Consider the following 48,747-nt stretch of genomic DNA (forward strand, 5'->3'; position numbering starts at 1 on the left):
CATGCGGCGCGCGGGTCGAGCCGGCGGCGTAGAGCGGCGCGGCGAGGCGCGCGGCGGCGGCGTCGAGCAGGGGCGTGCGTTTCACCTCGTCCCACAGCCGTCCGGCGGTGAAGGCGATGTGGCGCGTGCGGACGGGGGCGACCGGCGTGGGCGTGCGGCCGTTGTGGATGGCGACCGGCAGCTCGCGCAGGCCATAGGTACGCGCAACGGTGCGGGCGTAGCTTTCGCTCGGCGCGATGACGCGGGTGGCGCGACGCAGTCCCTGCGCGGCAAGCGCGCGGTGCCAATCTAACTTAGGATCGAGTGGCGAAGCGGGGCGCGCGGCTTCCCACCAGGTCGCGACGCAGCCGTGCGCGGCGACGATCATCGGCAGGTCGCCAGGCAGGGTCGCCGCGAGCGCCGGCTGGTTGACGTGGATCAGGTCGGCACGGTGCGCGGTCGCGAGCATCGCGATCGTCGCCGCGGCATGCTGCACCGAGACAGCATCGTCGGTGAGCCAGTCGAGCGGCTCGCCGGTTTCAACCAAGGTCACGCGCGGGATGCAGGCGACTTCGGCGCGCTGCGCCTTGGAGGGGGCGGGGCCGAGCAGGGCGAGGATCGTGGTGACGCCTGCGTCGCTCAGCGCGGCGGCGAGATCGACGGCGTAGCGCCACACACCGCCCACCGCATCGACCGTCATCAGGATGCGCTGCGGCGCAGCGCGCATCAGACTGCGACCTTCATGGCAGGCTGCCGCACGCCAAGGGGAAGGCCGCGTTCTTCCGACAGCCACCTGGCGAGGCGGCGCAGGCCGGTGCGCCAGTCGGCGGGCTTGGCGAGGCCGAGCGCCTCTTCCGCGGCGCGGCGGTCGGCGACGAAATAGCGCTGGTCGCCGGCGCGCCAGCTGCCGAAGCGCAGGTCGATCGGGCGGCCGACGACCGTCTCGATCTCGGCCAAGACGGTTCGCAGGCTGACGGCATTGTCGGGACCGCCGCCGAGGTTGAAGACGTGTCCGCTGTGCTGGTCGATCTGGCGCCAGAGCGCGAGATAGGTGTCGACCGCGTCGCTGACCTCGAGGATGTCGCGGACCTGATGGCCGTCGCCGTAGATGTCGATGGCGCGGCCTTCGAGCGCGCGGATCAGGAAATGGGCGACCCAGCCCTGGTCCTCGGTGCCCATCTGCCGCTCGCCATAGATGCAGCTCATCCGCAGCACGGCACTCGGCACGCCATAGCTGCGGGCGTAATCGAGGACATACTGGTCGGCGGCGCCCTTGGAGCAGCCATAGGGCGTGTGGAAGTCGAGCGGTCGGCTCTCGCCGATGCCATAGGCGTTTACCAGCGGATCGACCGGCTGGTAACCGCGATCGGTCTCGTCGAAGGTGAGATCGGCGAGATCGCCATAGACCTTGTTGGTCGACGCGAAGATCACCGCTGGCGTCTGCGCGGCGGTGCGCGCGGCCTCCAGCACGTTTAGCGTGCCGGTGATGTTGATCGCGAAGTCGGCGCGCGGATCGATCAGGCTGGTGGTGACGGCGACCTGCGCGGCCATGTGGAACACGGCCTGCGCTTCCTGCACCGCCGCGGTCATCGTGGCCTCGTCGCGGATGTCGGCGACGCGCACGTCAATTTTGTCGCCGTGGTTCGCCTTCAGCCAATCGAGGTTCCGCTTTACGCCATCGCGAACGAGCGCATCATAGACGATGACGCGGTGTCCTTCGCCGGCAAGGCGATGCGCAAGGTTGCTGCCGATGAACCCCGCGCCGCCGGTGACGAGGATCGGACGCTGATCGTCTGTCATGCGACGAGCCCGCGCTTTTCGAGTTCGGCGCGCGCGTGGCTGACGCGATCCTCGGCGGTCTGCTGCGCGACCCAGTCGGCGAGGACGGCCAGTTCGGTCTCGAAATCGGCGGTGGCGCGGAAGCCGAGCTTCTCCGCTGCGAGTGATGTGTCGCAGAAGCAATGACGAATGTCGCCGACGCGGGCCTTGCCGACGATCTCCGGCGCGGCGTCATTCTGGCCCATCGCGCGACCGAGCGCCTCGGCAACCTCGGTGACGGAGCGGTCGTGGCCCGAACCGACGTTGAAGGTGCCACCGACCGCCTCGGGCAGGACCAAAGCATCGGCGAAGGCGCGGGCGACGTCACCGACATGGACGAAGTCGCGGCGCTGTTCGCCATCCTCAAACACCATCGGGCGCTGCTTGTTGAGCAGGCGCGAGGCGAAGATCGCGAGCACGCCGGTGTATGGGTTGGAGAGCGCCTGGCCTGGGCCATAGACGTTGAACAGGCGCAGGCAGACGCTTTCGATGCCGTAGGGCGCGCCCATGATGTGGGTGGTGCGCTCCTGCACGTATTTGTTCAGCGCATAGATTGAGGAGAGCGCCGGGCGCTTGGTCTCGGGCGTGGCGACGGGGGTGAGCGGGCGACCCTGCGCGTCGGTGGGATCCCATTGGCGCATGCCGTCGCGGATCATGCCGCGCGCCGCGTCCTCGACCAGCGTGCCATCGGCATCGCGGTACAGGCCCTCTCCGTAGATGCTCATGGAGGAGGCGGTGACGACGCGGCGCACGGGCCTGTCGATCAGCCGTTCGAACAGTACCGCGGTGCCGACGTCGTTGACCGAGGTGTAGCGCTCCACCTCGTACATCGACTGGCCCACGCCGACTTCCGCGGCAAGGTGGACGACGCTGTCGATGCCGTCGAGCGCCTTCGCCACGGCATCGCCGTCGCGCACGTCAGCGACGACCAGTTCGGCCTCGGGAGAAAGATTGGCGGGACGCTGGCCGCCATCACCGTGGACTTGCGGCAGGAGATTGTCGAGGATACGCACGCGGTTGCCACGGCGGAGCAATTCTTCGGTGACAAAGCGCCCGATGAACCCGGCGCCGCCCGTGATCAGAATATGTTCGCTCATCAGTCCCCGCTTTGTGTTTGTTCTGGTTTTCCGCCGGCTTAGCGACGGCCCCACGGGAGCAGGAACATCTTCATCTACCCTTTGTTCCCGAAGCGATATGATCGCGGTGCGACTTCGCGCGCTTTTCCGGAACGCGGATGCGGGCCGTCCGTTGGGGACGTCTTCAACAAAGATGCGTCGGGGGACTGATTGGCGGCGATCATTCATCTCGTTCGGCACGGCGCGCATGCCGATGCCGGTCGGGTGCTGACGGGGCGAGGGGGAGACGACGGTCTCGCTGCGGCCGGGGCGGCGCAGGCCGCCTGGGCCGCCGAGCGACTGGCATCGCAGGCTATCGTTCGCGTGGAAAGCAGTCCGCAGCGACGGACACGCGAGACGGCCTCAGTGATCGCGGCTGCCTTTGGCATCGCCCCCCGGATCGTCGATGCGCTGGACGAACTCGACTTTGGCGACTGGACCGGACGGGTCATCGCCGATCTGGACGGTGATCCGGCCTGGACGCACTGGAACACCGCCCGATCAGCCGCGCAAATTCCCGGTGGCGAGCGGATGACGGACGCCGTGGCGCGCGCGGTGGAACACCTCGGGGCGCTTGGCGCCGGCACATGGGACGGAGCGATCGTCTGCGTTTCCCATTCCGACATCATTCGCGGGGTGGTGGCGCATTACCTTGGCTTGTCGCTCGATCGCATGCTGGCTTTTGACGTCGACCCGGGCTCGATCACCAGTCTGGTGGTGGGAGAATGGGGCGGGCGGTTGTTGTCGCTGAATGTCCGGGCAGCGTGATGGTTCGTCAGTCGGCCGTCTTCTCATCCAAAGCGTCAAGCACCTGTTCGGGTGAGACGTCCCGCTTGATCTCGTCGATCTCCGGGTCGCTGCCCACGCCCATCTTCTGCGCCATTCGCTCGATCATGCCAGCAAGGCGCGTCAGTTCATGTTCGGTCAGCAGCGAGATGTGGAGATCTAGGTCTCCGCGCCGGTCCGCCGCAGCGGACATGCGGTTTTGCGAGATGAGCACAAATGTGGACAGGAAGATCGCCTCAACCGACGCCTCCATCGCAAGGATCACGAAGGTGGGATCGAACGGCCGCAACCCGGGAATCCAGCCCAGGTTCCAGACGATCCATCCACCGAACAAGGCGGCGTGCAGCGCCACGAAGCGCATCGAGCCGGCGAACTGCGTAATCCTGTCCGCGATCCGATCGCCCAGCGGAGCACGCTCAGCTTCGCGCTCGGCACGGGCGGCGAGCCGCTCGATATTGTCGCGCAGGGTATGCGCCATCTGACCGTCACTCATACTATCATCAACCCGGCATTGCTGCCGGCGGCAAACGCGCCAGACGGCGATATCGACCATCCAACATCGTACGAAAGGCGGTAAAGAAGTGACCGAATTGATGCAGGCAGCAGTACTACAGGGCCCGGGTTCGATCAGCGTCGAACAGGTGCCCGTGCCGCAGCCGGGCCCGGGCGAGGTGCGGGTGCGGATCGAAGGGTGCGGCGTCTGCGCTTCCAATGTCGAGCCCTGGGAGGGGCAGCCCTGGTCAAGCTGGCCAGGCGCGCCGGGCGGCCTTGGTCATGAGGCCTGGGGCGTAGTGGATGCGGTGGGGCAGGGTGCCGATATGGCGGTCGGCACGCGCGTGGCCATGCTTTCCGAACGGGCGTTCGCCGGTTATGACGTGGCGCCGGTCGAAAAGGTCGTGCCGCTGCCGCCGGCGCTGAACGGCCAGCCGTTCCCGGGAGAGCCGATCGCCTGCGCCGTCAACATCTTTCGCCGTGCGCAGATCGAGCCGGGCCAATGGGTCGCGATCATCGGTATCGGCTTTCTCGGCGCCATCCTGACGCGGCTGGCGAGCGAAGCGGGGGCGAAGGTCATCGCGATCTCCCGGCGCGAGGAGTCGCTCGAACTGGCTCGAAAATTCGGGGCGGAAGTGACCATACCGATGATCGACCATTACAAGATCATCGGCGAGGTTGGGCAGCGTACCGGCGGCAGCTTCTGCCCGCGTGTGATCGAGGCCGTCGGCAAGCAATGGCCGCTGGACCTGGCAGGCGAACTGATCGGCTTCGGCGGGCGGCTGGTGATTGCCGGCTATCATCAGGATGGTCCGCGCCAAGTGAACGTGCAGAACTGGAACTGGAAAGGGATCGACGTCGTCAACGCGCATGAGCGCGACCTGACGGTTCAGATGCGCGGACTGCGCGAGGCGGTCGACCTTGTCGCCAGCGGCCGGCTTGATCCGACGCCGCTTTACACCGGTCGCTACCCGCTCGATCGACTCAACGAGGCTCTGACCGCCACGCGCGACAAGCCGGGCGGATTCGTGAAGGCGCTGGTTACCATGGGGTGAAAGCGTCGCGCACGGCGCTTCAATGGCTTAGCGGGAAAGGACCAATTCGGGCTTTTGCGTGAGCCATTGAAGCGTTCGAAAGTGCAGCGTCAGGAATCCTAGGATGATCCGCGATTCGCAGTCGGTGCAAAAACGAGCGGCCCAGTTTCCTCTATTAAAAACAGCAAGTTATAAGTTTTTCGACGCATTTTCGCGGCCGGCATCGAGTCAAGGCGGTATATTTCGGAAATGTGGCAAGGCCCGGACTTGATCGACTCACGGGCCTGTTCCTAAACCTTGCTCAGTCGGCTCGGCACGTTCTGCCTGAGGCGCTCAAACGAACCATCGTCGTAGCCGACCGTGGCGGGGGCCACATCGGGGGACAGTTTTGCTCTGTTGATTTGTGGTCGCGACCCCGTGTCGCGGCCCTAGGAAAGGTGTGCGTGCCGTTGTCACAGTTTGTGGTGCCAGACGATGCGGGGGAAATGGCACGGGCATGGGCACGGGTGCGGACCAACCTGCGCGAGTCCGCCGGGGCGCGGCTGTTCGACCAATGGCTGAAGCCGATGCAACTGGACGACAGCGGCGATGATGATCGCGTTCGGCTGACACTGCCGTCTGCGTTCATGACCAACTGGGTTCGCAGCCACTATGCTGATCGGCTGTTTCACGAATTCCGCGCAGTCCTGCCGCACATCCGCGCCGTTGCGATCGAGACGGCCCCGACGCGCCACACGCCTGCGGTGATCACGATGGCGCCGGCCGAAGCGCCTGCGCCTGTGCTCTCCGCATCAGAGGCTCCCGAGCCGTCGGACGTGGAGCGTCCGGCATTGGAGCCGCGCTACACCTTTGATCGATTTGTCGTGGACGCGTCCAACCGCGTCGCGTTCAACGCGGCCAGGGCGCTGGCGGAGCCTGGCCCTGTTCGCTTCAGCCCGCTGTTCCTTCATTCCGGCACTGGGCAGGGCAAGACGCATCTGATGCATGCGATCGGCCATTCCTTCATTGCGGCTGTTCCTGGCGCCCGCGTGATCGCCATGTCGGCCGAGCGCTTCATGTTCGATTTTGTGGCGGCGCTGCGTGCCCGCGACACCTTCGCGTTCAAGGCGCGGCTGCGCTCGGCGGACCTGCTGCTGATCGATGACCTGCAGTTCATCGCCGGCAAGGACGCGACACAGGAAGAGTTCTTCCATACGGTCAACGAGATCATGGCGGCGGGCAAGCGCCTGGTGATTTCCGCCGATCGCTGCCCACAGGCGCTGGACGGCATCGAACAGCGGATCATCGGGCGGATGGCAATCGGCCTGGTGGCCGACATCAAGGCGCCGTCGCTGGAACTGCGCCGCACGATCCTTGACCGAAAGGTCGCCGATCTGCCGGATACCAGGGTTCCGCACGAGGTGCTGGACATGCTGGCGGCCCGGATCACGGGCAACATCCGCGAGCTGGAAGGCGCGCTGAACCGCGTCGTCGCTTATGCCCAGCTGACCGGTGAGACGATCGATCTCGACTTTGCAATCGCGACGCTCGGCGATGTGCTGCGCGGCAGCCAGCGCCGGGTGACGATCGACGAGATCCAGAAGCTGGTGTCCACTCATTTTGACCTGAAGCCGATCGACCTTGTTTCGGCGCGCAGGGCGCGCGCGGTGGCGCGGCCGCGGCAGATCGCGATGTACCTGTCCAAGCGGCTGACGACACGGTCGCTGCCGGAGATCGGCCGCAAGTTTGGTGGGCGCGACCACTCCACGGTGATCCACGCGGTGCGGCGGATCGAGGAATTGCGTGACAGCGACCGCGAGGTTGATGGCGCGGTGCGCACCTTGATGCGCGAACTGGAGGGCTGATCGCTCTTGCCGCCAGGTGACGCGTGGCGAAACGCGCTCGCTCGGTGCTCAGGCGTCAGCGATGAACAGCCCGCCGGGTCGCGCCAGAATGGCCTCATAGAGCAGGCGGTCGAGCGCATTATACGCATCGATCGCCTCCAGATCCTCGTCGCTGACTGAGACGTCCGCGGCGCGTGCCGCGTTGATGTGCGGGATGCGGCCGATGTCCGGTACGTCGATCAGCCGCCCGAACCGGACAAGATGGTCTTGGAGGCGCTCCTGAATGCCGACAAACATGAAGTCCCGTTCGATCACCGCTAACGCATCAGCGACCAACGCTTCGTTCCGCTGCGGCGCTATGTCCGGCAGTGCTTCCAGCGCCTTCATGTCCCCTTGCCACAAGGCGGCAGGCAGACCGAAGCCGGCGTAGCGCGGAAAACGGCCGTCTATCTCCGGCCAGCCTACAGGCTCGGCTGGTCTGCCCAGAATTTTCGCCAGCATGAGATTGCCCGGAATGATCCCCTTGCGGAGCAACTGAGCAATGGACCAGTTGGCAAGGGGCGTGTCGCGCAGTGGCGCGTTGGGCGGTGCGACGAGAAAACCGTGATGCGAGCGAACGCGGTCCCGCGGGGCGCGAAGGATCGTGGCGTAGCGGCAGGGCCAGCCGACCGCAGCCCCGAACCCATGGCTGACATGGGAGATCAGCACCTCGGCATCGTGCAAAAGGGGAGCTAGGCGCGCCACGGTAAGCGGATCGCTGGCATGTCCTTCCACCACCGCACGGGCGCCGATGGTGAGCACTGCGCCGTCCGGCAGCGCGCGCTCCAACACGCGGCGCACCGCTGTTCCGGCCGTTTTCGGGATATGCAGAAAGGAGATTTTCGGCGCGTTCATGCGGCGGAAGCGCCGCGCCGCCGTCCGAGCGCCGGGTGCCCGGCGGGCGATCATGGTGAGCGGGGCTCCGCGGCGTGCCTCATGCGCGATGGTGGCGGCCCAGCGATCCGCGCGTGCCGTTTCGAGGTGCCGGGCCTCAAACAAGGCGAGATCATGCAGGAAGCGCGCATGATCGGCTTCGCTTCTCAGGCGGCCGCGCGAGGCGCTTTCCTTGTGAAGCAGCTCGGCTGCGGGCGTGCAGACGGAGGGCAGGCCAAGCGTTTCCTGCACGCGCATGCAGAAATCCACATCGTTGAAGCCAAGCGGAAAGCATTCAGAGAAGCCGCCCACCGCTTCGAACACCGCGCGTCGAACGGTGAGGCAGGCACCAGTGACAGCCGGTTGGGCGCGAAGCGAGCGGAGATAGAAGGGAGCGGTGCCGCGCGGCGCCGCACGGAACGGGTGCAGCGGACTGCCGCGCGAGGAGAAGACCACCCCGACGTGCTGCATGGTACCATCGGGGAACCACAGGGTCGGACCGGCAACTCCGACATCCGGCTGGCTGACCAGCCCGACTAGCTCGGCAAGCCAGCGTTCCGACGTGACTTCGACGTCGTTGTTGAGGAAGCAAAGCGCGTCCGCATCGGTCATTGCCGCGGCCCGGTTATTCAGGCGGGACCAGTTGAACGGCCCGTCATCACGTATGACACGCGCGATCCCCTGCGTGCTCAGCCAGTGCAGATAGTCGAGCGTGGCCTGCTCGGTCGAACCATTGTCGATGACGATCAGGTCGAAACGGGGATAGGCCGTGCGATTGAGGATCGATCCAATGCAGGCTGCCAGCAGATCAAAGCGGTCACGAGTTGGGATAATCAGCGTGACGCGCGGCGGCGGCGCCGGCACATCGGCATGGGCCGCATATCCGGGCGCATCATGCATCTTGGACAAGCGCCAAGGCCCGTCCGCTAACAGCCCCTTGCCCTCATAGTGGGGTACTTCGCCAAAGCGGTGGAACAGCACTTGGGGCAGGTGCGCCCCTGCATGCGGCGGTGATCGGGACAGCAGCTTCGCACCGAGGAGTGGATCGTCCAGCCACGTGTCCGCTGCCGCCAGAGCGGCGGGTCGAACGGCAGCGATTAGAAAGGTTTGTGGCTGGGCACGCGCGAAGAACGTGTCGGGCGCAGGAAGGAACATTCTGCCATAGCGCCCCTCGCCGTCGATATGGTCGTAATCGGCATAGATAAAGGAGAGCGCGGGATTGTGCACAAAAGCGCCGGCAAAGAAGGCGAGTGCGTGGTCAGCCGGCCGGCCGATGCGCGGATCCCAGCTCATCACGAGGTCGGGCGGGCAAGAAGGGCCGTAGCCGTCCGGCGCCTCCGTCTCGGACGCATGTGGCAGCAGCTGCCAGGCGGGGTAGGGTTGGGACGCGAGCCAGCAGCGCGCCTCATCCACAAGGTTTTCGCACAGCTCCGACGGCAGCAGCACGCCGATCGCGGGAAGACTGGGCCATTCGTTGAGGCCGATGGCGGCAAGGCAATCGGCTGTGCCATCGAAGGTGTCGCAGCGTCTTGCCCAATCCTGATAGCCGGCGCGCATGGCGGCTTCATCAGCCGCAAGGCGCGCGCGCCGCATCCCGCGCTCCACTACTTTGTCGAGCAGATCGGGGTCGGCCACCGAAACAGCGACATGCGGGCTTTCGCAATGATCGGAGCCTAGCCGAGCGCCGACGCCGATCAGCTCCGCGATGACATCGATCTGATAGTCGCCCGATCGCGCGGGGACGGTGGCATCAAGCGCGAGCCTACATGTATCGCCCGGCTCCAATGGGTAGGGGAGAAGTACGGTGACATCGTCGCGGATCGGCGGGTCTGTGCGGGGGATGCGACGCCAGCGGGCGCGCAGCCTGATGCCGCCGGGATCGGCGGCTTCGATGCGTATTTCGCCGCTGTTGTGGACCTGCGCCAGCAAGGTGATGGCGGTTCCAGGCAGGCAGGGCGCATCGGGCGGCTCGATGGTGATGCGGCACTGCGGCAGATCGAGGAGTTGCCGTTCGACTGTATCGGCCTCGACAAGAATTCGCCCCCTCGCCGGCGTAAACCTGCGCCCCCGAACAAAAGGAAGCGAAGGCGCAAGCAACAGCGCGCACTGCAGGTTATGCTCACCGATGCTCGACGGGATCTGGACCGATATGTCGAAAGTCCGCTCGGTCCCGGGCGGCACGCTGCTTGGCAACGGGATGTGCCGGATCTCGCCAGCGAGATCCACCCGCAGGGAAACACCAGCGGGTCCGCCCACCCAGGCGAACGCCGAATCATTGCGGATCGTTATCGGCAATTTCGCGCATGAGCCGGGTGCGTAGCGGTCATCGAGGTCGGCCCAGAGCAGGGCACCGTTGGCGAAGGCCGTGAGATCGGGCGACATGGCGGGCAGGTCAGCGACTATCGTGCCAGAAGCGCCATCCAACGTGAACCTGAGCGAACAAAGCTCTGCCGGAGCCGCCGACAGCCTCTTGCGTAAAACTGTGGCCTGAGTGCTCGCACCCTGCGACGAAAACTCGTGTGTGGCGGCGAGGCTCTCGCTGCCGTCCGCGTCGACATAGCCGATCGTCAGTACGCAATGCCGAGACGTTTGCGCCAAGTACGCTTGAACAGAAGCGGGGAGGGGAAGATCGACGACGCGTTCATGATCGCGCGGAACGATGATCGGTCCGTCCATGCCGCCCTTCAAACTCCCTGTCGGCCGCATCGGCGGCGCACCCGCAGCCTGCTAGGGTGTTGCCGCTCGTGCGTCCATCACCTGCAAAGCGATCGCCGGCCACTGGAAAGATCCGAAATCAAGCGGATGAGCTTCGGCGCGAATTGCATAATGGCAAGACTCGGAGCTATCCACCGGCCGCTGCTTGCACTCGGCGAGCAAGTGATGAAACTCGAGGGGGCGGCGACGCATTCAATGCGCAAAACAGTTATTCTGCATATCGGCGCATCGAAGGCGGGATCCTCGTCCATCCAGTCTTTTGTTCGTCGCAACCGTTTCGTTTTCGCTCGCCTAGGCTATGTTGTACCGGACGTCTCGCTGTCGACGGGAGAGCGCGTTACCGGCGATCACGTGTTCGCGCTCGAGGCGCTGGCAAAGGAACGCGACGCGCGCGGCCTTCGCGAGCGCGTCGACGCGATTTTTGAAGCCTCGCGGCGGAATGCACGCGCGGCGCTGCTGTCGGCCGAAAACCTTTCCAATCTGGGAAACAGTGCCGTTATCGAAGGCCTCGCTGCCGAATACGACCTTCGGATTGTCATGTACCTGCGGCGACAGGACGAACTGTTGACCTCTGCCTGGCAGCAATGGGCATCGAAGCTGGAGAGCGACTTCAACGCCTGGCTGATCCTTGCGCTGAAACAGTTCGGCCACTGGGACAAGGTGCTCGCCGAGTGGGAGGAGCAAGCGGGAACCGACGCCATGGTCGTGCGCGTCTTCGATCGCGAAAGCTTCATCGACGGCGATCTCTTGCGCGATTTCGTCGATGCCGTTGGCCTTGGCGAGCACACTCAGGATTTTGACTATCAGCAAAGCGATTCAAATCCATCCGTCACTGATGCGGTGACCATGATGGTCGCCGGCAATCGTGCGATCTTCGAGAATGTGCACGACAACAGGTTCTACAACGCCCTCAATGATTTGACCGGCAGCGCCCTGGTGGAAAAGACCAAGGTATCGCTGCTGACGCGGGCGCAGCGCGACAAGATCATCGAATTTTACCGGCCAACTAATGAAGCGGTCTGCCGGCGATATTTTCGGGGGCGTCCGCGGCTGTTCCCGCATGTCGATCACGATAAGTACCGCTACCTTTCCAGTGACCAGCTGATCGAAGAGAAGTTTCGCGCGATCATGACGATCGTGGCGGGGCTGGTTCGCGATCGCAGCGAATGACGATGGGCGTGCGCGCCGCGTCACATTCGGATGCTCTTCCGGCCAAAGATTGGGCACGCAGCTGCGCGCAGGCGACGGGCTGACGAGCGCGGACGGAACCGCCGCCTACGGGACATCCCGCAAGCAAAGTTCCGAGATAAGCAGCCACTTCGGGTTGACCTTTGCGAGGTGCGCGGGGATGAGCGGCAACGGGCTCAGCGCCGGGGGAGATGCATATTCGTGGAGGAACATGCGCCGATCCAGATCGTCAAAGCTGACGCGCGTCAGTGGATTGTCGACCATTTCGATTCCGCCTTCTACCGCAGGCAGTTGCGGGAGGCTGGAGTCGACCCGCTGCCGCAGCGTGCGCTACGGCACTATCTAGAAGAGGGGTGGATCGCGGGATTTGACCCCTCGCCGCGATTCTCGACGGAATTGTATCTGGCGCTGCACGAAGAAGCCCGTGCAGCCGGCTGTGCCCCGCTGGAATATCATGCGTCGATCGGCCGCTTCCACGGCGCGGAAGTGCCGCCTTCCGATCGCAGCGTTGGACCCGGCATCGCCTCAGTCGAGACGATGATGTCCGAGCTACGCGAGCTTTTCGACGATGAATATTATCGTGAGCAGCTGCCGCTGCCGATCGATGACGATCTGCTGGAACATTACCTTCAGAGCGGATGGCGACAGGGCCTGAACCCGTCCAAGTCGTTCGAGACCCAATATTATCTGGAAACAAACCCGGATGTGGCGGAGAGCGGCGTCAATCCCCTGCTGCACTTCGTTCGCCACGGACGAACGGAGGGACGCCGCACCTCCTGTCCCCCGAGCGACCAGGTTCAAGTGGAGCAGCCGCTCGATGCCTCGGTAGCCACGTCCGCGCCGATCGTCGAAGCCTTGCCGGAAGGCGACCCGGTAGCCGCGTTCTTTGATCCAGCCTATTATGCAGCGCAGCTGGATGCTTTGCCCGATGGCGTGTCGCTGTTTCGCCATTTCATGGACAGCGGCTGGCGCCAGCGGCTGGATCCGTCGCCGACTTTCAGCACGGCCTATTATCTGGAGACCAATCCGGAAGTTGCGGCAGCAGGCATCAATCCCTTTCTGCACTGGGTGAACTACGGTCGGCATGAGAAACGGCCCGCCGTTCCCTATCATCGTCAGCCTGACTTCACGCCGCTCGTTTCGGTGATCGTCCCGAACTTCAATCACGCACGGTTTCTCGAACAGCGCCTCTGCTCGATCTTCGAACAGACGTATCGCCACGTCGAGTTGATCGTGCTGGACGACGCGTCGACGGACGACAGTCGCGAAGTGATCGATCGTTTGCTGGAGCGATGCCCGTTCCCACATCGCACGGTCTTCAACGCTGTCGGCACAGGCAGTCCGTTTCGCCAGTGGCAGCGCGGCCTTGCTATGGCCGAAGGTGCGCTGGTCTGGATCTGCGAAAGCGATGATTTCGCTGACAGCCGGTTCCTAGAGCACCTGGTGCCGGGCTTTGCAGACCTGTCGGTGAAGATGGCGCTCGGACGTATCGAGTTCTGCCGCGCGGACGGGGAGCCGCGATCAGGCATGGGCGGCTTTCGTGACGGTGCCGAAGCCGGCATCTGGGACAGGCCGGTCACGCGACCGGCGGCGCAATGGTTTCGTTCGGCCTTTGCCAAACGGAACATCGTGACCAATGTGGGCGGTTGCGTCTTCCGCAACCAGCAAGTGCCCGAGGCACTGTGGGACCGCGCGGCGCAGTTCCGCATCGCTGGGGACTGGTTTCTCTACATTCACCTGCTTGGAAGCGGGAAGCTTTCCTACTCGCCGGAGGCGATCAGTTACTTTCGACAGCACGAGGCAAATACCTCCGCGCGTAACTTCGACAAGCTATACTATTATGACGAGTGCTGGGAGGTGCAGAAGGAAATCCGCCGTTACTGGCGGGTGGATCAGGAGGCAGGAAACCGGTTCACCGAGGACCTGGCGTATCAATATAGGCACTTCGCTTTGGACCGAGATCACGGGCCATTTGAGGATCGGTTCACCCTTGAATCATTGAATGCGCCTTCTGATCGCATGCCGCACGTCGCGGTCGGCTTCCTTGGTTTCGAAACCGGCGGCGGCGAGCTGTTTCCCCTGCTGCTGGCGAACGAATATGCCCGTCAGGGCATGATGGTCTCCCTGATCGCGGCGAACCTTACCGACCGCAACGACGACATGGTGGCCCGGCTGGACCCGAGAGTGCCGGTGTATTCGCGGGACGATCTGTTCCCTGCCGGGCCGGCCGCGCTACTGGACCGCGCGGGTATCGACGTGATTCATTCACACAGCGTCCTGATCGAGAACCTGTTCTTCGAACGCGGCGGGATGCTCAAGCAGCCCTATGTCGTCTCCATGCATGGATCTCATAACCTGCCGGGCGGCGCGCTTGACCGGTTGTTGTTCCGGTCTCTGCGGAATGTGTCCTACTGGGTCTACACTGCCGAAAAGAACCTGGACGTATTTGCCGGCATCCCGCTTGATCGATCCCGCTTCGTCAAGATGGCGAATGGCATGCCGCGCGACGAGCGCGACGCGCCGTTCACCCGCACGAGCCTGGGTATCGGAGAGGATGCCACGGTCTTCACCTTCATCGCGCGAGGCATCCAGCGGAAGGGGTGGCGAGCATCGGTGGAAGCATTCAAATTGCTCAAGGAGCGCCATCCCGATTGCGAGATGCACCTGCTAATGATCGGAGAGGGGCGTTTTGCAGAACGATCGGCGGAGATTGCCGCTGGCGATCCGAACATCCACTTCCTCGGCTATCAATCGTGCATCAACGGCATCTATCGAATGAGCGATTGCGCCCTGGTGCCGACCCGCTTCGAAGGAGAGTCGTTCCCGCTGTGCGTGATCCAGGCGCTGCAGGAAGGCTGCCCGGTATTGGGCAACGACGTGGGCGAAATCCGCAGCATGTTGACGTCCGACAAGGGCGTGGCCGGTGCCGTGACGGTGAATATGCGGGACACCGGCGGGTTCATCCGGCTTGTCGCCGATACCATGGAGCAGTTTCTGGATCCGGCGTTCCGTGCCACGGCGCGCAGCCTCACGGCAGAGGTGGCCGACCGTTTCAGTATGGAAGCATGCGCCGCTGCCTACCGCCATCTCTATGAGCAAGCGATCGCGATGGCTCAATGAACGCGATCGGGGGGCGGGCGGTTGTTGTCGGAGGTGGCTTTATCGGAAGTGCTGCGGCCTATTCGTTGAGCATCGACGGTTGGGCCGTCACGCAAATCACGCGCGCTACCGCCCGGCCAGCGCCGCCGCACGTGGCTCGCTTTGCGATCGATCACCGCTCGCATGCGATTTCAGATCACCTCGCCGGCGCTCAGGTGCTGGTTCATGCCACGGGCGAGATGCTGCCCGCCTATGTTCCCGACGATTTTGCCGCCGCCTATGTCGAACAGGTCGCGCCGATCATCACCCTCGCCGAACGAGCCCATCAGGCGGGGGTGAAACGGGTGCTGTTCATATCGTCGGGTGGGACAGTCTATGGTCCACGTGCGGCCGTTCCGACCGATGAGGATAGCCAGACCGAGCCCAACAACGCTTACGGCTTTCTGAAGCTGCAGACCGAGCATGCGCTTCGCTTCGTGAGCGCGTGCACGGGTTTGTCCACCATATCCCTTCGTGTGGCGAATCCTTACGGCCCCGGCCAGCGTACTGACCGTGCCTTCGGCTTTGTCACCACGGCCTTTGAGCGCGCCTTACGCGGCGAAGAAATCGTCATTTGGGGAGACGGCGAAACAACCCGCGATTTCCTGTACATTGATGACCTGGGCCGGGCGATTGCCGCAGCGGCAGCGGCACCGCTAGCCAGCCCGATCCTGAACATCGGATCGGGTGTGGAAGTATCACTTAATAAGATTTGCGCATTGGTGGAGCAAGTGGTTGGACGACCGCTACGCCGAACGTATCAGCAGCCGCGTTCCGTGGACGTGCCGCGTAGCGCATTGGCAATCGACCGCGCTGGCGCAGAAATATCGTGGAGACCACAAGTGACGCTTGAGGAGGGATTGCGCCGGATGTTGAAGGCGCGGTCGTGAGAACGGAGCGCCGGGCCATTGTCCATATCGGTCACAAGAAGACCGGGACGACGTTTATCCAGAACCAATTTCATGCCAGCCGTAGCGATTTGCTTGATGCGGGTGTTATCTACCCGTTCCCGGAGCCCAACCATTCGTTCGCTTTATCGGGCCTGTTTCACCAAAGACTTGGAGAAAGAGCGCCGTCACCGCGAAACCGCTATGTTTTGGATCGGGAAGGCTCGCTGAGCGCGATCAACGAAGAGCTTCAGGCAAGTGAGTGGCACACGCTTGTCCTCTGCGCGGAGTCTTTGGCTGGCTTTTCCCGTGAGGAACTGTCGGCGTTCTCGAAGTGGCTGACCGAGTTCGTAGATGCCACGCAGATCGTCTTTGTCGTACGCGATCCAGTGGACTGGGCCGTCAGTGTTGCCCAGCAACACCTGAAAACGCGCGGAGACGTGGAGCGGTTGCTGAACGAGCCGGAAGCGCCGCGCTGGTCGAACATCATTAGGCGTTTCGCGGAGGTGTTTGGCAGGGGTGCGATCACCGTATTGGAATATGAGCGGCTCGCCGCCGTGCGGGAGCGGTTCGCTGCACGTTTCGCGCTCGCAGCCGGCCTGTCCCCGAGTGTCGCTGCGCTGCTTCAGGGCGGCAGTGATGCCGTGAACGAATCTTTGTCCATGGAGGCTGCGTTGCTGCTCGGGCGGTACAATGCGCGGGTTCCGGAAACGGAAGGGGGCCGGCGCAATCCGGCCAGAAGCGGTATCGAACCCAAGGCCTTTGCAGGATTGCGCGGAGAGAAGTTCGATCTTCCTCAGGCTGCGCGACTACAGGCGTATGCACAAAGCCGGGATGACGTCGCCTTTCTCGCCCGCGAGTTCGGGATCACACGTTACAGCTATTCAATCAGCGACATTCCACCCAGCCGCTTCACCGAAGAGGTGTCACCCGCCTTTCTCGATGCGTTGGCGGATCGCTTGGTCGGTTTACAGGGGCAGGCGATAGCCAATCGGCTGCTTGCAGATGCCGAGCGGATGCGAAATCGTGGCAATGAAGCGGGCGCCGCTGCGGTGCTCCGGAACGCCGCAGCGCAATTTCCAACGGATCAGCGCGTCATGCGGGCACTTGCTGCCGGTAAAGGAGGGAAGGGTAGGCGGGTCGGCTGAATTTAACTCGGGCGCCGGTGGTGGTCGGCAGCCTGGGAGCCGCCGACCGCTCGTCTCAGACGTTGAAGCGGAACAGCATCACGTCGCCGTCGTGGACGACATATTCCTTGCCTTCCTGCCGCAGCTTGCCCGCTTCACGCGCGCCCGCCTCGCCCGCCAGTGCGACATAGTCGTCATAGGCGATGGTCTCCGCGCGGATGAAGCCGCGCTCGAAGTCGGTGTGGATCTCACCCGCTGCCTGCGGTGCCTTCGATCCCGCAGGCACCGTCCATGCCCGTGCTTCCTTGGGGCCGACCGTGAAGAAGGTCAGTAGATTGAGAAGCTTGTAGCCGGCCCGAATAACGCGGGCGAGGCCGGTTTCCTCAAGGCCCAGCTCGCTAAGGAACATCGCGCGATCTTCCGCCGGCATGGTGGCGATCTCCGCCTCAATGGCGGCGGACACGACCACCGCCTCGGCGCCTTCAGCGGCAGCCTTCTCGAAAACGCGGGCGCTGTGCGCGTTGCCAGTGGCGGCGTTCGACTCTTCCACGTTGCAGACATAGAGCACCGGCTTGGCGGTGATCAGCTGGGCCTGCGCGAATACGCGCGCTTCCTCCACATCCTTGGGTCGAGTAAGCCGCGCCGGCTTGCCCTCGCGCAGCAGTTCAAGCGTCTGCCCCAGCACACTGGCGCCGATCTTGGCCTCCTTGTCGCCCTGCTGACCCTTCTTGATCAGGTTTGGCACGCGCTTCTCCAGGCTTTCGAGGTCGGATAGCATCAACTCGGTCTCAACAGTCTCCGCATCTGCGATCGGATCCACCTTGCCCTCAACGTGCGTGACATCGCCGTCTTCGAAGCAGCGTAGGACATGAACGATGGCGTCCACCTCGCGGATGTTGCCGAGGAACTGGTTGCCAAGGCCCTCGCCCTTGGACGCGCCGCGGACCAGCCCGGCGATGTCGACAAAGGCCAATTGCGTTTCGATGATCTTGGCCGACTTTGCCACCTCCGCCAGCTTCTGGAGCCGCGGATCGGGGACGCCGACGTTGCCCACGTTCGGTTCGATGGTGCAGAAAGGATAGTTGGCGGCCTGCGCCGCGGCCGTCTCCGTCAGTGCGTTGAAGAGGGTGGACTTGCCCACGTTCGGCAGGCCCACGATGCCGCAGCGGAAACCCATGTTCGATCCTTGGTAAAGCTGTTCGGTAGAATAATGTCCCGCGCCCTACCGTGTGCCGCGCCGACACGCCACCCTAGGTTGATGCTGCGCGACGGCGCAGCGCCGTCGTCGCGCGTCGCTGGGAGAGCGCCGTTGTGCTTTCGATTACCAGCGATAGTTGAAGCTGATGCTGATCCGGTCGCTCTTGGCCGTGTTCGGCATCACCTCGTGCCGGAGCCAGCTTTCCCACAGGAAGATGGAGCCAGCGGCCGGCTCGGCATAGACGAATACGTTGTCGCGAGGAGGAGCGGCCATCATCAGGCCAAGCCGGGGATCCTCCAGCCGAAGCGCGCCGGAGCCGGGTGGAACCGTGATATAGGTGGTGCCGGAAACAACGCTGTGCGGGTGGATGTGCCCGGAGTGCGTGCCCCCCGGGCGGAGCAGGTTGACCCACAGGCTGTCCAGCTTGAGTCGCCGTCCGCCGAGCTGGAACCCACAGGCATCTGCAAAGCGGGCGACATGGCGGTCGAGATGCCGCTTCAGGTCCGCAAAGGCGGGATCTCGCTGTGGCAGGTCATCAAGCGACGCATAGGAGGTGTATCCTCGATAGCCATGTGCCTTTGACCATCGTTTTCCAGCCACGTCGTCCATTGCAAGGGCGCGTACCGATGCATCGAGCTCGCCGATGAGCGACTCATCATGGATGCGATCTTCGTAGAAGGACGTGGGAAACAGCGACCGAACAGCCATGGGGGCCCGGTACGCAGGTCCGCCCATCTTGCCAAGCGAAGCTTGCCCAAGAGCGGCCGCGATTCGGCTCTATCTGCTCGCTGCGCGGTGGATCAGCGCCAGCGCGCCGACAAGCAGGGTGAGCACCGCCAGGATCAGCAGGAAGAAGGCATAGAACACGCCCCAAGTTCCAGCATCATTGTCACGGCGGGCAACCCACACGATCGACAGAGCAAAAGCAGTCATAACGGCCAACCGCGGTGCAACGATCGCCAGGGCGGCCAGCAGGGCCGACCCGGCGATGCGATGCGCCGCAGGATAGTTCAGACCGGGGACCACTCCACCGGTTCCTCGCCTTCATCATCTGCAGACACAGTCTGATGATCAGGGCCGATCGCCTCCAGCAATCGGTCGAGCACCCAGTCAACTCCAGTCCCGCTGGCACCGGAGATCGGGATCACTTCCGCGCCGCTCGCTTCTTCCAGCTCCGCCGAAAGGGCGGCGATCAGTTCGTCGTCGAGCATGTCGATCTTGTTGAGCGCGACGACCACGGGTTTCTCGTCCAACCCGGCGCCATAGGCGGTCAGTTCCTCGCGAACGATCCGGTAGCTGTCAGCAACATCGACATCGTTGGCGTCGACCAGATGCAGCAGCACCCGGCACCGTTCGATATGGCCAAGGAACCGATCCCCGATCCCTGCGCCGTCGGCTGCCCCTTCGATGAGGCCAGGGATGTCCGCAACGACGAACTCCTGTCCCTTGTGCCGAACCACGCCCAGCTGCGGCCGGGTCGTGGTGAAGGCATAAGCCCCTACCTTCGCCTGTGCGTTCGTGACGCCGTTGATGAAGGTGGATTTGCCGGCATTCGGGAGGCCGACCAGCCCGGCATCAGCGAGCAGCTTCAGACGCAGCCAGACCCATGCCTCGTCGCTCGGCCAACCGGTGCCGTGCTGCCTTGGCGCGCGGTTCGTCGACGTCTTGTAGCTGGCATTGCCGCGGCCGCCATCGCCACCCCGAAGGAAGACCTCGCGTTGACCCACCTCCGTCAGATCGAGAAGAAGAGTGCGCTCTTCGTCATCGGCCAGCACCTGCGTGCCCACAGGAACCTTGATGACGAGATCGTCACCGCCGGCACCCGTACGGTTGGAACCAGATCCGCCTTGGCCCCGCGGAGCGCGGAAGTGCTGGGTGTAGCGGAAGTCGATCAGCGTGTTGAGGCCGGCCACCGCCTCAAAGATCACGTCACCGCCCTTGCCGCCATTGCCCCCATCGGGGCCGCCATATTCGATAAACTTCTCGCGACGGAAACTCACCGCGCCAGGACCGCCGGCGCCCGAACGAACGAAGATCTTTGCTTGATCGAGAAAATGCATCGCGTGCGCTTAGCGCTTTAGCGCGGCTAAAGCGACCATGCTGGCGAACGCGAAGTTTTATCGGCTGCGATCCGCCAGCAGCATATGCCGCGCGAGCTGACGCGCCGTGTCGCGTTCTAGTCCCAACGCCTTCGCCATGGGCGCGCCAAGCAGCGCATCGCCGAGTGCCATCAAGACCAATTGCAGCGTTTCTTCGTGGATCGGCTTTCCGTGTGCCGGAACGTCGCGCACGAGATCGTCCACGAGATCGTGGATTGCGTTCAGAATTGGATCGAGCGCGTTTTCGTTGCCCGTGAGGATCATCCAGCTAGCCAGCGCGCCGGCGCCGTTCTTGCCAAACGCATCAAAGGTAAGATCAACGACCTCGGCCGGATCCTCCACCTCCCGTGAGCGGATGACCGCCGCCTTGATTGTGCCGACAATCGAAGAGGCCATATGCGCGATCAACGCTTTTTGCAGCCCTTCAGCAGAGCCGAAGTGGTGGAGGAGGTTGGCGTGGGTCCGTCCGATTCGGGCACCCACCGCCTTCAGCGTCACGGCCTGCGGGCCTGCCTCCACCAGTAGTTCACGAGCCGCGGACAATGCCGCGGCACGCGACTCCTCGGGACTCAGGCGGCGGCGAACGGGCGTTGCTGACATGGGCGGCGCTCTTCAACCTTCACGGCAATTTTGCAATGCACCCGTGAAACAGACGAGCAAAAGTTCGGGATTCTGCAACGTTCCTTCCGCCGCCGCAAAGATGCCGGAGCGCCGTAGCGGCGCTCCCGGTTCAGTGCGCGTGCCTCACGCCGCCATCGCCATTCGGTCGAGCTCCGCGTCGCCCTCATCGCCTAACTCAAGCGACAATACGGCGCTGTCGACTTCCCGTCCTTGCGCCAGGGAAAAGCTGGCCTCGCGGCGGACTTCCCGAAAGCCGAGCTTCTCCAGCACGCGCCGGGACGGGAGATTGTCGAGGTGGTGCCGCGCGACAAGTTGCCGCAAGGGGAGGGCGTGCCGCGCCATCTCGACAACCGCGCGACCTGCTTCCGTGGCATACCCGCAGCCCCAGGCGTGCGGCGTCAGCCAGTAGCCCAATTCGGCGGCGCCGCCGCCCAATGCGCTCAGGCCAATGCCCCCGATCAGCGCAGGGTAAGCGTCGTGATGGCAGAGGATCAAAAAGCGCGCGTCAGCCGGTCCCCGCGGCACGGCCAGAAACGCTTCGGCGTCGGTAACGGTGTAGGGCCAAGGCATGCGCGCCAGCTTCATCGCCACGTCTTCATGGGCGATCGTCTTCGCCAGCGTTTCTGCCTCTTCCGGCCAGCCGGGCCTCAGCGTCAGTCTCTTGGTCCGCGCGAACATCTGCGCTCTCCTCCCGAACGCGCCGCTAGCCGAACCTGATGACGGTCCGGCGACAGCGCCTGGTTGAGGGAGCATGAAAAAAGGGAGCCTGGGCGGACCCGGCTCCCTTTGTTTCTGGCTGGCCTCCCTGACGGAGGCTCCGGATCGCCCTGGTGGGCAACCCGGCTGGTCACCCGATGTTACTCTGCCGCTTCGGCAATCATGTCGACCGAACAGAATTTACGGCCGAGCTTGCCCTCGTGGAACACCACGCGACCGTCGACGAGCGCAAACAGGGTATGGTCCTTGCCGATGCCGACATTACGGCCCGGGTAGAACTTGGTCCCGCGCTGACGGACGAGGATGTTGCCTGCGATCGCTTCCTGACCGCCGAACTTCTTCACGCCAAGGCGACGACCGGCCGAGTCACGACCATTGCGCGACGAGCCGCCTGCTTTCTTATGTGCCATTGTGCTTGCTCCCTACGCTTCGCGTTATGCCTGCGCGCCGATCGACACGATCTTCAGGATCGTATGATTCTGGCGGTGGCCGTTGCGGCGGCGATAATTGTGGCGGCGACGCTTCTTGAAGACGATGACCTTCTCGCCCTTTGCCTGCGCGATGATCTCGGCAGCAACGGTAAGACCGTCGGTCGGCTTCAGTTCCGAACCTTCGCCGGCCAGCAGCACGTCGCTCAGCGTAACGGAGGCGCCGGCATCGCCCTCCAGCTTCTCAACGACGATCTTGTCTCCGGCGGCAACGCGATACTGCTTGCCGCCCGTGCGCACGACTGCGAACATGGCCTGACTCTATCCAAATGCTTGTGCCCGGACCGGTCAACCGGGCCAGGAGGAACGGCGCAGCTAGTAGAATCGCTACCGCTTGTCAACGCGGCGCTGCCGCAAAGGCAGGATTAGTGCCGGTGTTCGCGCTTCAGCAGGTACCGCCCATCACTGAATCCGGTGAACAGGCCGGCGATCGCCGGATGATCGACGGGTTCCTCGCTTTCGTCATGAACCAGGTTCTGCTGGCTGACATATGCGACATAGGTCGATTCGGCATTCTCGGCGAGCAAGTGGTAGAAAGGCTGATCCTTGCGGGGTCGGATGCTCTCGGGAATCGATTGATACCATTCCTCGGTATTGGCGAAGACCGGATCGACATCGAAGACGACGCCGCGGAAATCGAGCATCCGGTGCCGCACCACGTCGCCAATTGTGAACTGCGCATGGGTAACGGCCGGCACGGCAGGCGTGCCGTCGATCAATGTATGGCTGGGTGCAGCTGGCATGTGGCCAATCTAATAGATGTTGCGCGCTGCACAAGCAGGCGCTTGCGCATCCCAAACAACCGCGTTAGAGGCGCCGCCTTCGATCGCCCGGTTCGCTCTTCTGCGGGTCGGAAGCCTCTGCGGAGAGGTGCCAGAGTGGTCGATTGGGACGGTCTCGAAAACCGTTGTGCCTTTACGGGTACCGTGGGTTCGAATCCCACCCTCTCCGCCACTTGCCTTTCAAATTGTTGGATTTTCTAGCCTTCGCTTGGCTGATGCCCACACTGATGCCCACCCCGATCGGGGGCGGGTACGAACTCGGACGGCAAGCAATTCTTTGTAACCTAGCGCCTCAACCAAAGATCGGCCGAGGCGCTCGGTTCTTTTCAGTGGAGGCCCTGGCTGGGGCGGCCCCGCGCGACGCGCGAATGAAGAAGGTGTACTTCGCCCAGCGTGCCGGTAAGGTCGTCGACCTCCTGTCCGAACTTGATCCCAAAGTTGGCAGTTGCATGCGCGCGGGCATCTGACAGCTTGGGGATGAAAAGCGTGCGTCGCGTGTTGATGCCGCCAGCCTCGTTGACGCGCAGCTCAGTTGCGCCAAGCCAACGCTCGCACTCGCGAGCAACTGTCTCAACTGAAACCTTAGGAGCATGTCCGTACGGGCCCGATTTGAGCTGCTCCATGATGGCGGACTTAATCTCGATCGCCTTGAACGCAGTAGATGCGCCCGTCCCGAGCACCAATTGAGGCTCGCCCACATCCTGTTCGTAGAAGCCGTCAGTCAGCCACATCCGCATGAACTCCTGAATAGGCGTTAGTGTCTCGATCTGTTGCGCGAGCAGATGAGCCGTTTTCGGAGGGCTGCGCAGGCTGTTCCATCCGTTAGCGGGGACGTGCGTCATCAGGTCATGGAGCATGGCCTCGTAGCCACCATTCTCCAGCTCAGTAATGAGCGCATCGAAGAACACATGATCACCGCGGTTCCGGTCGCCGCAACGAAGAACGGAGAAGCGCCTCTCGGTTCCAATGCTTGCACGAACGACATGGTCGTCATTCGAAATAAACATTAGACGAAGATTGTTGTTTTCCTCAACCGTCTCACGACCCTTACCTTCAATGTGGATCTTGGATCCCGTGATCATATCCTTAATAATGCCATCTGCGCCCGCGGCGGCAGCGATCGCTGCTTCCTCTGCGACAACGAGAAGCTTAGATTTTAAGTGGGCATTGAAGTTTCCGAAGATTGCTCGCAGCTGAGAAACAGTGATGGCGTAACGTCCTAGCAGCTTGCTGATTGCGTCCGCGAAAACACTCTTCCCCGTACCCTTCTCGCCAAGGAGGACGAGTGCTGATCCGGTCTTTTTGCTCGGACGTTGAACGATCTCCGCAAGCCATGTCAGAAGATGCTCGTAAATGCCGCTATCGCCCTCGCAAAGGTTAACGAGGATGTGCTCCTGGAGCAGCTGCCAGCTCCCGCATTTGGCGTGAAAAGGAAGGCCGACGAATGTGTTGAAATGATTAGCGAGACCACCATTTCCCGGGTAGAACCCTAGTCCAGAGTACTCGCGGCGGTTTTCCCATTTAAGCCACGCGGCTGCCACGTTGACTAGTTTAAGTTTGCCTTTTGCATCACGTACAAAAACATTATTGTTATCCTCTAAAGTCTTAAAAGCGTGAATGGGAAGGTCGCTGATGATGCCTTTTTTGGCGTCCTCAAGAACGAGCACCGTCACGGACTTCCCGTCCCGCAGAACGGCGTACTCTCGATTCATGGCGCTCATAGCCGCCTCAAGGTCTCCCTCCTCCGAAGAGGCACTCTTGGCGCGGTCTAGCGTGCGGTCATCCTCCGCATTGATTCCGTCCTCTTCCTCAAGCTCGAGCAGGAAGTTTTTGTTGGGTAGGTCCCGCCTCAGAGATAATTTCGTTTTCCAAGAGCTCCTTGAGGAAGTCGAGACGATCGCGGCCGTTACAGGCCGCGTGCTGGCAGTTGAAGGTGAACCCGCCCTCGAACCCGTCGGCATAGTTGTCCCCGGCGTTGACCACGAACGTACCACTGCCGCCGAGCGTCGTATGTTCTGCCTCGAATGGACATTCGACTTGGACGCCCGGCTTGCCGGATGGGCGAGGCTCACGGATAAAATCGCCGCCAACTAACGTATCCAGCATGGTCTGAATCTCGAAGTGCTTGGCGAACTTCGCGGACCACCGGCGCAGGTTGAAACCGTCATCCGTGATATAGCGATCGGGATCGTCATCATAGTCGTTGGCGCCCGCGGCAATAGCCGCTGCCGTAAAGGCGTTTTGAGGGCCCCTTGCCGCGCCGGACCGGCGGTTACGGCTGATCTTGACGCGGGAGAACTTGTCGAGGTCGAGGGTATTGCCCGCGATCCGCCACGAGCCGAAGTTGCTGTTACTGTTTTTGTGTCGAGGCAAGTAGAACAGACGTGCCGGGTCAACGCATTTCTCGTCGAAGAAGAAGCCCATGTCAGTACAAAAGCCGGCGTATCGCTCCTTCCATTCGTTGATGGCGTCCTGCTGGCTACCACCCCGCTTGGCGAAAATGAACGGTTCGCTGAGCGAGAACACCGCACGGAATTTCGGTATAGGCTCGTGGCGAACAAGGATGACAACGCCCTCGGCGGTGTGCTTGGCGTCGTCCAGCACCTCCAACTTCTTGACGATGTGCGGGAGTACGCCCTTCCGCTCGATCAAGTACCGTTTGAGTAGTTCAAGATCGGCGACGTTGGCGTCCATCTTCTTCATAAAGTGGTCGCGCTTGATCTCCGACGTGTCCTTAAGGTGGCTGTGCGTAGTGTAGATCACCGCTTCCAGCCCATGCTTCTGGATGGTGGCCATCACGTCGTTGAGTGGCGCGCCGGAATCCAGATCGACACCGAGGATGTGATTTGCAATCTGCGCGGAGGATTTGCGGGCCCCATCCGCTGACTCACCTTGCAGGAAGCACGTACCGTTCTTCTCGCCGACCTTATGATCGAGCAGGATGGCGGAGAACTGAGCGAAGGTGGAGGTGATGGGCTTCCACTTGCCTTGTCCTTCCTGACGACTGCGGCCGGTCATCAGGACGACATTAGGGATCGAGCCCGGCGTCACGATGTTCAACTGCGCGGGAGTGTACCACGTCAGGTCGTCTAGCGAGTCCGCCTCCCGTCCCTTGTCGAGGAAGGCGCTGAGCGGGCACAGGTGGAAGCCGGCGGGCTGCTTCAGCAGCGGATCGCCGTCGATCATGAAGATCATCCCGCCTTCCAGCTTGAGGGACGGTTGGGGTTCGACCACGTCGGGGCTGCCAGCGACATAGAGTCCCACGCCCTCGCCGAGGTCGGTTACGAGATCGATCATAGGATCGTCGGCGCGGGACGCCCACCTAGCTACTTCAGTGAGGTCGTCGCTGGTAAAAGTCTCGCCGTGCGAGTCCCTGACGGTTAAGGGTACGTCCCTCAGCCCATGAGGGAATACCCTCATGGGTCCCCTACCCCCCCTAAGGAAATTTCTGCCGGGATGGCCTCGCTCCATAATTTTGCACGCGCTAAGCTTCGATGTCGGATTCTAGCTGATCGAGGGTCGTGCCCACCCGAAGGTATTTGGTTCGTTTGCGGCGTGCAGGTACTAGTCTCGATGGCTGGCTGAACGAGGGCGCTAACCCTGCTGATAGGCGGCATCGAGAAAAGGCTTAGCCTTCTCGATGTCAGCTCCTGACTGGATCGTGAGCTCGAGGTCACCCGTCCCGAAATGGCCGATGCCTCGAACATCGCGAGAGAAGCCCGGCTCTAGCGCCACGGCGTCCGGGTTGACGCGGAGATAGACAAGCAGCTTGCCGAGTTGATTGCGAACCTCGACGCAAGCAATGTTTTTTATCCGCCGGAAGGCGACGTACTGGTCCGTCGTCTTGATCTGCACGTCGTCGCCGAGCGCTACGAGGTAGGCCGAAACCGCATGGTACAGGTCCAGCACAGCAGGAGGAGCTTCTGCGATCTGCTGGGTGATGGTCTTGTACTTCTTGCCCTGCGCCGGCGCCGTTGGCGCAGCAGACGTGGCGATCGCCGGGGTGGCGACCTTGGCACTGGTCGCCGCGAGCTGCTCCAGCAGCAGCAGGTCGTCCGCGTAGCGCCGATAGCGCACCAGCGCGATAGTACGGTTCATCTGCTTAACCGCATGCTCGTCATATTTGCCGAAATCGCCGGCTACGCAGATCAGCCGCGAGCCCGACCAGTCAACCTTGTCCGCGACTTCTTTGCCAAGGCGCTCCATCACCAGCCACTCGAAATCCTTGCGATGGCCCATCAGCCAGTCGAGGTAGAACAGCCCCTGGTTGATGACGTTCTCGTTGGACGAGCGCTTATACTCGATCACGACGGGCGCATTGTTCTCGTCGATGCCGAGCGTGTCCATCCGACCGCCCTCGTTGGTGACGAACTCCGACGCGAGGAAGCGCACGCCGAGCAGCGCTTCGAGATTGGCCTCAAACAGCGTCTGGAGCGACTTCTCTAGAGCCATCGCGCCGCCCGGCAGCTCGGCGACGCCGGATGGCTTGGTGCGGAACAGCTTGAGGTCGCTCATGCGGCGTAGCGCCCGTCATTGAGGCGGCGGGCCATGCCGAGGCCGGCGAGCGCATCGAGCACCGGCCGGACGGTGGCGGCGCGCTTGCCCTTGAAGCTGCGGGCGATGTCCGCTGCGCCCAGCGGCGCGGGCGCGGCGGCGAGGATCGACTGCACCGCGCCGACCTGCTCGGGCAGGGTCGCCGGCCAGGGAACGACGTTGCTGACCGGCGCCGCCGCCGCCTCGCCGAGGTCGAGCGTGGCCGCGACCGGCGCGCGATAGCCGGGGTCCTGGAACTCGGGGCGCAGATAGCGCACCAGCCCGCGCGCCTCCTCCGCCGCCCGCTCCTTGTTGAGCGCGACGAGGCGGGTGAGGATCGTCTCCTCGTCCAGCGTGCCGGCGCGATGCTCGTCGCCCCAGCCATAGGCGTCCGCCACGCCCTCGTCGATCGCGTCGTGATGCTGGCGGATCAGCGTGACGAGCCCGCGATCGTGGATGTCGCGCTCGGCGGCCGTGAGCGCGCGGCTCCTCCCGTCATCGGCGCGCAACGCTTCGAGGACGTTGTAGAGCTTGGTGAGCGTCAGGTCGGCATGCTCGGCGAGCACGCGCTTGCGGAGCGCGTCGAGGGCTTCGGCTTCAGATGCAACCTGATTTCGCTGCGCTTCGCTGATCACGTTAGGAAACGGGTAGGCGTCGAAACACCGCGACTTGTTATACCTTGGATGATTACCAATCCCGCGCCTTGTACCCGCTCTAAGTGACCAAAGATTATGGTATCGGGAGGACAGAACGGCGAGAACGTAAGCGTCGGATGATGCAACCACGACGACGCTACTATCGCCGCCAGTACCCCGATCAAGAAAGGTGAAAAGTCTGTGCTTAGAGGTGATTGGCGTGGCGATTGTACGAGGCAGCCCTCGCAGAGCTGGCCTGAACGGCCCCAGGGCCTCGCCGAATATCCACCAGTTCCTTCTCCGGATAGGACGCGGATTTAGGTCACGTTCTGGCTTAACATTTACGAGCAGATGTTGAAATGCCGCCTTGAAGCGGGTAGACGATTGAGGAAGCGGCTTGCTAGCACAGCTTCCTTACGCATCGGCAGCGCGGGATGGCCCTGAGGTCCACTTGATCGTACGGCTTGGTGGCGCGTCGCTGGTGCTTGTTTTCGGGTGTTTCATCGACGGGTTCGTCTTGCTTTTCCGTACGCGATGAGAGTTGCGCGAGATCGAAAGCACAACGTCCGCTTTCCTCCCAAATGCTGCCACTTACGATCGCGTCGATGGCTCCCAAATGCGGACTGGCAGCTAACGCCCATCAGCGGACGTTCGGGGCTAACCTTAAGCTGTCCGATTGCGGCCGCTCATGGCCCCCGCGCATGCCATCGATCAGGTCGCTCTCGTGGGTGGAGCGGACGATACTTGCACGTTTCAATCGGGTCTTGCATCGGGATAAAATCGATCTTTGTTGAGCCTTTTGCCCAAGTGAAGTTCCTTCAGGGTGTAAGCGGGAAGTGGTGGTATTCGCATCTTAATGTGGCCAACATACAGGTAATGTCGAGCCGCATCGTTGAGAGCACCCCAAGCGGCATACATTTGATGGTTATTCCAGTTTATGTCATCAACCAGCTTGACCGGGTTGTCGCTCTTCAGCTTGTGCCTTATACGGTGAACCTGATTGATAATCGCTTCCGCATGTTCGTTCATTTTCGCTGCAGGCAAGACAACATCATCACCGAATAGCCAAGCGATTTCGTGTATCCGGGCGGAACGCGCTCGACTACGGGAATGTTCTGCTCGAACGTTTATTGATGGGTGAGCGCTATCATCCTCGTCCAGCTTTTCTCGGACTGATTCATCTAGCTCGTGCGTGAAGTCATGCAGTGCTCTGAACCGCTTATCGTGTAAGTCGGAGAATAGCTTGCGTTCTGCCGTACGGGCTTGCCGTAACTGGAACCAGATCGTGAACGCGCCGACTACCAGCACGACAAGCGCTTGGATCAAGGGGCCGAGGATCGGCTTGATCTCCGCCCATAACGCGGTAATCATCCTTGCCCCTCTTTCGCTCATGCAGGTATCTAGAAAGAACTATGGGGGAGGTCGCATGTTCAGCAAGTTCGAGCGTATCACCGATCTAGACGAGCGAAAGCTACTTCAGTGCAACGACTGTAAGCGGGAAACCATCCACACGCTGGAGGCGCGTTGTCGCGGGGTGTGGGATTTCAAACACCCCATGGGTGACGTGGATGGCGGAACGGAGTTTTCGCTATTCAGGTGCGGGGCGTGTGACGCGGTCTGCTTGGAAACAGATAGCTGGAATAGCGAGAGCTTCGATCACGACGACGAAGGAAATATGTATGCGGTGCATGAGGTCGCGCAGTTCCCTCCGCCTTCATCAGCGGACTTCTCGTTTGACACTTCCCACGTTCCACCGCCGCTCACCGAACTGATCGACGAAATGATGTATAGTATGGCTGGCGGCAAGCTAAACCTGTCAACCATCGGATTGAGGTTGGTCATTGAGTTCATCGTCAACCACACGAGGTGCAGTGGGCGAAATCTCTATGAGAAGATAGAAGATCTTTGCGTTCGGAATAGCGTTGATGCCGATCAGAAGGCGCTGCTGCATACAATTCGAGATAAGGGTAATGCGGGCGCGCACCAGGGCGTACCAATGACCAAGCAAGAGATGGTTGCTGGAATGAGCATCGTCGCTTTGCTACTTGAGAAAATTTACAACGGGCCGGCGAGGCAAGCCGACGCAATCAAGAAGGCGCAGCAGGCTTTCCAGAAGGAAACGCCAAGGCAAAGGCTGTTTGGACACCATGACAAGAAATCCGAGAGGCTGGATGGTTTGGCGGAGTAGCAATAGTCCTGCTGCCCCCGTCGCGAGCGGGCATACGCGCCCCAACCGTCGACCGCGTCTTCCATCCCGAGATGGAGGGCGTGCTGCTCGACGGCTCGAAGCGCGTGATACCGCGGCTGAGGGGATTAAGCGGGGCGTCCCTGTGGGCATATGTCGAGCCGGCGGGGATCTGGTCGCCACAGACCGCTCTGAAGGTCGTCGCCGTCCAGAACAGTGCGAAGGACGGTGAGTGGATCCGCTGTGCCGATTGGAAAGTGGTGCGCGAAATATTCAATCAGCCGAGCCTTGGATTGATCGGTCCACCGTGAGGTTTTAGAGAGATGGATCTTGGAGCAATTCAACGAAAGTGCGCTATTCGAGCTATACGATGCCGTATCGGCGGAGGGCGGCGTCAGTCTGATCGAGTTGCGTAGAATGCTGGACGATTTCAGCAATCGACCGCGTTCTTCGGATGATGTCCAGGCATATCGCGAGGGCCGCAAGCCGTGGAAAAAGCTGCACGACGAGATCGTGCCCGTCGAGCGCTTCCTTTCGGTCGCCTGTTCCGACCAGACGATCGTGCGTTTCCCTTTGAACGACCAGCCTCCTGACGCCTGGGTGACCGTCGGTGGCGGACCTGCAGTCGGGATTGAGGTGACCGGAGCGCTGGCTCGTTCATCCGTCGAAATCGCCAAGGGGCTGGCGGACGGAGGGGCCGCGCCCGGGTTCATCGGCCTGCAGGACGACGCGAAGCAGAGCGCCTTTGACGCGGCGCGTTCACGCAAGCGGATCACGCATTCCCGCAAGGGCATCGAGGACAGCATCGACCGATCCATAACCGATCGGCTAGAGGCGAAGGACAAGGAGAAGTTCTCTGGTCAGATCTTGCTGATCACGGCGCCGATCGGGTCGTCGCCGGGGCGCGATCTCTCCGAGATGGCGGCCAGGTTCAAGGAGAGGGCGGCCTTGCTTCCGTTCGCGCAGGTGTTCGTAATCGATGGCGGGATTGGAAAGTCGTTGGTGCAGGTCAAGTAGCTGGAGGTGTCTCGAGTGGCGACGGTGCCAGAATGGAGGAGCTTCGCGACGTCGGCGGTTCCGGGGGTCGACGACTGCTGGGAGGAGTTCACTGGGGTCTGGCACTACACGCACATGATGCCTGCGCTCCGCATCGCGGAAGACCGTCAGATCTCCGGACGGCTCATCTACGACGGCAAGCTGCTCGCTACCCGCACCGAGGTGGCCTACCTCTCACCCAAGCAATGGGGCGGCGGCAGCATCTACGGCAGCTTCTGCTTCGAGGCGTCGTGGCCGGAGATCCATGGACCCCGCAAGCTCTATTGGGTCGAGGAGAACCGGTCTTACCAGAACCCGATCGCCCGCTTCTTGCTGTCGTGGAATGACGTGACGCGCCTGCCGGTGACGCCCTACGATCCGACGACCGATGACGGGCCGCTGCGGCTTGTCGGTGACAAGTGGTATTGGCTGAAAACCAGCGTGCCGGAGATCGTCATCGATGACCCGGTCCCGTTCAGCGCCCTGAGGCGGCTCACATTCGAGTCCCACCGGCAGGGATACTGCCACCACACAAAGAGCCGTTCATGTTCGGAAATGGATGCCGCGAAGCGGATGGACGTCCAGACGTCCTTCGTCGCGCGCCTCGTCGGGGGTGGTGCGATCGGGCTGCAGGATCTGATGGTCGACGGCGACGACTTCGCCTGGGGCGTCAGAAGCGGGTTCACTAACCTTTGGCTACGGCTGTTTAAAGGCCACAGCTGGGATGGTCCGATTGCGGATGACGTGGGAGCGGCAGACTTGATCGCCGGCGCATGCCTAACCTACCATGCCGGTGACGTGGGTCGGGCGAAGCGCCTCATGGCGCTGATCGACACTGAGGAGCGTGCAGAGCGCATATTCCGTGACATGATCAGAGAGCAGTTCGACTTTCCCACCTTCGATTGGGACTAAAGCCGCTCAGTTCAGTTCGCTGCAAAGTGCCGCGACGGCGGCATCGACGGGTGCCGCCAAGTTCTGCGCCAGTTCCTCTATCTTCTCGCGGGCGATCGCTAGCACCGCGCCGGTCACATGGTTGCCGCGCACGATGTTCTCCTCGTTGGTGATCCGCGGACGGACCACCGTGTAGACGGCCTCGATTTCGGCAAGGGCGTTCCACAGGTTGTAGCTTCGGACGCGGTATCCTTGACGGGCGTGAGAGAGCGTGTCGAGGCCGGTGCGCACGGCCTCGTAGTGCACCTGTGTCTCGTGAATGCGCCGTTCGAGATCCCATTCGGCATCCAGCGGTTCTGAGGCGGCGGGCAGGGCGGTCTGCAACATCGACAGCGCCTCACGGATCAGTCGCTGCTCCTCTCGGCGCTCTGCGTCCCGCTTCCTCTGCTCCAACCATAGCGTGGCTGTCACAGTCAGAAACACGCCGACTATCGCAGCTACTGCCTGCAGCCAGTCTCCAGCGGATATGCCGACCAGACCGGCCCACAGGGCAGGCCGGGACAAAACAATCGCCGCCAGCACACCGCCGATCAATCCTGCCGCCACGCAGGCCGCAACTTGGAACCAGTTGATTTTCTTCATCACACATTATTTCGCGCGTCGGGCGCGGCTACAAGGCCGGTCGTCGCGGATCTGTCTAGCGGCGCAAAAGTCCCGCTTTGCTGCCCGCCACGTAGCAAGCCCTCCGCCGATGTATTTTGGATCGGCAGCCTATTTATGTCCGCTTCAGCTGCCTGCCGTATGGAAACCAGTCGGTCGGCTGACGGCCCATCGCCCGCCGGACAGCTACTGGCCGAGCTAGCCGGTCGGCAATGCGCCCTAATCTCGGCCGTTCAGCTTGGGCCTGCGCGTACCTAAAAGCTGCCGTTCATATTCTTGCTGGAGCGGCGGCTCGAACAGCCGACTCGGGCGCAAAGCCGACCAACTGGTTCGGCGACGGGGGTCGGTCTGACGCGAAGTAAATATGGGACGCACTCGCTCCGCCGTACGAAGGCATCGATCATCTGTAGGGCAACTGGTAACCTGCGTGCCTTCCAGATCCTGCTCGGCCATAGCAAGATCGAGAATACGGTCCGCTATCTCGGGATCGATGTGGAAGACGCACTTGCCCTTGCCGAGAACACTGAGATTGGACCTGTTGGCTCCTCGCGCCGGCGAGGGGCCGACCTCACGGCGCACGGGACTTAGCTGCCGTTCTTAAAATTGGTAGCAAACGTCAACTTTGATATAGCCAGACATTCAGGGCATTTGCTCAGCGACGCACATGCGAGTGAGATCTGGTCCATTGTCGAATAGTCGCCAACGCAATCGGATAGGACAGCTCCAAGCCAGTCGATAATCAAGCAAGATGGCGTATTGACGTCAGTTCGGATCGATTCGGCAACGCGCCATGAAAGTTTGACTCGACATCCCAAGCGCAATGGATGATCCTACCAAAATGAGTCGCCTGTTTGGGATTGGGCGAAGTCTTTAGCGTTATGGCGTTTGCGGCCTGCGACCCTTAAAAGGGGAGACGATCGATGCTGTTCACGCTCGGACATGGTCAACACGTGTTGATTGACACCGGCGCTGCGCCGCCGGGCGCCACCGGGACCGCCCCGAACGATGTCGTACCGCTGGATTCCGTGCTTGAGGCCGAGATCGGCGATACCCGATCCCGCCTAGTCCCGGCGGCGGTCGGGGGCGGCTCGTTCGCCTTCTACTTTGCTGACGCCCCGGCGTTGCCCGAGGACCCCACGCTCCCGGATCGGCTCGACGATGTTGCGGAAGCAATGGTCGAGGCTGCGAGTGATCCTGAGGCGCAGAATTCGACAATCCCGCCGATCTTCACCTATTTCGGGCAATTCGTGGACCACGACATCACCGCGAACACTGACCGCGAGAGCGTGCTATCCCAGATTGACGGCGTGATCATCCCAGTGGACCGGTCCGACGTTGTCGCGGGACTGTTCAACCTGCGCGACGGATCTCTCCAGCTCGACAGCATCTACGGCGACACCGTGGGACAGGGCCCGTTCGCTACGAAGCTTGCTGGCCTGATGCGGCATCCGACGAGCAAGGCGAAGATGCGACTGGCAATACCCGTCGACACGCCCGGCCAAGTGCCGCCCTTTCCGAAGGGACCGGACGATAATGCGGCCGACCTGCTGCGTCTCGGCTTCCTGATAGGCCGGGGCGATGTCAAGCAGGCGGACCTCGACGCCCTTCCGGCCGATCTGAGGGAGACGTTCGTAAACCCGGATGGAACGCCCAATTTGGAACGGGCGATCATCGGCGACGCGCGCAACGACGAGAACCTGCTCGTCGCCCAGCTACACATGTCGATGCTGCGGTTTCACAACAAACTTGTCGACGCCACCGGCAGCTTCGATGGCGCCCGCCGCCTGATGCGGTGGCATTACCAGTGGCTGCTCGTGAACCAATATCTGCGGACGATCTGCGACACGGCAGTGGTCGACGACGTGGTGGCCCGCGAGGCGCCGCTCTACGGCGAATTCTTCGCTGCCCACGGGACTGCAGGCTCCGCCCAGATGCCGCTCCCGCTCGAGTTCTCGGTCGCTGCATTCCGCTTCGGCCATTCGATGATTCGCAGCGCCTACGACCACAACCGTTTCTTCGGCGAGGCCGTTCCAGGCGACCAGAACCTCCTGCCCGAGGCGTCATTCGAACTGCTTTTCGCCTTCACGGGCAATGGCAAGATGAACAATCAAGCTCCCAGGCTTCCGCGCAACTGGGTGATCGAATGGGACCGATTCGTACGGACCGATCCGACCAAGCCGATGCACGCGGCGCGCAGGATCGACACCCACCTCGCACCGCCGCTCGCCGACATGAATAACGAGCCGACTGGCGTCTTCAAGCACCTCGCCAAGCGCAACCTCAGGCGCGGCTACAGACTCTCCATCCCGACGGCGCAGGCCTGTATCGCGTCGCTCGCGGCCGGCACGCACCCAGGCCTGACGCCGCTCAGCCGGACCGAACTCACGTCCGGCGATGCAGGCGCGGCGCTCGACGCGGCCGGCCTCGCCGACGCCACGCCGCTGTGGTTCTACGTGCTCAAGGAGGCCGAAGTCCGCGCGAACGGCCAGCATCTCGGTCCACTCGGCAGCGTCCTGGTGGCAGAGACGCTCGTCGGCCTCGTGGCGAACGATCCGACGTCCTTCTGGAGGGGCGGTGCCGGTGGTAGCCGCTGGTCGCCCGACGCCGCTGGCCTCGCCGGTGGGCCCATCGACTCGCTAGAGGCCATGCTGCGCTTCGCGGGCATGCTCTAGGCGCAGTCCTTCGAAAGGGACCACGACATGCCGAAGTTCCGCAGCATTAACGTCAACGGCGCCGCCGACCTGCTCGGCGCGTCGCAGGCGCGACTCAAAAACCTCAGCCGGTACCGGGTCGGCTTCGCACCCACGGCAGCACCTGACAACCCGATGCTGGCGCGGGTGGTCGAGCGCCAGGCGAAATCCAACGACGAGACTGCCAGCCGCGTAATCATGCAGACCTACCTGGAGGACGCGGGCAGCGAGACGCTGCGCGAAATCACCGCGCCGGATCGACCGGAACTAGTGCCCAATCTCCAGCTGGAGACCACCGGCCTCACGCCCGATCTCAACGCCCGCAGCATCGCCTACCAGCAGTTGGCAACGTCGATCCCGATCTTCGGCGGACGGGTGGTCGTCGACATCGACGCCGACCAGAAGTCGCTGATCGCGATCAACGGCAAGCTATCACCGCTGCCGACGGAGTCGCCGATCGCCACCATCAGCCCGTCCGAGGCCTGGGCCAGGCTCCGCGACCGCGCAGGTATGCAAGGTGGACAGCTCGACTATGATCCACCCTCGCCGCCGGTTTTAACCTGGCACCTCGACGAGGTGGGCGAGGCTTGGTCGCTGGTGTATCACTTCGCCTCAGTGCCGCTCGCGCCGCCGGTTGAGCCCGTTCCCGACGACCTCCCCTTTGCGATACCCCAGCAACTCGGCTGCGCGCGGCACTCCAATCGCGCGGCCTATTACGACTATTTCGTGGACGCGGCGGACGGGCAGGTCAGGTTTTACTTTGCCAGCGCCGCCACGCTCGACGTTCCAGCGCCGATGAAGGGACTGGACTGCGACAACAAGTCCCGAGACTTTTTCGGCCTAAGCAATGCAGCCAAGTTCCTGCTGATGGACCCGCTGCGCAACATCGCGACCTACGACTATGGCAACTCCGACCTCGATGCGGTCCCGCAGCCGCCCGTGCCGGCCCAGGCGATCGACCATCCGACGAATGACCTCGGCAACACCAGGCCGGAAGCAGTCTCCGCCCACTACAACGCAAAGGTCGTCTACGACTTCTACAACGACGTGCTGAAGCGTGACAGCGTCGACGACAAGGGAATGCAGCTCGTCTCGATCGTCAACGTCTACTCGAGCGCCAACAATCCCCTGCCCAAGCCGCAATGGGGCAACGCCGTGTGGTGGCAGGGTAAGATGTGGTATGGGCAGGAGAACGGTGTCAGCTTCGCAAAGCACCTCGACGTGATCGCGCACGAGCTTACTCACGGCGTTACCGAGACGTCGTCGAAGCTGATCTATCGGCGGCTGTCGGGCGCGCTCAACGAGTCCTTTAGCGACATTTTCGGTATTGCGATCGCGAATTGGTGGCCGGGCGCCCCGAACGCGGTGTCCACCTGGGACTGGGAAATAGGTCCGGGGCTTGGCGCCAATGGCGGTCCGATCCGCGATTTCGCGAACCCAGCGCGCGCCGGGCAACCCGACCACATGAACCAGTATCGCGTCCTTCCCATTAGCGTCGATCAGGGCGGCGTTCACATTTACAGCGGGATCCACAACAAGGCCGTCCACCTGCTGATGACGGCGAACACGCCGACCGGCGAGGCGGCATTTCCTATCGGCGAGTTGATGCTCCTGCTCTATCTCACGCTGACGCGTCTCACACCTACCTCGGCCTTCATCGATAGCCGCCGGACACTCGAGAACGTCGTCGGCGTTTACCACGCCTCCGACCCGTCGACGCTGACGACACGGCTGAAGGCCATCGACGACGCCTTCACTGCGGTGGGTATCGTCTAAACGGTCCCCGCCACTGGTGGCCTTATTCGCCGTCAAAAACGAATACGCAACATCGATCGTCCACCCCATCACGTCACGACGAATTTCCTAAGGCGCCATTCATCTCAAGAAAAAACCATCGTTCATTACAGAAGAGTTCGTGCTATCGTTGTGGCATAGATTCGAGTTCTTGGATGTTCAACCTTATCGACTGAGACGGAAAGTGGGAGGCATTCGGCATGTCCGATAGCGCTCAAGAGTTAGTCATCACAGGCGGGCGTTGGTCGCTGGAGAATCAAGACACGCCAGCCGTTTTGCCCACGTTCGACTTCGACTTTCCGTCCACCGATGCCGAGTTCGTCATCTTGCCAGGCGCGAAGCAGCGCAACGATGTGACCGTTCCGAAGAGCCCGCCTTTCGCAGGAATTGTCCTGTTAAATTTCTTTTTCAAGAAGAAGGTAGTTCGGGTCGGTACCGGATTCTTCTGCGACCAGCGAGTGGTCCTGACTGCGCGTCATAATCTCGAGCCCGCAACTTACGATTCGGCCGGCGTCTGGGTCGCCTTCGACGCGTCCCGAAACCCCAGTGCGCAGCGTCTTACGATCCTCTCGCACGCCAAACATCCTGTGCTCGACCTGTGCGTGCTGATCACCAAGGAAGACGCACCAGGCGTTTTCCGCCTCGCTGCCAATGGCGCACCGCCTTCGCACGGGGCGGCGGTCGCGGGCTACGGCTTTCCCTATTCGAACGGCCATTCGCGGCTCAGCGTGGCCGATGGCCCGGTTCTTTATGGGCAGGACCATGCGATTGGCTACAAGATCAACACCCGACCGGGAGACAGTGGCGCTCCGATTTTTCATGCAACCGGCGGCACCACGGCAGCGCTCGGCATTCACACCGAGGCGCCGGCGGGGGGCTCTGTCCTCAATGCGGGCCTCCGCTTCGACGACGCAATTCTCGCCGAGGTCGCCAACCTGATCGCCTTCGCCCAATCTTCTGTGCCGTGAGGGACGTCATGACGAAGATCGCTGTTCTTCTAGTTGCTGCCGCAACCATGTCCGGATGCGCGCAGGGGCTGCCGGGCCTCAGGCCGTTGAGTTATGCGACACCGGGCGAGGCGCGCGTCTTCGTTTCGGGCGACCCGTGCATCCACGAGCCGGCGGGCCAAGAGTCTGCGGGCTTGCTCGCGACGATCGCGACAACCGCGGTCTCGGCGTTGCTCGACAGTTTTGGTAACACCTTGAACAAGGCGGCCGAAGGCGGCAACTTGCCCACCGCCGTTGCCACGAAAAACCTGACGCTGTTGCCAGGTGAAATTCCAGCCTGCATCACGTTCGTCCGCGGTTCGTTCACAGCTAGGAAGGGAGGCAAGATCGTCGATCTCGGCTCACGCCTTTGGCAGCCCGGAGATCCGCTCGCCGCCGAAAAGAAGGCGCGGCTGGACAGCTTGTTCGTCCCCGCCGTCTACCGGCTCGATCAGTTCGTGCAACTGCGCCTGGTCGAGGCGCCGGGACGTCGCGCGCTTACCTATTTCCCAACCTTCGTGCTGATCGACCAGTCACTCGACGAGTCGAAGAGGGGCAGCCGAGACCTCACGGTCAGCCTCAAGTTCACCAAGCCTGGCGTCCCGGAGGCAGGCGGCGCGGTGCTGATCCCCGACCGCAAAATCGGCGAAGGGGAAATTTTTGATCTCGACTCTAGGACTGGGCGTCCCCGCTACGAGGCGCCTTGGTTCACCTTCCCAAACGCAATCGCCAACCCGACTGGGGCGACCGACAAGAGTAACGGTGCGGCCAAGCCGAAGGACACGCGGCAGGCGGCCGGAACCGGCGGCATGATCGGCGGTGCCGGCATCGGAGGGGTCGGCGCGGATGTCCCGGGCGGCACCATTCCGCCGCAACCCGGCACGCAGAAGGTCGACCCTTATTCCAAGAGCGCCACTGCCGTTCCCATTACGGTCAGCATCACCAGCGTCGAAGCGCGCCCGAGCAAACCCGGACTGGCGTTTGCCGCCAGCGTATTCAATGGGGCCAAGCCGGCCATCAACAGCGCGATCGCGCCGCTGATCAGTTCGGACGCAGCGGACACGCTGGAAGTGGCGGAGTTAAGTCTTAATGCGGACTATGCGACCAGCTTGGGCGCCGCCCGCGCAGCGCTGATCAATTATTGCGACGGTGTCAGTAAAGATAACACAGTGGCCGGCCGGGCAGACCGGATCGCCAAGTCCTCAGGGGCGCGTGCCGCTCAGTTCAAGGCCAACGGCGCCGCCATCAAGATCGGTGTGTCGCAGCCCTTTGCGGCAATTGTCGAAATCTCGGACGAAATACGCGACAAGGCAGCGCTTCCGGCCTGCGCGGCCTAACGGAAGCGCTCAGGACTAGGGGCGGGCGCTCGGAATGCTTCAAGTCACAGGTCGGCTGTCGGGCTGAATGCTCATAGTAAATCTTATGATACCCGCTGCTGGGAAGCAAGAAAACGGCGGCGAGATGCAGTGCGGTCTGTCTGCTTGATCGACTACGGTCTGGTCTGGCTTCAGCCCATTTTCACGTCGATCTTCATAACGGCATCCCCCGGCTGGCCTCGGACTTCGATCGTTACTCCGGACCAGACGTTTCCCGGCATATTGAGCGGGGGGGCGGTGTCATGGCCAATGCTGCGTTTGTCTCCCAGTGGATAGAGGTCGCTCTCGTCGCCGCGGTTGGGACTGTTAAACACGCGCGCAAGGTCACGGCGCCCGTCAGCCTGGATTAGTTCAATTGCCAGCTTACGTTCCTCATTCACGTTGGCGATCGCCTCGTCGACGACATAGATGGCTATACCTTGATCGGGCAGGAACGCGTCCTGCCCTCCCCGCCGCCGGTACTCGACGACAATATACTGGCGTTCGTTCATCACGTCAGGATTCTGAATGACGATCGCGTCGCCGCCCTCAGCGGCGGGGCGCAGCGCGATGCCAGCAACGGATGTCTGGATTACCTCAGGATTGATCCAGCCATGAAACATGCGCAGCATGCCATTCGGCAGCGTTGGGGTCATGCCGCCGTCCCCCCATGAGCCAGACGCCATCAGGCAATAATCGCCGAGACCATTCGAGCGGAAATTAGCGACTTGCCCGGTGTCGTAGTAGTCTGCCCAGCGTGCGGCGAGATGGCCCCATTCGTGCGCGCATACTCCGACATGGCAGTCCTCAGGCACGGTGAGATACGTGGAAGCGCGGATCCCATTGCCAACATCCACTCCGCCGTTTGGGATGACCCACTTGTGGCTCCAGATGTCGTTTCGTTCGCTGGTCATCTCGGCGCCACCACCGGCGTGAATCACGAACAGGGCCGTCACCGCGCCCTCATCCAGCACGTCGAAGCCCGACATGTCGACGCCGGCACCAAGTGCGGCCAGCACGGCGTCGTGCGCCATCCCCTGCGCATTGCGCGGAAAGGTCCCGTCCATGCCGGAGGTCCCGTCGGCGTAGAAGCTGATGGGATGGGGCATGCGGAACCAGCCATGGACGCTGCCGGTGACGTCGATCCCGCCGCCGTTCGGCGCCCAGCGACTAATCAGACGGTAATAGTCCCGCATGCTACCGGTCGGGAACACCTTGTTTGTGCTGAAAAGCATCTGTTGAAAATAGGCTGGGTTTAGGTCCTGTTGATGCTGCCGGTCAGGGAAATCGACCAGCAGCACGACCGTAGGTATTTCCCCCTCCAGTTGCCGCGGCGGCCGGTCAATTTTCATCGCCTCAGGATTTCTCGGGCCGGTTTCGGTCGCCCCGTCGTCAAGCCCTTGGTATTTTCCACCGCGCCGGTTGGCGCGCCAGACGGCCAGGAATTGCTCGAACGTAGTCTCGGGAAGCAGCCGCTCCTCGGCGATCAGCGCCAAATAGCGCGCGTGAAGCTTGGAAAGCAGGTAAGGCGACGGTGGAACCCGACATTGCGCCTTGTGGCAGCTATCGATCCCGAAAGGCTTCAGGGCAATCCGCATCGCAATCTCCATCGTTGTGGGTCTGGTCGACATGCGTCGCAAAGAGCCATTATGCCGCTCGCTGTCCGGAGAAGGTTGCCGCGCACTTAGTTGCCGCCTCACGGATAGAGTTGGGCGATATAGGCGCGGTCGCTCTCAGAAAGGTCTTGGCCCGGCCGAAAGGGCTGGCCCGTCTTGAAGAGTTCCGCCGGAAGCGAATATGTCATCACCGAATCAAGGTCGAGCGCGCGCGCGCCTGGATAGGATCCGATCGCGAAGAAGTTTAGCTGCGTCGTCTGGTCATCCCAGTTCATCTTGCTCCGACTAAAATTTAGTACCGCTTCGCGGTCCCAGATGTCCCGCGCTCTAGGATTCTGATGCTCGTGGGCGAGCCCCAGCGCATGGCCGATCTCGTGGAGATAGCCGCCTCGTGCTCCCGGCTGGTCGACCGGAAAGCCCAAGTGCATAGTTGCTTCATCCGCTGGTACGCGAAGCGCATTACGTCCGACATAGGAGAAGTTTTCGAACGTTGAGGGAAAGCTTACCCGGATGTCCGACGCACCTGACGAGACGTAGCGAACCTTGACGTTAGCACTCTTGAGCCATTCGCCCATGGTTTCCTGAAACAGGTTCTTTTGCGCGTTACCGCCGCCGAGGAAGCGGACTCGCAAAGTTGAGCCGACCGGCCAAAGCGCCGCGTTTGGATCGGGTTGGAACGTCCGCGATTGTTCGAAATCGAGGCTTTGAACCTCAGGAGCAGCTACTTGCGACGGCGATCGGAACGGTTCCAGCTTGGCTAAGGCGATGCCGATCACCATCGGATGATCGCTCTTGACGATCATAGCGGTTTGGAAGGCACCGCCAGACTCAAGGTTGGGTGCGTTGGACTTCTTCAGGCCCAGCCAGCGTCCAAGGCTCGCGAGCCAACCGGTGTTGCCGCTGTTGCCGAACCTATATTCGAACCGGCCCGGCCTTAGAACGCGAGCGATCACGGTGCGATTGGGATTGCCTAGGGCTTGGGCGAGCTGGGCATCGCCAGCGATCGCGGATTGCAGGGTCGCCAGCGGCACCTCGAGAACCACCACGTCCGTCATCGCTAGTTCGAATTCCTGGGCGCCCTTGGCAATCGCCTCGGCTCCAATCTGGGAATTGAGAGCACCGATCCGCAGGCCCGCCTCGATCGTACCGGTCAAAGTTACATTGATCGGCGTGCTGGTGACGAGGCCGCCCTCGCCAAGTGTCCCGAGTACGCGTGATGAGCGCTCAAATAGCTGTGCGTCGCCGGTCGGGATGGTGCCCGCGCGTACTTCGGGCCACTCGAATACGTCCCCCGGGAGGATGCCGCTGCGCGCCGGAACCAAGAAGATAAAGTTCTGTTCTTGTACCCAACGCTTGAGTGGTTCGCTTTGATTGCGAGATGCACGAACGAAGAGAAAAAGCAGCGCGCCTAGGCTGACAATAACACCCAGCAGCAAAAGCGTAAAAACCTTGCGCTTCCTCCGATAGTCAGGGCGCGGTTCGGCCGTAATGCCGCCCATGCTTCTTCCTCCAGAGAACCGAATAATAGCACTCTTCATCACAAGCAACATCGGGAAACATCCTGACGGCCCGGAGCGATCGCGCGCCATAAGGTATAAGCACCCCTCCCTCCGCTTCACCGGTGGAAAGCGAACTGGGCAATGTGAGCCTCGCAAACTCGTATAAAAAACCTTGGTGTGTAACTTGTCGTGTAAAACGATCTCGCTCAACGCCAGACAGTTATAAACGCGAGGCGTGCCGTGGCTCTTTGAAAAGAACGGAGCAGAGGCTAAATCTTTTCGTCCATCATCCAAAACAGGTTGCTTATCTTGCTATAATCACAAAGCCTGATCAGATCATGACGTGTACATCAATAAGTTTTAGCCCTAAGTAAAAACATGGATTACCAGTGCAACGGTATCGTAAACCATGTGCGTTTACTGCATCTACCATTGTACTGCACTGCAGATAGGGATAGTCTAGCAATATTAATGCGCAGTGCCAGACAATGGAGTCCCATATCGGTGGTAGCTGCTTCCACTTCGCGTCCACAGCATGTCTGACGGACTCGCGGCCTCCCTCGTTAATCATGATGCGTGGCTCACAATACTCCCGTCCTTGATTGATGGAGATTTTGAAATGACAAGCTTAGCTAACAACATAACAAACTTGTTAAAGGAGCGTGCACCGGATCTGGCTGCGGCGTCGACAGATGACGGTGTAAAGAACATTGTTGAACAGGTAGAGAAAGAAGCAATTATACGCACACCCATACCTAACACTGTCGTGTACAAGGTAACCGTTGTGGTTCTTGGTATTAGTGTCATCGGTGTTATTGTCGCCCAAACGTGGATTGCACTGGTTAAGTCGCAGGGCGACATACCCGATGGATTGATCGCCATTGGCTCAGCAGCAATTGGTGCGCTAGCCGGGCTCCTGGCGCCCCCACCGGCAAGGTAGGCGGAGATCGGGCGATTGTTGCAGCCTCAGCGTCCGCTCCGCCGACGCGAATTTGTTCGTCTTCTTGCTCATGCAGGCTCCACCTTTCAGGATTTGGAGCCTCCGACAAATCCGAGGTGGTTCAGACTGCCACGAAGGTGCGCCACTCGTAGACCGCTAGGATAGCCATGCCGCCGAGATGCCAACGACTATGAGGCGGGCAGGTAAGGGTTCATCAGGATAGCGTAGCCGAACGATACGGCGTGAGCCACACGACGCCAAGGGGGTGGGAACCGGTTACTCTCGGGTCGGTGATAAGTCTGCTCTCAGGGCAGCATCTTCAGCCAAACGAATATTCGGATACTGCCGGAGCAGGCGTTCCCTATATTACCGGGTCATCTGACTTCACCTCGAATGGGCTTTCCATCAGCCGATACGCGCTAGTTCGGAAAGGTCGTCGTGAAAACGCCAAGCGGCGCGGAGAAATATTGGGAACTGGGCCAGTGCCTAAAACATGCCCGCTCACCGATCGAGCAAGGGGCGAAAGACAATCTAAACCTGCTGCTGGAAATCCGACACGAAATCGAACATCGCTCGACCAGCCGCATTGATGATGCGCTGAGTGCAAAGCTGCAAGCCTGCTGCATTAACCTCAACGATGCGATCAAGAGCATATTCGGTGCGCAATATGCACTGGAACGCCGCCTGCCTATCGCTCTGCAGTTCGTGACTTTCAGCCCGGATCAACGCGCGATCTTGAAGAAGGCCGGCACGCTGCCGCGTCATGTCGAAACCACGATGGACAATTTTGAGCAGAAATTGACACCGGAGCAGCAGGCCGACCCTCGGTTCGCCTTCCCGGTGTTCATGGTTCACAAGACTGCCAACCGCGCGCCCGGCGCTGATCTTGCCGTGGAAATCGTGCCGCCGGTATCGGAAGTCGATCAGAAATTCAACATGGCGCTGAAAGAGGTGGAGAAGAAGAAATATCTTCCCGCCGCCATGGTGAGGGCGATGAAGGACGAGGACTTCGACGCCTTCACGATGGATAGCTATACCCGGCTTTGGAAGCGTCTCGGCGCGAAAGACCCGGCGAAGGGTTACGGCGCGATAGCCGTCGGCAATCAATGGAGTTGGTATGATACTTGGCGGAACCGCTTAAGGGAGGAATGCCAGCAGCATCCTGAACGATACAAGACTGCTCAGGCTGCCGCTTTGACCTAGCCGGTCGGCGGCTTCCGATATGACCGGACATCCACCATCGCTGAAGCGAATGACCATCTCTGGTCGGCAGCCACCAATCGGCGTCAGCCTCCAGCAACGGCAGCTTTTCACTGTCGACGAGCGGAAAGCCGCCGGTCGGCTCCCGGCCCATTTCCAGTCGCACTCCGATGGTCGGCCGGGGAAGCACTGGACGTCCGCTCCTGGCGAGACCTGTCGTTTAACGCGTCGGTCTGTAAGGGCAGGTAAGTCCCAAATATCACCGCGTCATGTCGTCGATGCCGTCCCGTACAGCCTTGATCGACTCCCGTCAGCGAATGTCCAAAGCTGGGAACCGGGCAGAGGTAGGGAGAACGGCTGGGAGCGAGGCTTCCCGTTGAAATCCGTAAGTCAGCTTACGCCTGATTGTGTTAAAAACTACCGGTCAGTGGCTTTGAGGATCAACATCGCCTAATCGGCAAGGTTTGGCTTACTTGAATCAACAACTTACGAGAAGTGCATAACTCCGGATTTGCTCGTACGGGCCGGTTTCGGGGACGTGGACAATTTCTCTACACAAGCACCCAATGCCAATTGTTTGGCCCAGATCCGGCCCGCCCCGTTAGCGGTCATCACATAGTGTCAGTCAAGATCCAAAGATCTTCAAAAGAGATGTACGCCCAAGTTAGCGGTGGCTACGCGTCGCCACATCAAGCAGAGACTTTTGCTAACTGAGCAACTCGGAGATTCCGGCAGCTGTGTTCAGACGATATTTAACGAAATTCATCCGTCCACCGGATGAGCCGTTTGAGCATATCACTTCGTACGTCATCGGTTGTGCCAACGCCGAGACATGGATAGTTTGATTGCATTGGTTCCCAAGTACAACGATCGTGTAGGCGAAGCCATCACCATCGGGGCTCATCCGATTGCCTTCGGCGATAAGCGGATCGCTGTTGAATCGTGCAGCGCCTGAGGACACTAGCCTGGCCTGTGTCGCGTTCTTCCGAGCCTTTTGCTCCTGAGCGGCCTTCGCCTGCTCAGCCCTCTTCTCCTCATCGGTTTTGCCGTCAAACACACAGCTTCCGATCCATGCGAGCAAGAAAAGCAGCACGAGACAGCCGCCGAGCGTTTCGCCCGGCGACGACGCCTTGACATCATTCGACAAAGATATGCCCCCGCGTTCGCCCGGCTGGTGCCGGGACGGTTAGTCACGCGCGAACACGGGGTAGCACGCCACGCATATTCGCCCTCGCGGGCTATTGTATTCAGCGGGCCGCCCGACGTGAGCGGACCCGTGTTCCGTGCGTGTTTGCACACCTCGCGCCGGTGACTAAGCCATTGCGAGGCGGTCTCTTGATACGCGCGCATCGTTGTTCGACGCAAGCGGTACCGTTGCGGATCGACGCACGGGTTTGCTCGCTCGTTCCTCGCGGCGCGGGCAGGGCGGCAGTGATGCGAAGCTAAGGTCGGGGAACCTTAGTGATGGGGGCGGCCGGATAGCCCAATGGCGCGCGCGATGAGGGCCGCCGCCATCAGCAACTACGCTAGGCACCGTAAACGGTGCCCACTTTGATGCCCATTTCGGCTGCGGATCAAGCCGGTCCGAGGCGAACGGGTGCGAACCACCGCGCATGATTGCTCCAGTCGTTGGTGCGCATCTCGCCTCGCAGTGGGGCAGGGGACGAACTAGCCGGGACGATTGCGGACAACTACTTGTTAGGACACCCTCTCCGCCATCCTTTCTGACACAGAGGCAGCGCCGTGCTTGCGCAGGCGTGAGCTCATGCTTGATGTTCACTTCTGTGGCTTGAACGATATTCAGGCTAGCGGCCGTGTGATCACGATCGCTCCCGCATGAGAATTGTCGGTTCGGTGCGGCAAGTCGGCAGCTCAGCCAGTTCACGTGAACCCTGCGGCCTACCATCAATATTCCTGCCGTGCGCCTGTTGTACCGGTGAGCGCTTAGCGCGCGTGAGTTCCTGGAACGGTCGCGTGGGTTTGATCGGCAACGGGGCGGTTGCCGGCGCTGCCCGAATATTTTCGTGAATGGCCGCGTGTATGCTGGTGGCGGTCTAGCATCGCCGACCAGTTGGCTGCTCGAGAACTATCTGCTCCAAGATCGGCGGTGAAAAGAAGCCGTTACAATTTGCCGGAATGGTGATCCGATAGTCTATCTGTGTTGGTTCACAGATCTCTGATCACGCGCCCGCTATTGCGAGGCGCTTTCACTCATGGCAGGCTTGATTGGCCAAACGTCGTTCATTGGGAGCGCGCTTATGACCATGTTCGGCTCGATCCAGCCGCATGCCTCTCTGTGGAGCGACTCCTCGGGAGAATGGCACGCGAACGTTTCCGTGATCCCGCGCGACACTGGCGGATGCGCTGACCCGACGCGCCGGCTCAGCGGATCGTCATTGGCCAATGAGGCTGTGCTGTGCTGAACCACCGAGTGGACAGCATCGCGAATTTAGAGGCGGCGATCGGACCGACGCCGCCAGCCATGCATTACAAGGTGATCGACCATATCGATGCGGGCGCCGCGGATTGGATCGCGCGCTCGCCATTCATGCTTGCCGGCATAGGGCAGGGCGCGGACCTCCGCATCGCATTGGTCGGCGGCCGAGGCGGGGTTGTGGCCGAGCGGCATGCGTTGCTTTTAAGCGGCGAAGCTGCTGCGGCAGTCGCCATCGCGCAGGTTGGTGATCCATTTGGCTCGCTGTTCCTTCTGCCAGGGATAGGAGAGACGCTCCGAGTTAATGGCCGGGTGACGCAGGTGGCGGGCGGATCCGTGCGCATCGATGTGCGCGAGTGTTACGGACATTGTGCCAAGGCGCTGATCCGATCCGAGTTCTGGCGCGCCGAGCCAGTAGAAGCACCGGCCCGGCTGGATGAATTCCTAGCCGAAAGCCGCTTTCTGGCACTCGCGACGGTGGGGCGGAGCGGCGACGCCGACGTAAGCCCCAAGGGCGATCCTGCCGGACTGCTGGTGCAACGAGATGGCGAAGCGCTGCTGTTCGCAGAGCGGCCCGGCAATCGACGCGCGGACAGTTACCGCAACATCTTGGAATGTGGGCATGTCGCGCTTGCACTGCTGGTTCCGGGCGCGCGGACAGTGGCGCTGGCATCTGGAATGGCCACGATGACGACCGATCCCGTCATGCTCGACCGGTTTCGCGTTGACGAGAAGGCACCCCTTATGGCGACCCGCGTGACTCTGGACCGCATCGTCATCACGCGAAGCGTTGCACTGGCCGATGCAGCGCTTTGGCCAGTCCGGGCGAAGTCCGATGTCGACCCAGCCAAGCTGTTTGTGGAGCACATTCGCGCGAACAAGGCGTCCGGGGTTGCGGCGTCGCTGGCCCGCGCCTCGCTTGCGGTGCCCGGAGCGAGCCACTTGCTGCGGAAGGGTCTCGAAAAGGATTACGAGGAGAATCTGTACTGACCAGCGAACGGATGTCGCGGATCGGCGGCGATTTGTGAGCCTGACCGCCAGATGACGGCGTTTCGGACTTGTTGGGTGAGGGACTGGGTCTGATTCGTGTTGGAGGGGGCGGGAGGCATGGTGTTTGGGCTACAGGTGTGTGACTTCACGACAAGTTAAAAGTGGCGGAAATCCGGGCATTTTGGGTGGGACTGTAAGAAAGTTGCAAAAAGTGTTTGACGGTATTGGGCGGTCGCCCTAGATGGGTGTCACCGCAGCGGTGGCCGGAACGGTTGCCGCGGTGGTCATCGAAATCCAGGCGCCGAGGTCGTCCCACGAAAGAGGGATTGGACTGGGCGTCGGTTTTTGTCGCTCTTTGACATTGTTGGTTTAGATGAAGGGACAT

General features: G+C 61.8%; 41 protein-coding genes, 1 tRNA gene and 1 pseudogene (1 of these 43 only partly in view). 20 read left to right on the forward strand and 23 right to left on the reverse strand.

Features of this window, described 5'->3' with window-relative positions:
* The 3 genes in view from BMX36_RS15800 to BMX36_RS15810 are tightly spaced (each overlapping or abutting the next) and all read right to left on the reverse strand, a layout consistent with a single transcriptional unit that may run on beyond the window.
* Positions 1-706, reverse strand: partial view of a glycosyltransferase family 4 protein gene (locus tag BMX36_RS15800; RefSeq protein WP_093066893.1) — the 5' portion only. It extends 398 nt beyond the left edge of the window; the window shows 706 of its 1,104 coding nt (coding positions 1-706); the start codon lies at positions 704-706; its stop codon lies off the left edge, out of view.
* Positions 706-1,779, reverse strand: coding sequence for an SDR family NAD(P)-dependent oxidoreductase (locus BMX36_RS15805; RefSeq protein WP_093066895.1), 1,074 nt, complete (start codon positions 1,777-1,779; stop codon positions 706-708). Before BMX36_RS15805 ends, BMX36_RS15800 begins: the two co-directional genes overlap by 1 nt.
* Positions 1,776-2,894 (reverse strand): NAD-dependent epimerase/dehydratase family protein, encoded by a 1,119-nt coding sequence (locus BMX36_RS15810; RefSeq protein ID WP_093066897.1) that lies wholly within the window; start codon positions 2,892-2,894, stop codon positions 1,776-1,778. Before BMX36_RS15810 ends, BMX36_RS15805 begins: the two co-directional genes overlap by 4 nt.
* 189 nt (positions 2,895-3,083) lie before the next feature.
* On the opposite strand from BMX36_RS15810, the gene BMX36_RS15815 reads away from it, so the two are divergent.
* Complete coding sequence (locus BMX36_RS15815) at positions 3,084-3,680, forward strand: histidine phosphatase family protein (RefSeq protein WP_093066899.1); 597 nt, start codon at positions 3,084-3,086, stop codon at positions 3,678-3,680.
* A gap of 7 nt (positions 3,681-3,687) precedes the next feature.
* Here the strand turns inward: BMX36_RS15815 and BMX36_RS15820 are convergent, their stop codons facing one another.
* Positions 3,688-4,191, reverse strand: coding sequence for a DUF1003 domain-containing protein (locus tag BMX36_RS15820; protein ID WP_066780748.1), 504 nt, complete (start codon positions 4,189-4,191; stop codon positions 3,688-3,690).
* Positions 4,192-4,279: 88 nt separating this feature from the next.
* On the opposite strand from BMX36_RS15820, the gene BMX36_RS15825 reads away from it, so the two are divergent.
* On the forward strand, positions 4,280-5,245 hold the full coding sequence (locus BMX36_RS15825; protein ID WP_371262915.1) for an MDR/zinc-dependent alcohol dehydrogenase-like family protein: 966 nt from the start codon (positions 4,280-4,282) through the stop codon (positions 5,243-5,245).
* A 464-nt stretch (positions 5,246-5,709) separates the two neighbouring features.
* Complete coding sequence (gene dnaA / locus BMX36_RS15830; protein ID WP_093066901.1) at positions 5,710-7,068, forward strand: chromosomal replication initiator protein DnaA; 1,359 nt, start codon at positions 5,710-5,712, stop codon at positions 7,066-7,068.
* Positions 7,069-7,116: 48 nt separating this feature from the next.
* Here dnaA and BMX36_RS15835 read toward each other — a convergent pair whose 3' ends face one another.
* On the reverse strand, positions 7,117-10,635 hold the full coding sequence (locus BMX36_RS15835; RefSeq protein ID WP_177179177.1) for a glycosyltransferase family 2 protein: 3,519 nt from the start codon (positions 10,633-10,635) through the stop codon (positions 7,117-7,119).
* A gap of 150 nt (positions 10,636-10,785) precedes the next feature.
* Here BMX36_RS15835 and BMX36_RS15840 point away from each other — a divergent pair, with 150 nt between their 5' ends.
* From BMX36_RS15840 to BMX36_RS15855, 4 genes are all read left to right on the forward strand, one after another.
* Positions 10,786-11,844 carry a hypothetical protein gene (locus BMX36_RS15840; RefSeq protein ID WP_143058587.1) on the forward strand — a complete coding sequence of 353 codons (1,059 nt, stop codon included), beginning with the start codon at positions 10,786-10,788 and terminating at the stop codon, positions 11,842-11,844.
* Between the two features lie 219 nt (positions 11,845-12,063).
* Positions 12,064-14,982, forward strand: coding sequence for a glycosyltransferase (locus tag BMX36_RS15845; RefSeq protein ID WP_177179178.1), 2,919 nt, complete (start codon positions 12,064-12,066; stop codon positions 14,980-14,982).
* Positions 14,979-15,890 carry an NAD-dependent epimerase/dehydratase family protein gene (locus BMX36_RS15850; protein WP_066780757.1) on the forward strand — a complete coding sequence of 304 codons (912 nt, stop codon included), beginning with the start codon at positions 14,979-14,981 and terminating at the stop codon, positions 15,888-15,890. The genes BMX36_RS15845 and BMX36_RS15850 overlap by 4 nt, the downstream gene beginning before the upstream one ends.
* Positions 15,887-17,035, forward strand: coding sequence for a hypothetical protein (locus tag BMX36_RS15855; RefSeq protein ID WP_143058588.1), 1,149 nt, complete (start codon positions 15,887-15,889; stop codon positions 17,033-17,035). The genes BMX36_RS15850 and BMX36_RS15855 overlap by 4 nt, the downstream gene beginning before the upstream one ends.
* Positions 17,036-17,090: 55 nt before the next feature.
* Here BMX36_RS15855 and ychF read toward each other — a convergent pair whose 3' ends face one another.
* From ychF to hspQ, 9 genes are all read right to left on the reverse strand, one after another.
* Entirely contained in the window at positions 17,091-18,191 is a 1,101-nt protein-coding gene (ychF, locus tag BMX36_RS15860) for a redox-regulated ATPase YchF (RefSeq protein ID WP_066780761.1), read from the reverse strand.
* Between the two features lie 144 nt (positions 18,192-18,335).
* Positions 18,336-18,920 (reverse strand): TIGR02466 family protein, encoded by a 585-nt coding sequence (locus BMX36_RS15865; protein WP_093066911.1) that lies wholly within the window; start codon positions 18,918-18,920, stop codon positions 18,336-18,338.
* Positions 18,921-18,989: 69 nt separating this feature from the next.
* Positions 18,990-19,238 (reverse strand): hypothetical protein, encoded by a 249-nt coding sequence (locus tag BMX36_RS21955; RefSeq protein WP_093066913.1) that lies wholly within the window; start codon positions 19,236-19,238, stop codon positions 18,990-18,992.
* Complete coding sequence (obgE, locus tag BMX36_RS15875; RefSeq protein WP_066780768.1) at positions 19,223-20,272, reverse strand: GTPase ObgE; 1,050 nt, start codon at positions 20,270-20,272, stop codon at positions 19,223-19,225. Before obgE ends, BMX36_RS21955 begins: the two co-directional genes overlap by 16 nt.
* A 57-nt stretch (positions 20,273-20,329) precedes the next feature.
* Positions 20,330-20,911, reverse strand: a complete 582-nt coding sequence (locus tag BMX36_RS15880) for a TetR/AcrR family transcriptional regulator (RefSeq protein ID WP_093066915.1) — start codon at positions 20,909-20,911, stop codon at positions 20,330-20,332.
* Positions 20,912-21,055: 144 nt separating this feature from the next.
* On the reverse strand, positions 21,056-21,610 hold the full coding sequence (locus BMX36_RS15885) for a GNAT family N-acetyltransferase (protein WP_256210843.1): 555 nt from the start codon (positions 21,608-21,610) through the stop codon (positions 21,056-21,058).
* Between the two features lie 179 nt (positions 21,611-21,789).
* A complete protein-coding gene (rpmA, locus tag BMX36_RS15890) occupies positions 21,790-22,059 on the reverse strand; it encodes a 50S ribosomal protein L27 (RefSeq protein ID WP_066780771.1) in 270 nt (89 codons plus the stop codon).
* A 24-nt stretch (positions 22,060-22,083) separates the two neighbouring features.
* A complete protein-coding gene (rplU, locus tag BMX36_RS15895; RefSeq protein ID WP_066780773.1) occupies positions 22,084-22,389 on the reverse strand; it encodes a 50S ribosomal protein L21 in 306 nt (101 codons plus the stop codon).
* A gap of 113 nt (positions 22,390-22,502) precedes the next feature.
* Complete coding sequence (gene hspQ / locus BMX36_RS15900) at positions 22,503-22,880, reverse strand: heat shock protein HspQ (RefSeq protein WP_093066917.1); 378 nt, start codon at positions 22,878-22,880, stop codon at positions 22,503-22,505.
* Positions 22,881-23,001: 121 nt separating this feature from the next.
* Here hspQ and BMX36_RS15905 point away from each other — a divergent pair.
* Positions 23,002-23,091, forward strand: a tRNA-Ser gene (locus tag BMX36_RS15905).
* Positions 23,092-23,245: 154 nt separating this feature from the next.
* Here the strand turns inward: BMX36_RS15905 and BMX36_RS15910 are convergent.
* From BMX36_RS15910 to BMX36_RS21355, 5 genes are all read right to left on the reverse strand, one after another.
* Entirely contained in the window at positions 23,246-24,640 is a 1,395-nt protein-coding gene (locus tag BMX36_RS15910) for a primase-helicase family protein (RefSeq protein WP_093066919.1), read from the reverse strand.
* An 88-nt stretch (positions 24,641-24,728) separates the two neighbouring features.
* Positions 24,729-26,216 (reverse strand): hypothetical protein, encoded by a 1,488-nt coding sequence (locus tag BMX36_RS15915; RefSeq protein ID WP_143058589.1) that lies wholly within the window; start codon positions 26,214-26,216, stop codon positions 24,729-24,731.
* Positions 26,217-26,513: 297 nt separating this feature from the next.
* On the reverse strand, positions 26,514-27,434 hold the full coding sequence (locus tag BMX36_RS15920; protein WP_093066923.1) for a DUF5655 domain-containing protein: 921 nt from the start codon (positions 27,432-27,434) through the stop codon (positions 26,514-26,516).
* Positions 27,431-28,087 carry a hypothetical protein gene (locus tag BMX36_RS15925; RefSeq protein WP_093066925.1) on the reverse strand — a complete coding sequence of 219 codons (657 nt, stop codon included), beginning with the start codon at positions 28,085-28,087 and terminating at the stop codon, positions 27,431-27,433. Before BMX36_RS15925 ends, BMX36_RS15920 begins: the two co-directional genes overlap by 4 nt.
* Before the next feature lie 753 nt (positions 28,088-28,840).
* The gene (locus BMX36_RS21355; RefSeq protein ID WP_143058590.1) at positions 28,841-29,458 is read right to left on the reverse strand and encodes a hypothetical protein; all 618 of its coding nucleotides are present in this window, start codon (positions 29,456-29,458) and stop codon (positions 28,841-28,843) included.
* Positions 29,459-29,513: 55 nt separating this feature from the next.
* Between BMX36_RS21355 and BMX36_RS15930 the strand changes: the two genes are divergently transcribed.
* The 4 genes from BMX36_RS15930 (at position 29,514) to BMX36_RS15945 (ending at position 32,219) form a co-directional block, all read left to right on the forward strand.
* On the forward strand, positions 29,514-30,275 hold the full coding sequence (locus tag BMX36_RS15930) for a DUF4145 domain-containing protein (protein WP_177179180.1): 762 nt from the start codon (positions 29,514-29,516) through the stop codon (positions 30,273-30,275).
* 80 nt (positions 30,276-30,355) lie between these two features.
* Positions 30,356-30,583 carry a hypothetical protein gene (locus BMX36_RS15935; protein ID WP_143058591.1) on the forward strand — a complete coding sequence of 76 codons (228 nt, stop codon included), beginning with the start codon at positions 30,356-30,358 and terminating at the stop codon, positions 30,581-30,583.
* A 19-nt stretch (positions 30,584-30,602) separates the two neighbouring features.
* Entirely contained in the window at positions 30,603-31,289 is a 687-nt protein-coding gene (locus BMX36_RS15940) for a hypothetical protein (RefSeq protein ID WP_093066931.1), read from the forward strand.
* Positions 31,290-31,304: 15 nt separating this feature from the next.
* Positions 31,305-32,219, forward strand: a complete 915-nt coding sequence (locus BMX36_RS15945) for a hypothetical protein (RefSeq protein ID WP_093066933.1) — start codon at positions 31,305-31,307, stop codon at positions 32,217-32,219.
* 6 nt (positions 32,220-32,225) lie between these two features.
* Here the strand turns inward: BMX36_RS15945 and BMX36_RS15950 are convergent, their stop codons facing one another.
* On the reverse strand, positions 32,226-32,840 hold the full coding sequence (locus BMX36_RS15950; protein ID WP_093066935.1) for a cation:proton antiporter: 615 nt from the start codon (positions 32,838-32,840) through the stop codon (positions 32,226-32,228).
* 354 nt (positions 32,841-33,194) lie between these two features.
* Here BMX36_RS15950 and BMX36_RS22195 point away from each other — a divergent pair.
* The 5 genes and pseudogenes from BMX36_RS22195 to BMX36_RS15975 all read left to right on the forward strand — a co-directional run.
* Positions 33,195-33,446: pseudogene (locus BMX36_RS22195) on the forward strand (hypothetical protein); the annotation flags it as partial.
* Between the two features lie 332 nt (positions 33,447-33,778).
* A complete protein-coding gene (locus tag BMX36_RS15960) occupies positions 33,779-35,530 on the forward strand; it encodes a peroxidase family protein (RefSeq protein ID WP_093066937.1) in 1,752 nt (583 codons plus the stop codon).
* Between the two features lie 27 nt (positions 35,531-35,557).
* Complete coding sequence (locus tag BMX36_RS15965; protein ID WP_093066939.1) at positions 35,558-37,324, forward strand: M4 family metallopeptidase; 1,767 nt, start codon at positions 35,558-35,560, stop codon at positions 37,322-37,324.
* A 218-nt stretch (positions 37,325-37,542) separates the two neighbouring features.
* On the forward strand, positions 37,543-38,310 hold the full coding sequence (locus BMX36_RS15970; protein WP_093066941.1) for a trypsin-like serine peptidase: 768 nt from the start codon (positions 37,543-37,545) through the stop codon (positions 38,308-38,310).
* An 8-nt stretch (positions 38,311-38,318) separates the two neighbouring features.
* Positions 38,319-39,665, forward strand: coding sequence for a hypothetical protein (locus tag BMX36_RS15975; protein WP_093066943.1), 1,347 nt, complete (start codon positions 38,319-38,321; stop codon positions 39,663-39,665).
* Between the two features lie 170 nt (positions 39,666-39,835).
* Here BMX36_RS15975 and BMX36_RS15980 read toward each other — a convergent pair whose 3' ends face one another.
* Positions 39,836-41,281: a M6 family metalloprotease domain-containing protein gene (locus BMX36_RS15980; RefSeq protein ID WP_093067049.1), complete on the reverse strand. Its 1,446-nt coding sequence runs from the start codon at positions 41,279-41,281 to the stop codon at positions 39,836-39,838.
* A 98-nt stretch (positions 41,282-41,379) separates the two neighbouring features.
* Complete coding sequence (locus BMX36_RS15985) at positions 41,380-42,798, reverse strand: M12 family metallopeptidase (RefSeq protein ID WP_093066945.1); 1,419 nt, start codon at positions 42,796-42,798, stop codon at positions 41,380-41,382.
* 535 nt (positions 42,799-43,333) lie between these two features.
* Here BMX36_RS15985 and BMX36_RS21360 point away from each other — a divergent pair.
* Positions 43,334-43,738, forward strand: coding sequence for a hypothetical protein (locus BMX36_RS21360; RefSeq protein ID WP_143058593.1), 405 nt, complete (start codon positions 43,334-43,336; stop codon positions 43,736-43,738).
* Between the two features lie 438 nt (positions 43,739-44,176).
* Positions 44,177-44,941 (forward strand): DUF3644 domain-containing protein, encoded by a 765-nt coding sequence (locus BMX36_RS15990; RefSeq protein ID WP_093066947.1) that lies wholly within the window; start codon positions 44,177-44,179, stop codon positions 44,939-44,941.
* Positions 44,942-45,644: 703 nt separating this feature from the next.
* Here BMX36_RS15990 and BMX36_RS15995 read toward each other — a convergent pair.
* Positions 45,645-46,085, reverse strand: a complete 441-nt coding sequence (locus BMX36_RS15995) for a hypothetical protein (protein WP_093066949.1) — start codon at positions 46,083-46,085, stop codon at positions 45,645-45,647.
* 1,284 nt (positions 46,086-47,369) lie between these two features.
* On the opposite strand from BMX36_RS15995, the gene BMX36_RS16005 reads away from it, so the two are divergent.
* The gene (locus tag BMX36_RS16005; protein ID WP_218142183.1) at positions 47,370-48,362 is read left to right on the forward strand and encodes a pyridoxamine 5'-phosphate oxidase family protein; all 993 of its coding nucleotides are present in this window, start codon (positions 47,370-47,372) and stop codon (positions 48,360-48,362) included.
* Positions 48,363-48,747: the final 385 nt, after the last annotated feature.

The organism is Sphingomonas sp. OV641 (assembly GCF_900109205.1).
Lineage (GTDB): Bacteria > Pseudomonadota > Alphaproteobacteria > Sphingomonadales > Sphingomonadaceae > Sphingomonas.

What these genes read in the sequence shown, in the direction of transcription:
- BMX36_RS15805 (WP_093066895.1), bottom strand. Translation starts at nt 1,779, where the DNA reads ATGACAGACGATCAGCGTCCGATCCTCGTCACCGGCGGCGCGGGGTTC.
- BMX36_RS15810 (WP_093066897.1), bottom strand. Translation starts at nt 2,894, where the DNA reads ATGAGCGAACATATTCTGATCACGGGCGGCGCCGGGTTCATCGGGCGC.
- BMX36_RS15820 (WP_066780748.1), bottom strand. Translation starts at nt 4,191, where the DNA reads ATGAGTGACGGTCAGATGGCGCATACCCTGCGCGACAATATCGAGCGG.
- dnaA (WP_093066901.1), top strand. Translation starts at nt 5,710, where the DNA reads ATGGCACGGGCATGGGCACGGGTGCGGACCAACCTGCGCGAGTCCGCC.
- BMX36_RS15835 (WP_177179177.1), bottom strand. Translation starts at nt 10,635, where the DNA reads ATGGACGGACCGATCATCGTTCCGCGCGATCATGAACGCGTCGTCGAT.
- BMX36_RS15840 (WP_143058587.1), top strand. Translation starts at nt 10,786, where the DNA reads ATGGCAAGACTCGGAGCTATCCACCGGCCGCTGCTTGCACTCGGCGAG.
- BMX36_RS15850 (WP_066780757.1), top strand. Translation starts at nt 14,979, where the DNA reads ATGAACGCGATCGGGGGGCGGGCGGTTGTTGTCGGAGGTGGCTTTATC.
- ychF (WP_066780761.1), bottom strand. Translation starts at nt 18,191, where the DNA reads ATGGGTTTCCGCTGCGGCATCGTGGGCCTGCCGAACGTGGGCAAGTCC.
- BMX36_RS15865 (WP_093066911.1), bottom strand. Translation starts at nt 18,920, where the DNA reads ATGGCTGTTCGGTCGCTGTTTCCCACGTCCTTCTACGAAGATCGCATC.
- obgE (WP_066780768.1), bottom strand. Translation starts at nt 20,272, where the DNA reads ATGCATTTTCTCGATCAAGCAAAGATCTTCGTTCGTTCGGGCGCCGGC.
- BMX36_RS15880 (WP_093066915.1), bottom strand. Translation starts at nt 20,911, where the DNA reads ATGTCAGCAACGCCCGTTCGCCGCCGCCTGAGTCCCGAGGAGTCGCGT.
- BMX36_RS15885 (WP_256210843.1), bottom strand. Translation starts at nt 21,610, where the DNA reads ATGTTCGCGCGGACCAAGAGACTGACGCTGAGGCCCGGCTGGCCGGAA.
- rpmA (WP_066780771.1), bottom strand. Translation starts at nt 22,059, where the DNA reads ATGGCACATAAGAAAGCAGGCGGCTCGTCGCGCAATGGTCGTGACTCG.
- rplU (WP_066780773.1), bottom strand. Translation starts at nt 22,389, where the DNA reads ATGTTCGCAGTCGTGCGCACGGGCGGCAAGCAGTATCGCGTTGCCGCC.
- hspQ (WP_093066917.1), bottom strand. Translation starts at nt 22,880, where the DNA reads ATGCCAGCTGCACCCAGCCATACATTGATCGACGGCACGCCTGCCGTG.
- BMX36_RS15910 (WP_093066919.1), bottom strand. Translation starts at nt 24,640, where the DNA reads ATGAGCGCCATGAATCGAGAGTACGCCGTTCTGCGGGACGGGAAGTCC.
- BMX36_RS15915 (WP_143058589.1), bottom strand. Translation starts at nt 26,216, where the DNA reads ATGATCGATCTCGTAACCGACCTCGGCGAGGGCGTGGGACTCTATGTC.
- BMX36_RS15920 (WP_093066923.1), bottom strand. Translation starts at nt 27,434, where the DNA reads ATGAGCGACCTCAAGCTGTTCCGCACCAAGCCATCCGGCGTCGCCGAG.
- BMX36_RS21355 (WP_143058590.1), bottom strand. Translation starts at nt 29,458, where the DNA reads ATGATTACCGCGTTATGGGCGGAGATCAAGCCGATCCTCGGCCCCTTG.
- BMX36_RS15930 (WP_177179180.1), top strand. Translation starts at nt 29,514, where the DNA reads ATGTTCAGCAAGTTCGAGCGTATCACCGATCTAGACGAGCGAAAGCTA.
- BMX36_RS15950 (WP_093066935.1), bottom strand. Translation starts at nt 32,840, where the DNA reads ATGAAGAAAATCAACTGGTTCCAAGTTGCGGCCTGCGTGGCGGCAGGA.
- BMX36_RS15960 (WP_093066937.1), top strand. Translation starts at nt 33,779, where the DNA reads ATGCTGTTCACGCTCGGACATGGTCAACACGTGTTGATTGACACCGGC.
- BMX36_RS15965 (WP_093066939.1), top strand. Translation starts at nt 35,558, where the DNA reads ATGCCGAAGTTCCGCAGCATTAACGTCAACGGCGCCGCCGACCTGCTC.
- BMX36_RS15970 (WP_093066941.1), top strand. Translation starts at nt 37,543, where the DNA reads ATGTCCGATAGCGCTCAAGAGTTAGTCATCACAGGCGGGCGTTGGTCG.
- BMX36_RS15975 (WP_093066943.1), top strand. Translation starts at nt 38,319, where the DNA reads ATGACGAAGATCGCTGTTCTTCTAGTTGCTGCCGCAACCATGTCCGGA.
- BMX36_RS15980 (WP_093067049.1), bottom strand. Translation starts at nt 41,281, where the DNA reads ATGCGGATTGCCCTGAAGCCTTTCGGGATCGATAGCTGCCACAAGGCG.
- BMX36_RS15985 (WP_093066945.1), bottom strand. Translation starts at nt 42,798, where the DNA reads ATGGGCGGCATTACGGCCGAACCGCGCCCTGACTATCGGAGGAAGCGC.
- BMX36_RS21360 (WP_143058593.1), top strand. Translation starts at nt 43,334, where the DNA reads ATGTCTGACGGACTCGCGGCCTCCCTCGTTAATCATGATGCGTGGCTC.